The organism is Stenotrophomonas sp. RS-48, from assembly GCF_030053245.1.
GTDB classification, from domain to species: Bacteria; Pseudomonadota; Gammaproteobacteria; order Xanthomonadales; family Xanthomonadaceae; genus Stenotrophomonas; species Stenotrophomonas maltophilia_P.
The window spans coordinates 1-43,990 of record NZ_JASGBV010000028.1 but is presented as its reverse complement, the minus strand read 5'-3'; the positions used below and the strand labels follow the sequence as shown (position 1 = coordinate 43,990).

Genomic DNA, 43,990 nt, shown 5'->3' with positions numbered 1-43,990 from the left:
CAGGCATACGCCGGCGAGCTGGCCCGCGGCAAGGTGATCTGTGCCGGTCGCGAGGGCATCGACAGCTGCCAGGGCGATTCGGGCGGGCCCCTGCTGTTGCGCCTGCGGGAGGGCTGGACCCAGTTCGGCATCGTCAGCTGGGGCGAAGGCTGTGCCCTGGCCGGCTACCCGGGGGTTTATGCCCGAATCGCCGAAAAACATGCCGTGGATTTCATCGAATCGGTGTGGCAACGCGATTGATTCAATAAAATCAATAAGTTGAATAACATTACATCATGTGTTGCCTTAAGTTGTGCGGCGGCGTAGGATCGCGCCATCCGGTCTTCGGACCGGACCTGCGCCACAACACTGTCCTCCGGCCTCGAGCCGGCTTGAGGAGCCTGTGATCCCCGTGATCCGGGCTCTTTTTTTTATCCCGGTGGCGGCGCTGGGGTCAGATCCCTTTCTGCCGCAGCAGAGGGGATCTGACCCCCTTGGCTGGAAACCGTGACGTCCCGGCTTGCCGCTGTCACCTTGCAGGCCGCAAGATGCGGACCGGTCCGGGGAGTCCGAAGGCATGAGCACGGTAGTGCGAACGAAGTCTGCACGAGGGTGGGGGCTGGCGGCCATGGTGCTGCTGGCCGTGGCCGCGTGCCGCGAGCCAGGCAGTGATCCGGCCCGACCGGCAGCCGAACCGGTGGCCGCCGTGCAGGCGATGGCGCAGCGTCTGGCCGAGGACGATCTGCTCGGCTACGCGAAGCTGTCGGTGCCCCCCAGCCAGTACCAGCGGCTGCAGCAGGCCTGGGCGGACGGACACAGCCAATGGCCGCTGACCGAACTGCCGCTGGGTGACCAGCTGCTGCCGATGCTGGCCGCCCTGCGCAGGCCCGGCGCCAGCGCCGAACTGCAGCGCAGTTTCGACCGCCAGCTGGCCGGGCAGTCCGGCGCGGTGCGCCAGGCCGCGCAGTCGATGGGCAACTTCGGGGTGCAGTACCTGCGCCATCAGAAGGGATACACGCCCAGCCAGCAGGCCCACTACATCGCCCTGGTGGAGGCCCTGTCCGGCTGGGCGCAGGGCGCACCGATCAGCGATCGCGCACGGGCGCGCAGCAGCATCGCCGCGCTCGTCGGCGCCGCCACCCAGGTCGGCTTCGAGGATGATGCCGGCCTGCAGGCCGCGGGAATGGAAGGCAGCCTGCAGCAGCTGGCGCCGTTCATCCACACGCTCAAGGCCGTGCTGGCCAGCTACGGGCTGGGGGTGGACGAAGCCCTGCGCAGCATCCGCGGCGAAGTGCTGTCACTGGAGGGCGACAACGCGCTGGTCCGCCTGCAGTACGACCTGGCCGGGCGCGAGCTGACCCTGCAGCTGCCGCTGAGCCGGCGCGAAGGTCACTGGTACCTGACCCGCACTCTGGCCGATACCGACGCGATACTGCGCCAGGCCGACGCGGCCCGTGCGGCAGCCGCGCCCGCCCCGGCCGAACCCGCCGATGCAGGCGAAGAAGCGGCAATGCCGCCGCCTAAGCCATAATGGCGCCGATGTCGAAACAGAACCCGCTGCCGTTCCCCGGCGAAGAATCCCAGTCGACGCCCGCCGAAACGGCGCTGGCGTCCCCCTCGACCAGTACCGGCCCGAATCCGGTGCCGCCGCCCGTGCACGCCCGTCCTCCCGGCCGCCGCCCGCTGTGGGCACGGCTGCTCGGCCGCCTGGTCGAGCCGTGGCTGTCGCTGAAGATCGAACCTGAGGATCCGGGCCAGTACAACGATGGCCGTCCGGTGATGTACGTGCTGGAAGACTACGGGCTGTCCAACGCGCTGATCCTGGACAAGGCGTGCCGCCAGGCGGGCCTGCCGTCACCGCTGGTGCCGCTGGCCGGCGACCCGACCGGTCGCAAACGCGCCTACCTGGCACTGTCGCGGCGCAGTTCCAGCAACTCGCTGATTCCGGAACAGCGTGGCGCCAAGACCCATTCCGATTCGCTGGCCAAGGTCCTGCAGGCGCATCGCGTGCATGAGGATCTGGACGTGCACCTGGTGCCCGTGTCGATCTTCGTCGGCCGCGCGCCGGACAAGCAGAGCGGGTGGTTTGCCGTACTGTTCTCGGAGAACTGGGCGCTGGTCGGCCGTTTCCGCCGCCTGCTGGCGGTCCTGCTCAACGGCCGCAGCACCATCGTCCGCTTCGCTCCGCCGATTTCGCTGCGCTCCACCGTCAACGAGGGCCTGGAGCCCGAGCGTACGGTCCGCAAGCTGCAACGCGTGCTGCGCACCCATTTCCGCCGTATCCGCGAATCGGTGATCGGCCCGGACCTTTCCACCCGCCGCCTGCTGGTGGACCAGGTGCTGGCCGCCGAGCCGGTACGCGAAGCGATCGCCGCGCAGGCCAAGCGCGACAATTCCAAGCCGGCCGATGCCTGGAAGAAGGCGCATGCCTACGCCTGGGAAATCGCTGCGGACTATTCCAGCCCGGTGGTGCGCTCGGCCAGCTTCATGCTCAGCCATGTCTGGAACCGGATCTATGCCGGTGTGCTGGTTCACCATCTGGACAAGTTCAAGGCGGCCGCGCCGGGCCATGAAGTGGTGTACGTGCCCAGCCACCGCAGCCACATGGACTATCTGCTGCTGTCCTACCTGCTGTATGACCGCGGCATCGTGCCGCCGCACATCGTGGCCGGCATCAACCTCAACCTGCCGGTGGTCGGCACGCTGCTGCGCAAGGGCGGCGCGTTCTTCATCCGCCGCTCGATCCGCGGCAACGCGCTGTACTCGGCGGTGCTCAGCGAGTACGTCGCGCAGCTGGTGGCCGGTGGCTATTCCATCGAGTACTTCGTCGAGGGCGGCCGTTCGCGTACCGGCCGCCTGCTGCAGCCCAAGGGCGGCATGATCTCGATGACCCTGCGTGCCTTCCTGCGCCAGCCGCGCAAGCCGGTGCTGTTCCAGCCTGTCTACATCGGCTACGAGAAGCTGATGGAAGGCGGCAGCTACCTGGACGAACTCTCCGGCCGACCGAAGGAAAAGGAATCGATCTGGCAGCTGCTGTGGGGCATCCCCAAGGTGCTCAAGCAGAACTACGGGCAGGTGGTGGTCAACTTCGGCGAGCCGATCGCGCTGAACGACGTGCTGGCCGAGAAGGCGCCGGAGTGGAAGGGTGAGGCGGTGCCGGAAGACGAGAAGCCGGCATGGCTGTCGACCACTGTCGATACACTGGCCGAGCGCATCCAGGAACGCATCAATGGCGCGGCGGACGTCAACCCGATCAATCTGCTGGCATTGGCCCTGCTGTCCACGCCCAAGCATGCAATGGGCGAGGCGGACCTGATCGCGCAGATCGAACTGTGCAAGACCCTGCTGGTCGAGATGCCGTATTCGGACCGGGTGACGGTGACTCCGCATTCGCCGGAGCGGATCATCGCCCACGCCGAGGAGATCAACGTCCTCACCCGCATCAAGCACCCGCTGGGCGACGTGCTCAGTGTGAGCGGCGACACCGCGGTGCTGCTGAGCTACTTCCGCAACAACGTGCTGCACCTGTTCACCGCCTCCTCGTGGGTGGCGTGCTGTTTCCAGAACAACCGCCGCATGAGCCGCACCGGCCTGGTCCAGCTGGGCCGCACCGTCTACCCGTTCCTGCAGGCCGAGCTGTTCCTGCCGTGGACCGAGGACGAGTTCGCCCAGCGCATCGACCAGACCATCGACGTGTTCGTGCGTGAGGGACTGCTGCAGAACGTCAACGAGGACGATGGCGGCATTCTTGCCCGCAACACCGGGCAGACCGACGAAGTGTTCCGCCTGCGTGCGATCGGCCACTCCCTGCAGCAGGCCTTCGAGCGCTACTACATCGCCATTTCGGTGCTGGTGAAGAACGGGCCGGGCACGCTCGGCGCCGCCGAACTGGAAAGCCTGTGCCAGCAGGCCGCACAGCGCCTGAGCCTGCTCTACGCGCCGGCGGCACCGGAGTTCTTCGACAAGGCCCTGTTCCGCAGCTTCATCCAGAAGCTGCGCGAACTGCGCCTGGTATGGCCCGACGAGAACAGCAAGCTGCTGTTCGACCAGCGCCTGGATGCCTGGGCCAAGGACGCCAAGTTCATCCTCGGTCGCGAACTGCGCCACACCATCGAGCGGGTCAGCCCGGAAGCCGCACGCCCGGACGAGCCTGCGCCGCAGGATTGAACGGTGGGTGTGGACCTTGGTCCACACACCTTCCAGCTGTGCCAACCAAGGTTGGCACCCACCAGGGCAGAGACCAACCAGTGTTGGTGCCCACCCGAGCAGGAGGCCAACCAAGGTTGGCACCCACCTGAGCCCGTCTCACGCCGGCTCGTCGGGAATCTGCAGGCTTTCCAGCCGGGTGATGCAGTCCTTCAGCTGCAGCTTGCGCCGCTTCAGGCGTTTGGACTCGAGCTCGTCCTCGCCATTGGCCGCCATGCGGGTGATCTGTTCATCCAGCAGGCGGTGCTCGGCGCGCAGGGCGGCGAGGCGTTCGGCGATCTCGGCGGGGCTGTAGGTGTCCACAGCCTCCGAGCATACACAGCGATGATGACCACCGGGAGAGGGCCGGACCGTTCCCCGGCCGGGGCCGCTCCAAGCCGGTAGAATGGCAGGCATGAGTGCCGTGATCTCCCTTCCCGACCCCCTGCCGCGCACGCCCCGCGATCCGCGCGCGGCCGAGCGCGAGCAGCACAAGCTGGCCAAGCGCCTGCGCCGCCAGGTGGGCGAGGCGATCGCCGACTTCGGCATGATCGAGGCCGGCGACAGGATCATGGTCTGCCTGTCCGGCGGCAAGGACAGCTATACCCTGCTGGACATGCTGGTGCAGCTGCAGAAGAAGGCACCGGTGCCGTTCGAACTGGTGGCGGTGAACCTGGACCAGAAGCAGCCGGGCTTCCCCGAGCATGTGCTGCCGGAGTACCTGGCCGGGCTCGGCGTGCCGTACCACATCATCGAGCAGGACACCTATTCGGTGGTCAGCCGGGTGATTCCGGAAGGCAAGACGATGTGTTCGCTGTGCTCGCGCCTGCGCCGCGGCGCGCTGTACCACCATGCCGAGACCCATGGCTTCACCAAGATCGCGCTCGGCCACCACCGCGACGACATGGTGGCCACGTTCTTCATGAACCTGTTCCACCACGCCAAGCTGTCGGGCATGCCGCCGAAGCTGCGCAGCGATGACGGCCGGCACGTGGTGATCCGGCCGCTGGCCTACGTGCGCGAAAGCGACATCGTCGCGTACGCGCAGGCACGCCGGTTCCCGATCATCCCCTGCAACCTGTGCGGCAGCCAGGAAAACCTGCAGCGCCGCCAGGTCGGCCTGATGCTCAAGCAGTGGGACAGGGACCACCCCGGCCGCATCGAGCAGATCGCGCGCGCCATGGGCCAGGTCCGGCCCTCGCAGCTGGCCGACACGTCCCTGTTCGACTTCATGGCGCTGGGCCGTCGCGATGACGCACCGCTGCCCGATGCCCATGCCTGGCTGGCCGGTACCCCGGTCGACGCCGACGCAGATCCCGAGACGCCCACCGCATAAGGTCGGTCGCCCTTTCTCTTTGCCATCCGGAAATCCATGTTCTTTCGCAACCTGACGTTCTTCCGTTTCCCGACCGCCACTGATTTTTCTGAAATCGACACGCTGCTGCCGCACGCCGTGCTCAAGCCGGTCGGCGCGCTGGAGATGAATTCGCGCGGCTTCATTTCACCGTTCGGCCGCGAGGAGAAGGAACTGCTCTCGCACCGCATCGCCGAGCACCTGTGGCTGACGGTTGGCGGCGAGGACAAGATCCTGCCGGCAGCCGTGGTCAATGACCTGCTCGAGCGCAAACTGGAGGAGATCGAGGAGAAGGAAGGCCGGCGCCCCGGCGGCCGCGAGCGCAAGCGCATGAAGGACGACCTGCTGCATGAACTGCTGCCGCGCGCCTTCGTGAAGTCCTCGCGCAACGACGCCTTCATCGACCTGCAGCACGGCTACGTCGCGGTGGATACGTCCAGCCGCAAGACCGGCGAGTACTTCATGTCCGACATCCGTGGCCTGCTCGGCAGCTTCCCGGCAATGCCGCTGAACGCCGAAGTCGCGCCGCGTTCGATCCTGACCGGCTGGATCGCCGGCGAACCGCTGCCGACCGGGCTCAGCCTGGGCGAGGAGTGCGAGATGAAGGATCCGGTGGAGGGCGGTGCGGTGGTCAAGTGCCAGCACCAGGAACTGCGCTGCGACGAGATCGACAAGCACCTGGACGCCGGCAAGCAGGTGACCAAGCTGGCGCTGATCTTCGAAGACAACCTGTCCTTCGTCATCGGCGACGACCTGATCGTGCGCAAGCTGAAGTTCCTCGACGGCGCCCTGGACCAGCTCGAGCATGCCGACGAGGAGGGCCGTCGCGCCGAGTTCGACGCACGGTTCGCCCTGCAGAGCGCCGAGATCCGCCGCCTGTTCCTGCTGCTGGAAGAGGCGTTCAAGCTCAGCAAGGCTGACTGAACAGGCACCGCGTGGGCCGCCGGTCATCCGGCGGCCCGAAGCGGCGCTATGCTGGCTGCATGAGCCGCCTGCTGCGCCGCCTGATCTCGCCCACACCGCCCGCCACCGTGCAGCGCGATACCGTTCGCCTGCGCCTGGAGGATGCCGAGATCGACGTGCTGCGCGTACGCGATCCGCGCGCGCGCCGCATCAAGCTCAGCGTCGACGAACGCGGCGCGCGCCTGACCTTGCCGCCGCGCGCCAGCCTGGTGATGGGCGAGCGTTTCCTGGAGCAGCATCGCGACTGGTTGGCACTACAGCTGCGGCAGTACCAGGGCCAGGGCCTGCCCGCACCGCTGCAGCCCGGCGTGGACGGGGTGCTGCCCCTGCGCGGGGAGCTGCTGCCGCTGCGCTGGCAGGAAGGCCGCTACGCACGCCTGGACATCGACGAGCACGGCGCCTGCCTGCAGTGGCCGACCCGTGCCGGTGACGCGACCCTGCGCCGTCTGCTGCGCGAGTTCTTCGAGGCGCAGACCCGCGCCGACGTGGGCCGTTGGCTGCCGCGCTACCTGCCCGGCCTGCCACGGGCACCCAGCCGCCTGCGCTTGAAGGTGATGTCCTCGCAGTGGGGTTCGCTGGCTCCCGATGGCAGCATGGCCCTGGATCTTGCGCTGGTCCTGGGGCGTCCGCAGGCATTCGAGTATGTGCTGGTGCATGAGCTCTGCCACCTCATCCAGCCCAACCACTCGCCGGCGTTCTGGCAGGAGGTCGAGCAACGGTTCCCGGCCTGGCGTGAACAGCGCGACTACTTCCAGCAGGAAGGGCGACGCCTGAAGGCGATGCTGAGGCAGCTGCTGTAAGCCATCACCCTGCCGGTCCGGCCGTACAATGCGGCCATGCCCGGCATGCTCAAGACTGTGTTTCTTTCCATCGTTGCCCTGGTTGGCGCGCTGCTCGCGCTTGCCCTGGTCACCAGTGCCGGTGGCTGGCTGCCTGCGCTGCTCGGCCTGCATCCCGGCAGCGAAGCGCAGCTGGGCTGGGACCTGGCGTTCACCGTGCTCGGCGGCATCGCCGCGATCGCCTTCGCCACCTACTACGCGCCCTGCTGGCCGCGCGCGCACGGCACCTCGATCTGGTCGCTGCTGGTGCTGGGCGCAGGCTACGGCCTGTGGACGCTCGGCGCGGATTTCCCACGCTGGTTCGTCATCGGCCTGCTGGTATCACTGCCGGTGCAGCTGCTGCTGGGATGGGGGTTCGGACGCCGGCCCTCACGCATCGCAACACGGGCTTAACAATCTCCCCCTAGGCTCGGTGCCCGCCGAACGTCGGCAACGCGGCGCAGGGGCCTGTACCCACGGAACCCGGGAACAGGCGCGGCGTAAGACACCACAGGGAACCGGGGAATCATCCGATGCGTTACCAGACCCGGGAGGCCGCCGCCGCGGCCTCCCAAGCGAAGCTGTTGTCCCGCGCCGTGCATGCGGTGCTGATCGGCGGCCTGGCCGTGCTGCCCGTCGAAGCGATGGCCGAGGAGGCGATCGAAGGCGATACCCGCCAACAGCTGCAGCAGCTGGACACGGTCACCGTGACCGGCAGCTATGCACGGAGCCTGGAGCGCGCCGTCGACCTGAAGCGCGCCAACATCGGCTTCTCCGACTCGATCGTCGCCACCGACGTGGCCGATTTTCCCGAGCAGAATCTCGCCGAAGCGCTGCAGCGCATGCCGGGCGTCACCATCGAACGCAACAAGGGCCTGGGCAGCAGGGTCAGCGTGCGCGGCCTGCCCAGCGAGTTCACCCTGGTCTCGATCAACAACCTGGCGACGGCGTCCGGCAGTGGCGGACGCGACGTGCAGTTCGACATCTTCGCCTCGGACGTGGTGCAGACGGTGACCGTGCAGAAGTCGCCGACCGCCGCCGATGAGGAAGGCGGCATCGCCGGCTCGGTCTACATCGAAACGGCCAAGCCATTCGACTTCCCCGAGCCGAAGTTCAGTGCGTCGGCCGAAGCTTCGCACAACTCGATCAACGGCAAGATCGATCCTAAGATCTCCTTCCTCGCCAGTGACACCTGGGGCAACTGGGGCGGCCTGGTGTCGTTCTCCAAGGCCAAGCGCACCAACCGCACCGACTCCAACTCAGGCATCAACTTCCGTCCCATGGGCCGCTTCCTGGAGGCCTCCGGCACACGCGGATCGCAGGCCGCGGCGGTGCTGGCGCGCGATGCCGGCATCGTCGTCAGCAACCGGATGGACAAGGATGAAACCAGCCGGATTGTCTTCCAGGACAAGGTCGGCGACCGCGTCTACCTCAACGAGCAGGACCAGTGGGGCGCCACCGCCTCGCTGCAGTTCAAGCCCAGCGACACGTTCTCGCTCAGCTTCGACGCCATGCTCGGCGGCTACGACACGCACGAGGACGAGTACGATGCCGCAGCGTACTCGGCCTCCAGCCGCAGCACGCTGGACACCATCCACGACTACGACCGTGACACGCTGTCGGCCTACGGCATCACCGTGCTGAAGGACGTGTCCTACACCGCCACCCAGCACGAAATCCTGAGCAAGGAACGCAACGCCGATACCGACTACCGTCAGTTCAGCAGCACGCTGGACTGGAAGGTGGGCAACTGGGACATCGACGCGCTGGTCGGCTACTCCGGCGCGCGCAAGGACTCGGACTACGCCAACCTCAAGCACGTGGCCTACGCGCCGTCGCGCACGCGCTGGACCCGCAACGGCGGCGAGACCGTGCCGAGCACAATCGGCGGTTTCGACATGTACAACGCCGTGGACAAGTACCTGTTCGAAGCGTACGAGACCGAGCTGGAGAAGGTGAAGGATGACAAGTACGCCGCGCAGCTCGACCTGAGGCGGCAGATGAACCTGGCCTTCTTCCCGGCACTGAGCGGCGTGCAGTTCGGCGCGCGCTACACCGACAAGGCCAAGGAACGCGCGTTCGGCAGCGGCAAGATCCAGGGCCCGACCGCCGGCAGCGCCGCCTGGGTCAATACGCGCACGCTGGCCGACAGCAACCCGGTGTGGATCAGCCAGCTGGCACCGGGTGGTGCGTATCGCCCGAGCGACCTGGACTGGCAGCAGGTTTCCAACGCCTATGCGCGCGCTACGTTCCGCTACCCGGGCTATGAAACCCCGATCGATCCGGGCCAGTACTACGAGGTGAAGGAGAAGACCCTGGCCCTGTATGCCATGGCCGATCTCTACTTCGATATCGGACAGGTACCGGTGTACGCCAACCTCGGCGTGCGTTCGATCGACACCGACGTCGATTCGTCAGGCTTCCATCCGGTGCAGAACCCGGATGGCAGCAACGGCTTCACCGCCACACCGATCTCCAGCAGCGGCGACTACAGCAGGATCCTGCCCAGCTTCAACATGACCGCCGAGATCGCCGACGGCCTGGTGCTGCGCGGTGCTGCCTCGGAAACGCTGATGCGTCCGTCGCTGACCGACATTGCCTACCGCCGCACCGTCAGCTGGAGCAGCTTCCGCTTCATGGACGGCAACCCGGCACTGAAGCCGACCACCGCCAGGCAGTGGGAAGTGGGCCTGGAAAAGTACCTGCAGAACGGTGGCCTGCTGGCCGCGTCGTACTTCTCCAAGAAGATCGACGGCGTAGTGCGGCAGTCGTTGACCGGCATCGTGCCGAACGTGGAGAAACTCAACGCCAACGGTTCGCTGGACGGCTACTACGACTTCGAGGTCTACCAGCCGGTCAACGCCGATGGCTCGTACAAGGTGACCGGCGTGGAACTGGTCGCGCAGCTGCCGCTGTCGATGCTGCACCCGGCGCTGGAAGGCTGGGGCATCAATGCCAACTACACCCAGCTCGACAATTCGCTGACCGGTGCATCCGACCTGGATATCCCGACGCCGCCGGAAGGCCTGGCCGAGAAGGCGTACAACTTCACCCTGTACTACGAGAACGATCGCTTCAGCGCACGCGCCTCGTACAACTACAAGGACAAGTACGTCGAGTACATCCATCTGAACATGTATCCGGTTTACGGCGATGCCTATGGCCAGCTCGATGCCTCTATCGGGTTCCGCCTCACCGACACCTGGAAGCTGAACCTGGAGGCGATCAATCTGCTCGACGAGAAGACCACCGGCTACACCATCGACAAGGCCTTCCCGACCCAGTACGAGTTCTCCGGCCGTCGCATCACCTTCGGCATCCGCGCGGACTTCTGAGCCCGCCGCTGCAGGGCCGTGGCCAATGCCCCGGCCCTACAGATCGAGCGACGGCAGGGTCTGCTTCACCGCATCGATGCCCTGCCACGGATCGGCCTTCAGGCGCTTGGCCCGCGCCAGCGCCTTGTCGAGCGGGAAGGCGTCGGCCGCCTTGATCCGCGCAAGCTCTTCCCAGCGCAGCGGCACCGCCACGCCCGCACTTTCGCGGGCGCGCAGCGACCAGGAGCAGACGCTGGTCGCGCCACGCGTATTGCGCAACCAATCGATGAAGATCACACCGCCGCGCTTGGCCTTGCTCATCGTTGCCACATAGCGTTCGGGCGCCTGCTGTGCCATCGCCTGCGCGAAGGCCTCGCAGAATGCCTTGGCCTGTTCCCAGTCGGCGGCGGGCTGCAGGGGAACCACCACATGCACGCCCTTGCCGCCGGACAGCCGCACGAAACTGCGCAGGCCGATCTCCTGCAACCGGTCGCGCACGTCGCGCGCGCCGGCCTTGACCTCGTTCCAGCCGACGCCCTCACCGGGGTCCAGATCGAATACCAGCCGGTCTGGATGTTCGGGATCGGCAACCGTGGCGCCCCAGGGATGCAGCTCGAGCGTGTTCATCTGCACCAGCTGCAGCAGGCCGCGTACATCGTCGATGTAGACGTAGTCCTCGCGACCGCTCTTCTGCTGCAGGGGGACCGCATGCACGGCGTCGCCCAGGCCCGGGCCGTGGTGCTTCTGGAAGAAGCAGGCCTTGCCCGCACCATCAGGGCAGCGCAGCAGCGAAAGGGGCCTGCCCACGATTCCGGGCAGGATCCAGCGCGCCATCTGCCGGTAGTAGTCGGCCACGTCGCCCTTGCGGATCTTCTTCTTCGCGAAGACCACACGCTCAGGGTGACTGATGGCAACCGCGTCGTCGCTGCTCGTGGTCTTTGCAGGCATCGCCAGATCCTCGCCGCTCTTGTCGCTGCGCAGCCGCTTGAAGCTGGCCTGTCGCAGCAGCCCCTCCTTGCCCCAGCCACGGAAGGCCACTTCGGCCACCCTCACTGGCTTCACCCAGTGCACGCTGGCGGCGCGGAACGGGACGTGCGCGGGCAGCGCCACCGCAGCGTCCTCCACCGCCAACGGCTTCAGCGTCCGCGCCAGCGCGCGCAGGCTGTCATCGTCGAAGCCGGTGCCGACGCGACCCACGTAGCGCAGGCCGTCCTTGTCGGGAGTTGCCAGCAGCAACGATCCGAACCCCACGCGCGAGCCCTTCGGCGCGGTATGGCCGACGATCAGGAACTCATCGGTGTCCTCATGCTTGACCTTCACCCAGCTGCGCGCACGCACGTTGACGTAGGGCGCGTCCACCTGCTTGCTGACGATGCCCTCATACCCGGCCTTACCACTGGCGGCGAAGACCTGCGGCCCATGGCCGAGGACGTGATCGCTGAACGCCAGCGTTCCGGGCGTGTCGCCGATCAACGCCTTGAGCAGCGTCTTGCGCTCAAGCAGCGGTGCCGCGCTGATGTCCACTCCCGCCACGCCGGGCAGGTCGAAGAGAAGGTAGCGTAGCGGCACCTTCGAGCTGCCATCGATGACCCGCTGCAGGGCGGCGAAATCGCTGCGCCCCTTCTCGTCGAGCACTACCAGTTCACCGTCCAGGCGCGCGTCATCAACCGGCAGCGCCTGCACGGCCTGCACGACTTCAGGGAAGTCCCCGGTCCAGTCCAGCCCGTTGCGCGAGCGGAGCTTCACTTCACCGCCGTGCAGATCGGCCAGCAGGCGATAGCCATCCCACTTGATCTCGTGCAGCCAGCGATCGCCATCGGGCGCGGCAGCGCGGTGGTCGGTCAGTTGTGGTTTGAATGCACGCGGATACGGGCGGTCGCGGGCGCCCTGCAGTTTCAGCGCGCGCGCGTGCCAGCGCGACTCCGCCTTGCGTGTCTTCCTGTCCGTCATCTTCTTCGCGCTCCCGGGGTGTTCACGCAATGGCGCGTGCAGCAGGTCGTCGGCCTCTGCGTCGCGGGCCTCGCTGTCCTCGCGCTTGATCAACAGCCACTGCACCTGGCGTCCCTTCATCGCGGTCCGCACCAGTTTCCATCCCCCGGCCAGCCGCTGGCCATGCAGGACGAAATCGATCTTGCCCGCTGCCAGCGCCTGCAGTGGATCACCCGCGCATGCCCAGGTGCCGTGGTCGAAGACCTCCACGTGACCGGCACCGTAGTGGCCCTCGGGAATATCGCCCTGGAAGCCGGCATAGGACAGGGGATGATCTTCCACTTCCACCGCCAGCCGCTTCTCGCCAACGCGCAGCGATGGCCCTTTGGGTACCGCCCAGCTCTTGAGCACGCCGTCCATTTCGAGGCGGAAATCGAAATGGCGCGAACTGGCGTGATGCAGCTGGATGACGAAGATCGGCCGCCGCTTCGGATCACCCGGCGCCGGCTGGTCGTCCGGTTCCGGCGTCTGCCCGTTGCCGCCGCCGAGCCGACGCTTGCGCCGGTACTGATGCAGCGACATGGATCACCCCGCCTTGCGCCGTGGCGCTGCCTTCTTCGCTGCCTTCTTCGCGGTCTTCCTGCCTGTCTTGCCGGCCGCCTTCTTCGCCGGCGCCTTGCGCGCGGCCGTCTTGCCCGCGGGGGTTCGCTTGTTCGCATCCAGGCTCTTCTGCAACAGGGCCATGAAATCGACCACGTTGGTGGTGGCGTCCTCGCGCGGTGCAGGTTCTTCGTCCACCCGGGTGGTGCCTCCCTTGGCCTTGATCCGTTTGTTGAGCACCTGCTGCAGGCGCTCGCGGAACTCGTCGTGATACTGCGACGGATCCCAGTCGCCGGCCATCGACTCGATCAGCTGCTCGGCCATCGCCGTTTCCTTGCCGGTGATGCGGTACTCGGACAGGGTGCCGGTGGGCAGCTTGAGGTCCTCCGGATCGACAAGCTCCTGCGGATAGCGGAGGATCATCAGCACCAGGGCGTGCTCGTGCGGCATCACCGCGCACAGATACTCGCGGGTACGCACGACCACCCGTGCGATGCCGACCTTGCCGGTACTGCGCAGCGTCTCGCGCAGCAGTACATAGCCCTTCTCGGCCTTCTTGCCCGGCACCAGCAGATAGGGCTTTTCGTAGTAGCGCGGATCGATCTGCGCCGCGTCCACGAAGGTCTCCACCTCCACGGTCTCATGGCTTTCGGGCGCCGCCGATCGGATGTCGCCGTCCTCCAGCACGACATAGCTGCCCTTGTCGTACTCGTAGGCCTTGACGATGTCCTTCCACGGAACTTCCTCACCGGTATCGGCGTTGACCCGTTCGAAACGAATCGGTTTGCGGTCGCGCGAATCGAGCATGCGGAACTGCAGATCGACCTTGCGTTCACCGGACATCAGCGACACCGGCACGTTGAGCAGGCCGAAGGAGAGTGTTCCGGTCCAGATCGGGCGGGCCATGCGCGCACCTGTGCTTGAGCAGGACCGTCAGCTTCCGGTGCCGGGTGTAAACCACCCGTGTCGATGCCGTGCACGCCGGGTCGGCGCGCAGCGTCACGGCCAGGTCACTGCAGCAGGGGTCTTACCGCCGCTGCCGGAATATGATCCAGCGCGCGCCATGCGTCTTCCACCACCGGCCGCGCCTGCGACCAGCCCAGCCGCGACTGTCCTCGCATCTGTTCCCAATGCTCGGCCAGCTCCTCGCAGGTATCGGCCGCATCCCCACGCGGCCAGTCCGCCGCATGTGTGGTCAGTGCGAAGGCATACACCGGGCACAGGTCACGCCAGTTGCGATGACCGTGACCACGACGTTCCTCGTAATCGCTGAGCATGTACTGGAGGTAATCCTGGGCTACGGCCTGCGGATCTTCGTGTCGACGCGTCCGGCGCTGCGCGGTGCGCTGGCCGAGCGGATCGAGCAGGGCGTTGAACACGGACGGGGCGGGGCGTTCCAGGCGGGGCATGACCGGCTCCTGCAGCGGGTCGGGTGGGCAGGAATACCGGCGGCGGCGTTATCCAGCCGTGACAGAGATGTTCATGACGCAGGGTTCGCGGTGCCTTTACCTCAGTGGCGGTGTAGTGGTCCTCCCCATGCGCAGGTACCTGATCATGAGCCGAGAGACCTCCCGAGACCCGCTCCGCGAGAACCGTGCGCCAATTCCCGGCGAGCAGCGCGGCAAGCACGACAACGATGATGCCGACTTCCGTGGCACGGGCGCGCCCTTCTTCGACGCCGCACAGTCCGGCGAGCATCTGCCGGTGAAGCGCGAGGCTGAACAGGCCGCGCTGGACCGCAAGGACGGCGGCGACCGCCATCGGGGAGGGCAGGAGAGCCCGCTCAAGCGACGCGAACGCAAGCAGCACGCCAGCGACAACCAGGACGAGGCGCTGGAGGAAACGTTCCCGGCCAGCGACCCGACCTCACCGTTCGTGCCGGCCAAGGCGCCCGACTGACGTCCCGCAGGCGCCGCCGGTCAGGTCAGCGCCATGACCACTGCAGGCCGACACTGGCACGGCGGCCCGGGCCGGGCTCGTAGTAGCGGCCATTGCCATCGTTGACGATGACCGAGCCGATGTAGGCCTGGTCAAGCACGTTCTCCAGCCGGGCGAAGGCACGCAGCTCGCCTCCGGGCAGCCGCCACTGGCGGCCCCCTTCCAGATGCAGCAGGGCGTAACCCGGCGCGCGTTCGTCGGCGAGGTCATTCACCACGGTATCGCTGCTCGCGGTGGCCTCCACCGCCCACTGCCAGTCCGCAGGCGTCCACTGCAGGCGGGCGAAGGCCTGCTGGCGTGGAACACCCGGCAGGCGGCTACCGGCATCCACGCGGGTATCGGGCACACGGCAGCCGCTGCCGGCACAGGTCAGATAGGGCGACCGCACCTGTGCCTGCAGCCAGGTCCAGGCCAGCTGCAGTTCTAGCTGCTCGGCCAGCGGCTGCCGGTACTGCAGTTCGATGCCCTGGCGCCGCGTACGGCCGATGTTGCGGTAGGTGCTGCGGCCACCGATATTGCTGGCAACGGCCAGCTCGTCGTCGGTATCTGCACGGAACAGGCTTGCATCCAGCTGCATTCCATCCTGTGCATGCCATTTGCTGCCGATCTCCAGCGTGCGGCTGCGCGCCGCCGCCAGATCCAGCGCCAGCCCGGCCTGGCCGTCGGCGCGATAGCCCAGTTCATTGAAGGTCGGTGTCTCGAAGCCACGGCCCACGGCGGCATGCAGGCGCCACTGCGGGTGGGCTTCAAAGCTGATGCCGGCCACGGGTGTGGTGGCCCGGTAGCGGCGGTGGCCGCTGTCGTCCGGATTGCGGTCGGTGATGTAGCGGTCGTCCGATTCGAAGCGCACGGCACTGTGCCGCACGCCGGCCAGCAGCGACCAGCGCGGACTCCACTGCCACCAGGCCTGGGCGAACTGGTTTACGTTCTGCACGATGTCGATCTGGTCGCGGCGCAGGCGCCCGCGCACGCCCAGCGTGCTGCCGACGAAGTTCTCGTAGCCGGTGCGCTGCTGGCGCTGGCGGTCCGCACTGAGCCCGGCGACCAGGTCCAGCGGTCGGCCGGCCACCTCGCCCTGCCAGCTCCAGCGCGCGTCCAGGCCGCCATAACCACTGTCCAGGTCGATCACACCGCCGGCATGCAACGGGTTGGCCTGGGCCGTCGGCGGGATCGCCAGATACTGGGTGACCGAGCGCTGGCCGGCATAGCCCATCAGCTGCCACCGCTGCGCGCCGGCCTCGCGGCTCCAGCGCAGGCCGGCCTGCTGCTGGCGCACTGATTTGCGGGTGTTGTACTGATGAGCGACGGCGGTGGCCTGGCGCGGGTCGGCCGCGACCTGCGCGCGGGTCAGACCCAGCGGATCCTGCGCATCGGGCGCATCCAGCGCGTTGAGCAGCAGCTCCAGCCGCCCGCCTGCCAGTTCGCCGCCGACGCGAGCGTTGAGCGATTCGCGCCGGGCACGGCTGTGGTCGCGCCAGCCATCGGTACGGAAGTGGTTGGCCGCGATGTTGTAGTCCAGCACCTGACCCGCGCCGCGCAGCTGCGCACCCACGCTCAGGGTCGTGTCCGCGCCCGCGCTGAGCCGCAGCCGCCACGGGTCGCCCGCCCGGCCCTGCGCGCTCCACACCTGCAGCACGCCACCGGAGGAATTGCCGTACAGCGCCGAGAACGGTCCACGCAGCACCTCCACGCGTTCGGCACCCAGCAGGCTGGCGTGCGACAGCTGGCCCTGCCCATCGGGCATGGTTGCCGGCACACCGTCGATCAGCACGCGTACCCCGCGTACGCCGAACGTCGAGCGGGCGCCAAAGCCCCGGATCGACAGCTGGGTGTCCTGCGCGAAGTTCTGCCGGTCGCGGGCCAGCAGGCCCGGCACCCCGCCCAATGCTTCGGACAGCTGCGCCCCGGTGCCGGCGCGGTCAGCATCGATCCAGACCGTGTCCTGGCTGGCGGGCAGGGCGAACGGATCGATCCCCTGCACACGGGCTGCCTGCACCTGCACCGGGGGCAGGGCGGTCGTGGACGGCTCCGCCATCGCGACCAGCGGCGACAGCAGCAGGGCGGACAGGGGCAGGCGATTGCGGCGTGGGGCAGGATTCATGATTCAGGTTGATGGATCGGTCGGCAACGCACGCCATGGTACGGGTCCGCGGATGACGATGGTGGCGGCCAGCCCCGGCAGGCTTTGTTACGATGGGCCGGTTTCGGCCGAAATGCCGCAAGCCGCGTGGCGCAATTCCTCCCCCCTTTCCGTCTACCGAACGAGTACCGCCGTGTCCTTCTTTGCAAACGTGGAACTGGTCCCAGGCGACCCGATCCTGGGCCTGACCGAGGCATACAACGCCGACAGCCGCCCGACCAAGGTCAACCTGGGTGTGGGCATCTACTACGACGAGAGCGGCCGCATTCCGCTGCTGCGCGCTGTCAAGCAGATCGAGCAGCAGCTCGCCGCCGAAGCCAAACCGCGCGGCTACCTGCCGATCGACGGCCTTCCGGCGTACACGCAGGCGACGCGTGAGCTGGTGTTCGGCAAGGATTCGCCGCTGCTGGCCGCAGGCCGCGTCACCACCGCACAGACCGTCGGTGGCAGCGGTGCGCTGCGCGTCGGCGCCGACGTGCTCAAGAAGCTGCTGCCGCACGCCACCGTCGCGCTGAGCAACCCGAGCTGGGAAAACCACCGCGCGGTGTTCAGTGCCGCCGGCTTCGAGGTAGTGGATTACACCTATTTCGATCCCGCGACCCACGGTGTCGACTTCGACGGCATGCTGGCCGACCTGCAGAAGCTGCAGCCGGGCAGCGTGGTGCTGCTGCACGCCTGCTGCCACAACCCGACCGGTGCCGACCTCACGGTCACGCAGTGGACGCAGGTCGCGCAGCTGCTCAAGGACCGCCAGCTGTTCCCCTTCATCGACATGGCCTACCAGGGCTTCGACAAGGGCATCGAGCAGGATGGCGCCGCCGTGCGCATCATCGCCGAAGCCGGTATCGACAGCTTCATCGTCGCCAACTCGTACTCCAAGTCGTTCTCGCTGTACGGCGAGCGCGTGGGTGCACTGTCGATGGTGGCGCCGACCGCCGCCGACGCCAAGGCCGTGCAGTCGCAGGTCAAGCGCGTGATCCGCACCATCTACTCCAGCCCCTCCACCCACGGTGCAGCGCTGGTGGCCGGTGTACTGACCAACCCGGAACTGCGTGCGATGTGGGAGCAGGAGCTGACCGAGATGCGCGAACGCATCCACGCGCTGCGTCAGGGCCTGGTCGAGAAGCTGGCGGCCGCCGGCGCCCCGCAGTTCGGTTTCATCAACGAGCAGGCGGGCATGTTCTCCTACTCCGGCCTGAGCCGCGAGCAGGTCGAGCGCCTGCGCGACGAGTTCGGCATCTACGCCGTCGGCACTGGCCGCATCTGTGTGGCTGCGCTGAACCAGAACAACCTGGAGTATGTCGCCAAGGCCGTGGCCACCGTGGCCAAGGGCTGAACCCACGCTCCAGTGGCTTGAAGACAAAGGCGCCGGAAGGCGCCTTTGTTTTTGCAGCGTGTCCTGCATCGCCTCCCCTTCCCACGAGCCTCGACAAAAGGAAGGCGCTACGAGCGCATCTGGAAACGATTACGCCTTCCCGCGCTCACGCACGCAGCGGCCAGACGGGCGACAATAGGCGTTTTCCCGCTGCCGAGACCTGTCCGCCCATGTCCCGTACCTCGTTGACCCGCTTCCTGATCCAGGAACAGCACGCCGGCCGCATCAATGCCGACCTGCGTCAGCTGATCGCGGTCGTCGCCCGCGCCTGCACCAGCATCTCCATCGCCGTCAGCAAGGGCGCCCTCGGCGGCGTGCTCGGCGACGCCGGTACCGGCAACGTGCAGGGCGAGGCGCAGAAGAAGCTGGATGTCATCAGCAACGAGATCCTGCTCGAAGCCAACGCCTGGGGTGGCCACCTCGCCGCCTGCGCCTCGGAGGAAATGGACCACAGCCAGCCGGTGCCGGACATCTACCCGCGTGGCGATTTCCTGCTGCTGTTCGATCCCCTCGATGGCAGCTCCAACATCGACGTCAACGTCTCCGTCGGCACCATCTTCTCGGTGCTGCGCTGCCCGACCAACGTCGAACTGCCGGGCGATGACGCGTTCCTGCAGCCGGGCAGCAAGCAGATCGCGGCCGGCTACTGCATCTACGGGCCGAGCACCCAGCTGGTGCTTACCGTGGGCCACGGAACGCATGCCTTCACCCTGGATCGCGAGAAGGGCGAGTTCGTGCTGACCACCGAGAACATGCAGATTCCGGCGGCCACCCAGGAATTCGCCATCAACATGTCCAACCAGCGCCACTGGGAAGCACCGATGCAGGCCTATGTCGGCGATCTGCTGGCCGGCAAGGAAGGTGCGCGTGGCAAGAACTTCAACATGCGCTGGATCGCCAGCATGGTGGCCGATGTGCATCGCATCCTGACGCGCGGTGGCATCTTCATCTATCCGTGGGACCGGAAGGATCCGTCCAAGGCCGGCAAGCTGCGCCTGATGTACGAAGCCAACCCGATGGGCCTGCTGGTCGAGCAGGCCGGCGGTGCCGCCTGGACCGGCCGCGAGCGCATTCTCGACATCCAGCCCGACCAGCTGCACCAGCGCGTGCCGGTGTTTCTCGGCTCGCGCGAGGAAGTGGCCGAGGCGGTGCGCTACCACCACCAGCACGACGCTGCACAGGCCTGAGCGGCGCACCGCGGCCACGCTCATGGCAGTTCGATGACATGACCGTGGGGTGACACCGACGGCGGCAAACGGCACCATCAAGCCCTTGCCGCCGAAGGAATGCACGCATGCACGAGCAGGGCCCGGTCGATTTCATCGAAGTCATCCACAACGCGGTCCCCACGGAGGTCTGCGCTGCCATCGTCGAGCGCCTGCGTGCCACCCGCGGCCTGATGCCAGGTGCCGTCGGCAGCGGCGTGTTCCCGGAACTCAAGCACAGCAAGGACCTGCGCATCAGTGGCCTGGAGGGCTGGCAGGACGTCGACGTACAACTGCAGCAGGCCGTGTTCAAGGGCCTGCTGACTTATCTACGCCGTTATCCACAGGCGCTGATCGCACCGTTGATGTTGCAGATCCAGGACAGCGACGGTCAGCCGCGACGCTTGTCGGCCGAGGACTTCCCCGACATGTCGGAGCAGCAGCTGGCCGACCTGGCGCGCACCTGCCTGCGCCCGGGCGCGATCAACCTGCAGTGGTATGCCGCAGGCGAGGGTGGTTACCCGTACTGGCACTGCGAGCTGTACCCGAAGGATGCGCAGGCCGAGACGCTGCACCGGCATGTGCTGTGGACGCTGTACCTCAACGATGGATTCGACGAAGGCGAAACCGAGTTCCTGTTCCAGGGCCGCAAGATCGCACCGCGTACCGGCAGCCTGCTGATCGCCCCGACCGCCTTCACCCACACCCATCGCGGCAATCGGCCGCAGGGCGGCGACAAGTTCATTGCGACGAGCTGGATCCTGTTCCAGAGTGCGCAGAAGTTGTTTGGGGGTGGGTGAGGCGTCGTCGTTACAGCGCGAGAGCAGGTTACTTATCGTAGAGAAATTGCCCTGTGTTCTTCTTCACTTGCTAGCCGGGAATTTTCCGTAATTAGTAACCACAAGAATCGCGAAGAAGGCCACTGTCATTCCGATGAGCTCAAACTGAATTGAATCCGGATAACGCTTGCATACTTCAAACGCGGCATTGTCTTCAACGTGATCGAGGCACTCCCTTACAAGACGGTAGAGCGACGACGCCCTACTGTAGAAATAAACCAGAGCGCCGACGCTTATCGCCCTCGCCAATAAAAAAAATATACTCCCAAGCTTGGCTCTATTCACATTTTTCTACCGAGTCCTGAATGATTGTCTTTCCCGAGCGATCTGTCATTTTGTAGTCAATCGCGTATCCACCTTTGCTGCCATAGCTAATAGTTGTAACTTCCACGAAACCGCCGTAAAGAGTAGGCGTCTCGGTTACAGCACCAACCACGTAGCCGGCCGCGGCACCTGTGGCCGTTCCAGCAATTCGCCCGGCAGGCCCATAGATGGATGCAATTATGCCGGTGACAAATCCGAACTTGTCCTTTGCCGCAGTATTGATCTCGTTCCTCTTGATCGCCTCATCACTGCTTATTTTTCTACTCTCAACCTCAGTTCTCTCACTTTTCTCACCGCAAACACAATCACGCAGACCCAATGGGTCAATCCGGCTTATTGGATTATTTCTAACATAGGAATACGTGTTTGTTCCCCCCGCCAACCCAATCGGATCACTCTGCACATAACGCCCAGCGCTCGCGTCATAGTCACGGAATCCGTTGTACCAGAGCCCACTCTCACTGTCGTAGTACTGCCCCGGGAAACCAATGTTGAGCCCACCGATATCGTCCTTCAGGACGCTGCGCCCGTAGGCATAGTTGTACGCTTTCCACACCACCTGCTGCGCCTTGTTGGTCGCATATTCCGGCCGCCCCAGATGGTCGTTGTGAACGAAGTTCACCGACCCCTTCCTGTCGATGCCAACCAGCTCACCACCGAACCACAGGTAGTTCGTCCAGGTGTTCCCGGTCTGTTCGGCCAGAAGCTGGTTCTGACCTGCATAGAAGTAGCGACTGGTCGAGCTCGCGCTGCTCTTGCCCACGCGCTGCCCTTGGGCATTGAGCAGATAGTCCGTTCGTTGCCCGCCTACGTTGCTTTGAATCATCCGGTTGAACGGGCCGTAGGTGAACGTCGAGATGCGGCTGCCCGATGTTTCGCTGATCCTGTTGCCGAGCGCATCGTACTGATACGTACGGGTGCCATCCTGGTTGATGAACTGCAGCATCCGGTTGCTGCTTGCGTCGATGACGTAGCGGGTCGCCTCTGTTTTTGCGTTGAGCGCGGTGTAGTTCCCACCCGCGTCATGGGAAAGCGTATAGGCGATGCCAGCTCGTGTCAGCGTGCTCAGGCGTCCCAGTGCGTCATAGCCCAGGACCTGGCTGAGGTTGCTCGTCACATCGTCGTTGATCTTGATGATCTCGTTGTCGCCGTTGTAGCGGTATGACGTGCGGCTGAGAGCGGTGGTCTGCTGATTCCGCACCGCCTGGGCCTCCAGGCGGCCGCCCTGATCGAACGCGTAGCTGCGCGCCAGGCCGTTGCCAAAGGGCATGCGTTGCCGCGCTCCCAGAGCGGAGTAGACGCTGGGTCCAACAATCTGTTGCGTCACCGAGCCCTTGGTGAGGGTCATGGACTGCGGAAAGCCCCTACTGTTATAGACGTACTTCGCGAGCGTGCCATCGGGATAGGTGACGGTGCTGTTCCTCCCGATACTGTCATAGGTGTAGCTGACAGTTCCCTCACTCAGGGTGTTCGCCTGCGAAAGCTGGTCAGTCCGGCTTACCAGCTGTCCTGCGGCGTTGTACGTGAAGCGCGCGCTTGCACCTGGCGCCGAATGGGCACACAGACGCCCCTTGCCGTTCACGCAGTTGTCGTACGTATAGGTCTGCTGCTGCCCCTCAGCATTCTGGCTGGTCAAGCGGCCCAGCCCGTCGTACCCGTAACCGACAGTGCTGCCGTCGTTCAACACCGTCGCAATGCGCTGGCCCGCCGCGTTGTACTCGTGGTCTGTCCGACCCGTGTCCGGACTGTTCTGCGTCCATAGCTGTCCAAATCCATCGGTCTGGTAGGTCGTTACCAGGCCGCGGGGATCGGTCACAGATGCCAGCCGGTCACCCTTGTCGTAGGCAAAGCGTGTCGTTCCGCCATTCGCATCCGTCTGTACGAGCAATCGGCCCAGTGGATCATAGGAGTATCGGCTCACCCGGTTCTGGGAATCGGTGGTCTGCACCAGCCGATCCTCCAGATCATAGGCATAGCGCACATTGCGCCCTTGATCATTACGCTCGGCGACAAGCCTTCCCAGCTCGTCGTAATCGTAGTTCACGGCCGAGACGATGGTGTTGAGCCCCATCATGGCCAAAGCAATTGTGGACATGGTCTTGGCTTTCCTTAGCGGGGTTGTTCACAGAAGATCAGGTTGCAGCTTCCTGTATGGTTCTCGGCTCTGATCGTTACCTGTCCCTTCGGTCCCCAGACGGTTGCACCGGATGCGAGCTGCCCGAAGTACTGGAACTGGGCAACTCCGCTGCCACTGTTGACCGGCGAGACGTTGATGGTGAAGGTCGCGACGGCACCGGGAGCCACCGCACTGTTGAGCCCCACGGATTGACTTGTCCGCAACGTCGTCAGCGCCAAGTAGGTGTCACCGGGGTTCCAGACAACGTTGCCGGTGTTCCGGAACTGGAACGTCACCGTGGACGATTGACCATTGAAGATGTGCTCTGGGCCGGCCGACGCCTGCACCAGCTCAGCAGTACGCGAGATGGTTGGAACGGTGAACGTACCGGACCGATTGATGGCCAGATTGGGGCCGCCCCAGGGAGAGATGCCATGAACATAGAGCGGCTTGCCGCCATGAACGCTTCGTGTATTTGCATCCAATGCAAGTCCGAACCAGTAAGAGCCCTGTGATTGGCAAGCCTCTTTCACATCGTCATTCGGGATCAACATACCGGTCACACTGCCGAGGTAGGTGCCGCTCCCTGCAGGCCCACCCGCGTAGACATGAACCGTGGTTGCGGCGTTGACTCCTACCGAGCAGGCCCATCCCTGCACGGAATAGTTCCAGTTCCCATCATTCATGATCCCTGCAACATCACCGATGATGTGCGCGGTGGGAATGGAGAAGGTGCTGGAGTTGTCCAGAGCTCGGTTGTACTGCGCGCCCAGCGGAGAATGGCCGTAGAGCGTGATCTTTTTCCCACCCAGCTGCTGGCGCTGTTCCAGCGTGAGGGGGAGCTGGAATCGATATGCGTTTCCTGTTGCCTGGCACGCGGATGCTACCTGGCTCTCGCTGGCGAGGTTCGCCTGTGCGCTGCCGAGATAGGTTCCGCCCTCCGCATAGCCATCAACCTGGATGGACGAAGCCGATCCCGAGGAGCAGGCCCAGCCTCGCACGAACCAGTTCCATTGCGCGTCGTGGGTGACCTCGTCGATTACGCCCCTGACAACGCTCTCGCTGGAATAGTCCGTCTGCGCGATTTCAGTGCGTGTGCGATTGGATGCGGTGTCATACGTGTGACGCGTCCACAGCCAGTTGCCGTCCCCAATCGGCTGAACTTCGCTCATCAGGCGCCGGCCAGCGTCGTAGCTGTATAGCGTCTTGATTCCCACAGGTGTGGTGATGCTGGCAATGTCGCCCGTCGCGTTGTACGTCGTTGTGGTCGTTGCCCAACCGGACCCTGTGTTGATCCGGTCTACCAGAACACGGCCGCGAGCGTCATAGGTGATTTCACGGACATCGCCATTGGGTCCGGTGATACGGCCCGGCTGCCCCAGTTCGTTGTAGGCGGCGTACGTCACCCTGTGCCCCAACGCGTTGGTGACACTGGACAGATCTCCCTTCGCATTGAAGGTGGACGTGATGTCGTCCTGCGCCAAGGGGCCATCTTCCTTGACGGAAGCCGTCAGTCCATTGGCGTGGTAGGTATACGTGTACTGAGTGGTTCTGGCCTGACCATTGACGCCGGCAGCACTGAGATTTCGTGTCGTGACCGAGCTGACGTTACCGCGGCTGTCATAGCTGAAGCTGGTCTCGCGATCACCAACCCGCGTTTCCTTCAGCAGATGCCGTCCCGCCGCATCCCACTGATAGAGCGTGACACGTTCCGCAGCGCTGCCAACGGCCTCGGCCTTCCTCAGCAGATTGCCATCGGGGCTGTAATCAAAATCGGTTACGTTGTCGACAAAGTCGTGAACGAGGTCAGGATTGCCATTGGCATCGTAGGTGCGTTCCTTGTAACTGGCGGGACAGGTCGTTGATCGGTTGCCGGTCACCGACACCTGGCGTCCGTCCTCATAGGCATACGTTGTGGTGCGACCGAGTGGATTGGTCTCGCTGACCTTCAGTTTGACCGGACGGGTCCGCTCCCCGGCGGCGGCCAACAGCACGCCTTGGGCGCTCGGGTCGGCGGCGATTTGAACTGGGCCGCCGGGCAAGGACCGGGGCTGGATGCAGATATTGCCCTGGCCCGGTCTGTACTCACACCAGCCCGTCTCTTCGTTGCCCCGGATGCCGCCTGGATGCACTGGCGCTGGAGGGACCGCCACCGGCGCGCTGCTCTCGATGGCGTAACTGAAGGTGTGCCGCTCGATACCACCGGCATGTTCCGAGAGCGTTGCTCGCCTGTTGGCATCGTAGGCGAAAGTAGAGTAGCGCACGCCGTTGTAGGACTTGCCGGTGAAGCCACCTGGATATCGCGCGTCCTCGTAGTGGTAGCTGATCGTGGTCTGCGGCGAACCCGGTAGGGTTGCGCTGGCAAGACGCGCACGCCCCGTGCCGAACGCATTCGGGGTATAGGTGTACTGGTAGACGTTGCCCGCAGGATCCTTGACCTGTGTCAGCGATCCGTTGGACCAGACGAACTGAATGCTGCGGCCGGAGGAATGCGTAACCTTCTGCAGATACTTGTCGCTGTACGTGAATGTCCAGAAGACGCCCTGCTCATTGCGAAGCTCGGTAATGTATCCAGCGGCGTCGTACCGCTCGCTGCCCAGCTCCTCGTTGTACAGGGTGAAGCTGCCATCGCTGTTCTTTGTCAGGTAGGCGATCGGCTTGGCACGATCCTCGTTCCAGCGCCCGTTCGCTTCGCTCCAGACGAACTTGAGCCTGCGACCGTCCGGCCGCTGTGCCCAGGCCGTCTTCTGCGCGTTCGAGAATGCGATGCTGTAGTCGAAGTTGCTGATCCAGTGGTTGCCAAACAGGCCCGCAGCACTCCAGTGATGGTTGTAGGTGCGCTCCAGGTACAGGCCCATCTCCCCACCAACGGTGAAGTCCCGTTCGATTTCGACCTTGTTGCCGGTGTAGAGCACGACGGGGTTGCCCTTGCGCTCGCCGCAGTCATCACGACGATCGTCGGTTTCCTGTTCCACCGCTGTCCTGGCAGGCATCGACGCGTCCGAGTGGTAGGACACCCCTATGCCAATCGAGATGACACCTGAAGTGCCAACTGATGGACCACGCAGATGGGTAACGGTGATCTTGTCCAGATCCTTGATTCCGGAGTCCCCGTTGTTGTTCTGATAGAAGACCCTAGTTGCCTTTTTCGCGGACGCAGGAGGTGCCAGGAGGAAGCCCGACATCAGCACGGGCAGCAGAAGTGTGGCGGTGGTAGACACGCCTTTCGAACGGAGCTTCATGCTCGCTTTTATTCCTTGTGTTGCCGGATCTGAAGTCGCTTTCGCCTGAACCGTGAGTTCAGGAGGAAGTGGATAGTAATCTGGAGTTCACACAGTTGAACAGAGCGATGTGTGCAGTCGCGATGTCGTATCCGTCGCCGAGGCGCAGATCGCGATCACGGTTTTCCATATGCGTTCCGCAGTAGCGCACTACTTCAGAACAACGACCCCTGCGGCGAATCCACCTTCGGCGGCAGCGGCTTCTGGAAGCGGCTGCAATCCAGTTTCGGCCAGTGGCTGTTCTGGGCGTCGAAGCCCAGGCGCTTGCGCGCCAGCTTGAAGCGGTTGTTCAACAGATCCGCATAGACCCCCTGGCCACGCATGCGCGTGCCGAAGCGGCTGTCATAGTCCTTGCCACCGCGCAGCTGCTGGATGGTGCTCATCACGTGCGCCGCGCGATCCGGATGGTGGGCATCCAGCCAGTCGCGGAACAGCGGTGCAACCTCCAGAGGCAGGCGCAGAAGCACATAGCCGGCAGTACGCGCACCCGCCTCGTGCGCCGCTTCGAGCACGCTTTCCAGTTCACTGTCGTTGATCCACGGAATCACCGGCGCGACCATCACGCCAACCGGAATGCCCGCCTCGTGCAGACGCTTCATCGCGCGCAGGCGCGCGTGCGGTGCAGAGGCGCGCGGCTCGAGCTTCGCCGACAGGCGTGGATCCAGCGAGGTCACCGAGAAATGCACGCTGACCAGGTTCTCTGCCGCCAGTGGCGCAAGCAGGTCGATATCGCGCTCGACCAGCGCGTTCTTGGTGATCAGCGAGAACGGATGCTTCGTCTCCAGCATCACCTCGATCAACTGACGGGTCAGCTTGAACTTGCGCTCGATCGGCTGGTACGCATCGGTGTTGATGCCGAGCGCGATCGGTTGCGGCGCGTAGCCTGGCCGGGACAGCTCCTTGCGCAGCAGCTGCGGTGCATTGGTCTTGGCAAACAGCTTGGTCTCGAAATCCAGGCCCGGCGACAGGTTCAGATAGGCATGCGACGGGCGCGCGAAGCAGTAGGAACAACCGTGCTCGCAGCCACGATACGGATTGACCGACTGGCTGAAGCCTACGTCCGGGGAGGTATTGCGGCTGATGATGCTGCGCGCGGTTTCAGCGCGTACCTCGGTGCGCAGACGGGGGGCCGCGAACTCTTCGCTTTCATCCACTTCCCAGCCGTCGTCCACTGCCTCGCTGACGGTGCTCTCGAAGCGCCCGGCAAGGTGGGAGGTGGACCCTCGGCCTTTGATCGCGATACCCATGTGGGTAGCCTACGCCGCTGCCGTCTCAGCGGCTGCGACAACAGTATTGGCCCCGCCGGGCAGGGTCCGGCGCTACCTCAGAGCAGCGCCAGATAGCCCCGAATGGTCGCATCCAGCCCGTCATACAGGGCCTCGCCGATCAGCGCATGCCCGATCGAGACCTCCAGCACCTCCGGCACGTTCGCCAGGAAGTCACGCAGGTTGTCCTGCGACAGGTCATGGCCGGCATTCACGCCAAGCCCCACGGCCTGCGCGCGGCGCGCGGCCGTGGCGAACAACGCCAGCATCGCTGCGGCGTCGCCTGCGGCGTGCGCTTCGGCATAGGGTCCGGTGTACAGCTCGATGCGATCGGCGCCGACCTCGGCCGCCTGTTCCAGCAGCGGGTTGCCGGCATCGACGAACAGGCTGACCCGGCAGCCCATCGCCTTCAGCTCGGCCACCAGCGGACGCAGGCGCTCGCCGTCGCGCTCGAAGTCGAAACCGTGGTCGGAGGTGATCTGGCCATCGCCGTCCGGCACCAGGGTGGCCTGCGCCGGACGCGTCTGCGCGCACAGCGGCAGCAGCCCCGGGTAGCCGTCGCGTGGCGGTGCGAAGGGATTGCCTTCGATGTTGAATTCGACGCCACGGACGCGGGTCAGCGTGGACAGCGCCATTACGTCCTCGGCGGTGATATGACGTCGATCGGGTCGCGGATGCACGGTGATGCCATGGGCGCCGGCATCCAGGCAGGCCTGAGCGGCACGCACCACATCGGGTTCGGCACCACCGCGCGAATTGCGCAGGACGGCGATCTTGTTGACGTTGACACTGAGCTGGGTCATCGAACGGTACTACTTGGAAAGAGGGGACGGATCGTGTTCGTCGCGTTGATCCGCGCCACGGGCCTCGGCCTGCTCACGCAGGCGGCGCAGCTCGTCGGCATCGATCAGGGTTGAGGGATCACTCTGCAGATCACCGAACCGGGCCACGTAGCGGCCACGCACCCAGGCCAGCAGGAAGGCGAGGGCCGCCAGCAGCGCCAGCGCCATCAGCCCCGGGCTTGGGGTTTTCAGCGCGAAGGCGAAACAGCCCAGCGCCGGCAGCAGGTACAACCAGTACATAGTCAGGCTCCCCGGATGATCGCCGCAGTGTAGCGCCGCCTTACAGCAGCGGCGAGGCCAGGCGCGCGAAGGCCTCAGGCAGGCGTTGCAGCCACAGCGAGCGGGCCGCGGCCTGGTCGTGCACGCGGGTAGCCTGCTCGAACTCGGCCTCCAGCAGGCCCGCCAGGGCGGCGACCCGCTCGCGGTCGCTGATCATCATCGACAGTTCGAAGTTCAGGCGGAAGCTGCGATGGTCGAAGTTGGCACTGCCGACGATGCAGACGTCGTCGTCGGCGATGAAGGCCTTGGTATGCAGCATGCGGGGGCCGTACTCGTAGATCTTCACCCCGGCGTGCAGCAGCTCGTCGAAGTAGGACCGTGCGGCCTGGGTCACGAACCAGGAATCGCTCATCTTCGGCACCAGCAGGCGCACGTCCAGTCCCCCCAGCGCGGCCGAGGTCAGCGCCATCCGCGCGGCTTCGCCCGGCACGAAGTAGGGCGTGACCAGCCACACGCGCTCCTGCGCTTCCTGGATGGCCGCCACGTGGAGCCGGTGGATGGTCTCCCAGCCCGAGTCCGGGCCGGACACCAGCACCTGTGCGTTGATCGAGCCTTCGCCGCGGAGCGGCATGTCCGCCGGCCACATCCGCGCGATGTCGAAATGCGAGTGGTCCTGACCGCTGGCGTAGAGCCAGTCCTCGGCAAACACCAGTTGCAGGCTGCGGACCACGTGACCGCGGATGCGCATGTGCAGGTCGCGATAGGCGTTGGCGTTGCGGCTCTCATCCTCGTCATCGGTGATGTTGATGCCGCCGGTGAAGGCGAGGCGGCCATCGACGATCACCAGCTTGCGGTGGGTGCGCAGGTTCAGCCACGGTCGCTTGAAGGGCTTCAGCAGCTGGCGGGGATGGAACCAGACCGCTTCACCGCCGGCGTCGAGCAGCGGCTGCAGGAAGCGTCGCGGCACTGCGGACGAGCCCACTGCATCGAGCAGCAGCCGCACCTGCACGCCGGCGCGGGCACGTTCGACCAGGGCATCACGCAGTGCGGTTCCGGCATGGTCGGGATTGAAGATGTAGTACTCCAGATGCACGTGGTCACGCGCCTGCGCCACCGCTTCCAGCAGCGCGGCATAGGTCGCCGCGCCATCGACCAGCCAGGTCACTTCGGTGGCACTGCTCGGCGCCAGTCCGGTGGTGGCCTGGGCGATCTTGGCCAGCTCGGTGCAATCGGCATCGGGCGGGCAGACGTCGCTGTAATGCTCCATCCCCGATCGCGCGCGGCCACGACGCAGGCGCTGCCGCTTCACCTTCTGCGGACCGAGCAGGTAATAGATGAAAAGGCCGAGGTAGGGCAGCAGGGCCAGCGACAGGATCCAGCTCAGCGTGGCTACCGGCTCGCGCTTCTGCAGCATGATCCAGCCCGCCAGCGCGAGCAGGTACAGCAGGTAGGCCACGGCCAGGATCGAACCCAGGTGGGCAATGCCATCAAGCCAGTGGCGGAGGGAGTCGAAGAGGGCGAGCATGCGCCGATCATAGCGGGCGCCAGCGGGTTTCCGGGCGTCGGCACCGGCACAAAAAAAGACGCCCCTGTCTCCAGGGGCGTCTGCAGTCGCGTCATGACTGTTGTGTTGCGGTATTGCGTTTACTGCTGTACGAAGCCGATCTTCTTCATCTGAGCATTCTTCGCGGCAGCCAGAACCTTGGCCATCACGTCGTACTCGGAATCCGGGCTTGCATCGATCCGCAGTTCCGGCTGGTTGGTCGGGTCACGCTGGACCTCCTGTTCCATCCGCTGCTGCAGCTCGCTGGTGCTGATCGGGCTGTTGTTCCACGAGACCTGGTTGCTGGCGTCGATCTTCAGTTCGATCGGCGGCGGCGGTTCGACCAGCTGCGGCGGTGGGTTGAGCACGCGCTGCGGCAGGTCCACGGCGATCGGGTAGGTCATGATCGGCGCGGTCACGATGAAGATGATCAGCAGCACCAGCATCACGTCCACGAGGGGCGTGACGTTGATGTCGGCCATGGGGCCCTTGCCACCACCACTACTGAATGCCATGGCTTATTGCCCCTTTTCTTTGGTCGCGACGAAGCCGACGTCCAGCATGCCCTGCTCCTGCGCGACCTTGGTCAGGTCGTTGATGACGCGCATCTTGGTGGTGCGGTCACCACGCAGGTTCAGCGGCGGCTGCGGGGTCTGCTGGGCGGCGGTCGCCAAGCGCGACTCGAGCGTCTGCTTGGTGATTTCTTCGTCGTTCCAGTAGATCGAGCCGTCTTCCTTGACTGCCAGGGTGATCGGACCGGAGCGCTTTTCGGCGTCATCCGGATTCTGGATCAGGTTGGCTTCCGGCAGATCCACCTTGACCTTGTGGGACATCAGGGGCGCCGTGATGATGAAGATGATCAGCAGCACCAGCATCACGTCCACGAGGGGCGTAACGTTGATGTCGGCCATGGGGCCGCCGCTGTTACCACTACTGAAAGCCATAACGGGCTCCGTCTAGATCTTGATGACTACTTGCTTCGTCGCGGGTGGAAGCGCGCCGCAATCAGCGGACGCGCGAACCGGTGGCGAAGAAGTCGTGCAGGTCGTGCGCGAAGGTATCGAACTTGCTGATGGTCGCGCTGTTGATCTTGCTGAAGAAGTTGAAGGCGAACACGGCCGGGATCGCGACGAACAGACCGATCGCGGTCATGATCAGCGCTTCACCCACCGGGCCGGCAACGGCGTCGATCGAAGCGGAGCCGGTGGCACCGATCTTGATCAGCGCGCCGTAGATGCCCCACACGGTACCCAGCAGACCGACGAACGGAGCGGTCGCGCCGACGGTGGCCAGCAGGGTCATGCCCGACTGCAGCTTGTTGCTTTCGCGGGTGACGGCCTGACGCAGGGCGCGGTCGACGAATTCCGAACGGCTCAGGTTCTCACCCAGGCCACCGGTACCGCCGCCTTCAGCGCGCTGGTGGTGGGCAGCTGCCTGGGCAGCGTCCAGGGCGATCTTCGAGAACGGCTCCGAAGCCGGCTGCTCTTCCATCGCACGGATGGCGTCCTGTGCGTTCGGGGTGTCCCAGAACAGGCTGACGACGCGATCGGCAGCGCTCTTCAGGCGGGTGGCGCGGAAGATGTTGATGACGGTCCAGTACCAGGACATGGCCGACATGATCACCAGGGTCAGCAGCACGACCCAGGAAACAGCGAAATCACCCGGCTTGGTGGTCATTTCGTGGATCAGGTGCTCGAAGCCCATCTGCGACAGGGCGTTGGACGGATTGCCCCCGGCAGCAGCGGCGATGAAAATTTCCTGCAGCATGACGCTTACCTTTGTTGTGTGTGGTGATAAAGGGTGTAGCTAAGCTAAACAATCGAACCGGAGCGGGGGTGGCCCGAAGCCACCCGAACGCATCAGTTCAGCGCAAAGTTGACCGGGACGCGAACGCGACCTGCCGTCTTCTTACCGCCAGATTCAGCGGCGTTGAAGCGCCACTTGCGTGCTGCTTCCATCGCAGCACGGTCCAGGTCGCGGTTACGGCTGGACTTTTCCACCGTGACATTGGTGACGTTGCCGCTGGCATCGACATCAATGATCAGGATCACTTCACCCTGGATACCAGCGCGGAATGCTGCCGGCGGATAACGCGGGGGATTCATCGCCTTGGACGAGATGTCCACGCTGGCCTCGATCGACGCCGGCGGGCTTGGCGGCGACGGCGGGGTCGGAGGAGTGACGATATCGTTCGGACGCGGTTCCGGCACGTCCACGACCGGCGCCTGCGGCGGCGGCGGGACCGGCGACGGCTTCGGCGGCGACAGATTCTTCACCGGCGGCGGCGGAGTATCTGTCGGCGGCGGCGGCGGCGGCGGCGGGGGCGGCGGCGGCGGTGCGTCGACGATGGTCACCATCACATTGCGTTCCTTCTCCGCAGCGGCCTTGGGAGCCACGGCAGGGATCAGAAGCATCATGAAGGCGGCCAGATGCAGGGCGATTACAAACGCGATGCCGACGATGCGAGGCCAGCTCAGCCCCTTGTCATCGGGTTGTTCGTACCGGTGAACGACTAGTTGTTCCGTCATGCGCCAAGAGCTCAATAGTGGGGCCGGGATGCCGGGGGCGGAATCCCTGATCAGCGGTGCATGACACCGCAGGAACCTCCAAGCTTATACCAATCCTGAGCGCCTGCGCATCAACTGAGCAGGCGTTCAGGCGTTATTCCTACTTACTTCAGGTTGATGATTTTCTTGGCATCAGCCTGGTTCTTCACGCCCTTCGCCAGCGCCTGCTGGGCGGCCTGCTTGGCCTCGGGGACGCGACCTTCGGCATGCAGGACGCGTGCCAGGTTCAGGTAGGTCTCACCGTCCTTGGACAGCGGGGCGGCCTTCTGCCACGCATCGATCGCCTGCGGCACCTGGTCGGAGTAGTAGTAGGACTGGGCCAGCGCCAGGTAGACCTGGTAATCCGGCTTCAGGATGCCCTTCTGCAACCCTTCGTTGATGACCGCGATGACGTCCTTTTCCTTGTTCTCGGTGTTGGCATAGATCGAGTACAGCTGCTTGTACTCGCGCTCTTCGGTGAGCTGGCCGCTGCTGCGCAGCTTGTCCATCACCGCGGCGGCCTTGGGCATCTGGTCGGCCTGCATGTACATGTTGGCCAGATTCAGCTGCGCCTTCTTGTCGTTCGGGTTCTTCGCCGCCAGGGCCTCGGCGGCCTGCACGGCTTCACCGGTCTGGCCGGCCTCGGACAGGGCCGCCATCAGCAGCTGGTTCCAGCTGTCCTTCGGCTCGGTGGAGCCGGCGATGGCCTGCTTCAGCACCGGGATCGCTTCCTGGTAGCGCTCCAGCTGGTACAGCGCCTGGCCCTTGGCGATCAGCTCGTCCGGCTTGGTCGACTTGCTCTCGGCGAAGTACTTGTCCAGGGTAGCCAGGCCTTCGGCGGTCTGGTCTTCCTGCAGCTGCAGCTGGCCCAGCATCAGCATCGACTGGAAGTGGCCGTTGTTGTCCAGGCCGTTGAACTGCAGCACCTGCTTCAGGTAGGCGATGGCGGCGGCGACATCGTCGGTCTGGTAGGCGGCCTGCGAAGCCAGCTGCGCGGCCAGCGACTTGTCGTACTCGTTCGCGGCGCTGTCAGCCAGGATCGCGTCGGCCTGGGTGCGGGTCTCCGGGAACTTTTCCTTGTTGTAGCTGTCTACCAGTTTCTGCAGCTTGCCACCCATCTTGGCCGAGGACTTGGCCGCCGGCTCCTGGCGGGTCGCATTGGGGTACAGCGGTTCGGCCTTGGCCTGCTTGCTGCTGCCGCCGCGGTTGCCACGGTCGGAGGAACGCGAGGACTGCGCGAGCGCATCGGTGACCACGGCGCCGGTCAGGGCGGTCGCGACGAGGACGGAAAGCACAGCTTTGTGTTTACGGAAAATCATCGTTCACCTCGATCGAACCGCCGGATAGCGGCAAAGTCGGACTGTCAGAAAAATCTGAGCCGCCAAACGTATCAGAAACAGATGGCGTGAGAAATCGTTTTATGTGCTGCAATACAGCATGAAACTGCGCACTCATCCGCACTTTGGTCGCAGTCCGGCCGCCTGCGCCTGCTGGTAGACCGGCATCAGGGCAGGGGAATCACGTCGCAGCTCCTGGATCCGGTTGGCCGGATCGGGGTGGGTGGACAGCCATTGCGGGCTGCGTCCGCCGCTGGCGGCCATCATGTTCTGCCACAGGTCCACCGCCTGCGCCGGGTTGAAGCCGGCCTGCGCCATCAGCCGCTGGCCGATCACGTCCGCCTCGCTTTCCTGGGTCCGCGAGCCCGGCAGCAGGAACGCCGTCTGTGCCCCCATGCCGCCGAGCTGGTTGACCGTGCTGGCCGCGCCTTCGCCATAGGCAGCGCCGGCCAGTGCGCCGAGTACCGCCAGGCCGGTCTGCGCGCCCATCTGCCGGGTGATGCGCTCCTCGTGGTGGCGGGCGATGACATGGCCGATCTCGTGGCCGATCACGGCCGCCAGCTGGTCCTGGTTCCTGGCTACGGTGAAGATGCCGGTGTTCACGCCCACCTTGCCGCCAGGCAGGGCGAAAGCGTTGGGTTCCTTGTCGACGAACACGGCGGTTTCCCACCGTACGCCACGGTATTGTGGAGGCAGCTGGGCGACCAGCGCGTTGACCACGCACTGCACGTAGCCGTTCTGCCGGCCGTCCGTGCTGATCTTTTCCTTCTGCTTCGTCTCGGCGAACGCCTGCGCGCCGAGCTGGTCAAGCTGTGCCTGCGAGACGCCACCGATCATCTGCCGCCGTCCGGTCGGCGATGTGGTGGTCGCGCAGGCGCTGACCAGGGTGGTGATGACAAGGGCCAGCAGCAGTTGTTTCATGGGTCCACCCCCGTGTTCATGAGCGCAGTGTGTATCGTCGCTGCTTAATCTTTCGTCAAGCGGACAGCCGTTACGTCGCGCCGAAGAACACCAGCGCCGCCAGTGCCACGGCATTGTTCAGGGCATGTGCGGCGATGGCCGCCCAGAGCGTTCCGGTACGGCGGTACAGCCAGCAGAATGCAGCGCCCATGCCGCCGTAGACCAGCCAGAGCTGGGCGATCTCGGCCGGGCCGTTGGCGCTGGTGCCGGGAATTTCATGGATCAGGGCGAAGGCAAGGCTGCTCAGTATCATGCCCAGCCAGGGGCGACCGGCCTGCCACAAGCGCCCGAACAGGACGCGCCGGAACAGCAGTTCCTCGTAGGCCGGCGCCAGCACCACCGCGAACAGCATCAGGAACAGCGGAAAGCGCGCGACCGCGTTCTGCATCAGTTCCACGTTGGTCGGCACCGGTTCGATGCCGAACTGCCGGGACAGGAAGGCGATGCCGTTGCTGCCCACTACGATCAACGTGGCCACCAGCAGCGTCCAGCCCCAGGTGGAGGGCCGGCGCAGCGCGTCACGCGACGCCTGGCGTTCGGCCGCATTGGCCGGTCGTCGCCAGAAATACAGCAGCAGGGCCGCGCCGCCGGTAGCGAACAGCGCCATCAGGATCTGCGCCAGGGCACCCGGCTGGCCCAGTGCTTCGGTCAGGGTGCCGGGATCGGGTGCGGCGCCGTTGGCCTTCGCGTTTGCGTAGCCGACCATCATTCCGCGGTACAGGCCCCAGAACAGGCCACTGATCAGGCTCAGGCCGAACAGGGTGACGGCGGCGATGCCCAGATCGATGAAGAATCCCGCCAGCGGCGAAGCGGCGCGGGGGGCGGCGGTCGCCGGCGGAACCGGCGGCGGTGCGGAAACCGGAGCGGAAGCGGACATCAGATACCTGCGATCAAGGGGCAAGGGCCGGCGCGCCTCCCCGCGCACCGGCCACGTCCCGATTGTGTCAGATATCCAGGTTGGCGACCTTCAGTGCGTTGTCTTCGATGAAGTCGCGACGCGGCTCGACGACATCGCCCATCAGGGTGCTGAAGATCTGATCGGCGGCCACGGCGTCTTCGATGCGTACCTGCAGCAGGCGGCGGGTATCCGGATTCACGGTGGTATCCCACAGCTGTTCCGGATTCATTTCACCCAGGCCCTTGAAGCGCTGGATCTGGCGACCGCGCTTGGCTTCATCCAGCAACCAGTTCTGCGCCTTCACGAACGAATCGACCTCGATCGACTTGGCACCGCGGGTGATGGTCGCCCCCTCGCGTACCAGGCCATGCAGCAGCTTGGCTGCCTGGTGGATCGCGCGCAGTTCGCCGGTTTCCAGGGCCGAAAGCGGCAGCACCTGGATGTGCTCTTCGCCCATGTGACGTCGGGTCACCAGCACGGCCGCGGGGCGCTGTTCATTGGCCTCCTGCAGTTCCAGGCTGAAACGCGGGCTGCCCAGGCTGCCCTGGTTCAGGCGCCTGGCCAGCGCGTCCAGGCCTTCGCCTTGGCCGGCATTGCGCAGGGTGTCCAGTTCCAGCGGCATGAAGTCGACCAGCGCTTCGAGCAGGTTGCGATCATAGCGATGCGCATTGCGTTCGATCGCGTCCTGCGCGGACGCGTAGGCCAGCAACAGCTTCTCCAGGGCAACGCCTTCGATGCCGGGCTCGCCGGCGGCCGGCACCAGCGACGCGTTCTCCACCGCGCTGCTGGCCAGATAGCTGTCCAGCGCCGGATCATCCTTCAGGTACAGCTCCTGCTTGCCCTGCTTGATCTTGTACAGCGGCGGCAGGCCGATGTAGACGTAGCCGCGCTCGATCAGCTCCGGCATCTGACGGTAGAAGAACGTCAGCAGCAGCGTGCGGATATGGGCGCCGTCGACGTCGGCGTCGGTCATGATGATGATCTTGTGGTAGCGCAGCTTGTCCGGGTTGTACTCATCACGGCCGATGCCGGTACCGAGCGCGGTGATCAGCGTGCCGACCTGGTCGGACGACAGCATGCGGTCGAAGCGCGCACGTTCCACGTTGAGGATCTTGCCGCGCAGCGGCAGCACCGCCTGGTTCTTGCGGTTGCGACCCTGCTTGGCCGAACCACCTGCCGAGTCACCCTCGACGATGAACAGCTCGGACAGCGCCGGATCCTTCTCCTGGCAGTCGGCCAGCTTGCCCGGCAGGCCGGCGATATCCAACGCGCCCTTGCGGCGCGTCAGGTCACGAGCCTTGCGGGCCGCTTCGCGCGCGCGCGCGGCATCGACGATCTTGCCGGCAATCGCCTTCGCTTCGTTCGGATTCTCCTGCAGGAATTCTTCCAGACGCTGGCCGAAGGCACTTTCCACGGCCGGACGCACGTCCGAGCTGACCAGCTTTTCCTTGGTCTGGCTGGAGAAGCTGGGATCGGGCACCTTCACCGACAGCACCGCGATCATGCCCTCTCGCATGTCATCGCCGGTCAGGTTGATCTTTGCCTGCTTGGCGATGCCGTTCTGCTCGATGTAGTTGTTGAGCACACGGGTCAACGCACCGCGGAAACCGGCCAGATGGGTGCCGCCGTCCTTCTGCGGAATATTGTTGGTGAAGCAGTACATCGTTTCCTGGTAGGAATCGGTCCACTGCAGCGCCACTTCCACGGTGATGCCGTTGGATTCGCCGCTGACCGCGATGACGTTCGGATGCAGCGGCGTCTTCAGCTGGGCCAGATGCTCGACGAAACTGCGGATGCCGCCTTCATAGTGGAAGTCGTCGCGCCGGCCATCGCCGCGTTCGTCCGCCAGCACGATCTTGACGCCGGAGTTCAGGAACGACAGTTCACGCAGGCGACGGGCCAGGATGTCGTAGTGGAATTCGACGTTGTCGTGGAACGCGACGGTCGACGGCCAGAAGCGCACGGTCGTGCCGCGCTTGGTGGTGCTTTCCAGCTTGGCCAGCGGGCTGACGGCAGCGCCGTTGCTGAATTCCTGCTGGTAATGGAAGCCGCCCTGGAATACGTCCACCAGCAGCTTCTGCGACAGCGCATTGACCACGCTGACACCCACACCATGCAGGCCGCCGGAAACCTTGTAGCTGTTGTCGTCGAACTTGCCACCGGCGTGCAGGACCGTCATCACCACTTCGGCTGCCGAGACTTCGCGGCCCAGCTTGGCGCTCATCTGCTCATGCTTGCCGACCGGAATACCACGACCGTTGTCGGAGACCGACACCGAACCGTCGGCGTGGATCGTCACCGCGACATGGTCAGCATGACCGGCCAGCGCCTCATCGATGGAGTTGTCGACCACCTCGAACACCATGTGGTGCAGGCCGGTACCGTCATGGACGTCGCCGATGTACATACCGGGACGCTTGCGGACAGCCTCCAGGCCTTCCAGGGCGGTGATGCTGTTGGCGTCGTAGTTGCCATTGTTTACCGGGGTGTTCTGTTCGTCGCTCATTGCGCTTGCCGTAGGCTCCGCAGGTCGGGCACCACAGGAAGCGGTGCGCCGAGAATGAAAGGATTGCAACCCGAATTATACCAGCCAGGGTCGAGCGGCCCTGTTGTACGCACTATGGCACAGCCACGATCTGTCCATGTTCCACGTGGAACCGGGTGATGTCGGTCAGCGCCTGCAGCGCGGCCGGCGTTTCGGTTGCCGTGACGAAGATCTGCGCCGGGCCGGCAAGCAGGCGCTCCAGCACCCGCGCCTGGTGGGTGCGATCCAGTTCGGAGGCCAGATCGTCCAGAGCAATGACCGGCCATTCCCCGCGCTGTTCCGCATAGTCTTCGGCCTGGGCCAGCAGACACGCCAAGGCCGTGAGTTTGGCCTGGCCGCGCGACAGCGCATCCCGCCCTGGAATATGGCTGAAGTCCACGCTCCAGTCCGCCCGATGGGGCCCAACGGATGTATAGCCCGCCTGCCGGTCCCGCTCGCGTGCCAGCAGCAGTGCATCGGCCAGCGGCAGTTCGTGGCGGCGCCATCCCGGACTCAGGTCCAGCGCCTGGATACCCAACTGGGGGGCAAGACTGGCCGCCAGCGCGATGGTGCGCTCCTGCAGCCGCTCCAGATAACGCTGACGTCGGCTGGTCAACGGTTCGCCGGCCTCTGCCAGTTCGTGATCCCACGTATCGAGCATCCTTGCTGGCCCTCCCTGTTTGAGCAGGGCATTGCGCTGCTTGAGCGCCCGTGAGTAGCGGCGCCACAGGGACAGAAAATCCGGTTCCACGTGGAACAATCCCCAATCGAGGAAACGGCGACGGGGCTCACCACCACCGCTGACCAGAGCATGGCTACCCGGCTCGAACGTCACCACCGCCAGTGCAGCACATAGATTGCCGAGCTGGCTGACATCTTCACCATCCAGACGTCCCTTCCAGTCCTGTCCAGTATGGCGGAGACCGGCCTTGCGGCGGTGCGGCGATGACTGGGCGCGCTGTTCCTCCCATTCCACAAAGATGTCCAGCGCATCCTGGCCCTGGCGGACCAGGCCGTCGCGCACCCGACCACGGAAGCTGCGCCCGTAAGCCATCAGATGCAACGCCTCCAGCACACTGGTCTTGCCGGCCCCGTTATCGCCCGTCAGCAGATTCAATCCCGGTTGTGGCGACAGCTCCACCACGCCGAAGCGGCGCAGATGGTGCAGGACGAGGCGACGGATCTGCATGGGGTGCGAAGGACCATCCGCACGAAGCGGTAGAGGGGCAGGGAATCCATCAGCTTACTGCATCGGTCAAGTCCGCCGTTGGCGTCAGGCTATCGCCCTGCAGACCATGGCGCGGTTGCGAACGTGTCCTGACCGGCTTACGGACGACGGCCCGCAAAAAACCTGCCGCATTTCCTTGAAATCTGCGCACCAACACCCGTGGCGGTTCCACAGATTTCAAGAATTTCAAGCCAGCGGTTTCACGCTATGCACAGCGGCCCGGTATTACTTATACACAAGGTATGGGCAATCTGTGGATAAAAAAGCCGCTTTGGCCCTGCCTGAAATCTATCCACAGGTTCCCCCCCAGCCCCAGGCGCCGATATGCAGGGGGTTTCAGCACATTAAAAACCAATAAAATCAACGAGATGACCCTGTTTTCCACGAAATCTGGCTCTACCATCACCACCAGGCTTTAGATTTATACCCAGATTTAGAAGCTAGGAAGGGCAGACAGCGCCTGCAACGACGTCTGTGGATAGTCGCGTCAGCAACAGAAGCAACTACGCGGATCCGGGCAGGCAGAACAGCTATAGGGATCTGTCACACCGGGGACTGGCCCCTTGCAGCACGATGGAGAAACGGGATGCTCCACGTGGAACCCCCCAAAAAAAAACGCCCGGAACGTTCCGGGCGTCTTCTGGTTCCACGTGGAACAGCGCAACCGTCAGAGACGCAGCGGCATCACCACATGGCGGGACTTCTCGCTGCTGGACTCGCGCACCAGCGCCGACGAATTGGAGTCGCGCAGCTGGATGATGACCTCTTCGTCGCGCAATGCGGACAGGGCGTCCAGCAGGTAATTCACATTGAAGCCGATGGCCAGATCGCTGACGGTGGTATCGGCTTCGATCTCTTCCTGAGCTTCTTCCTGTTCCGGGTTATGCGCGCTGATCTTCAGGTTGCCCGGCGAAACTTCCACGCGGATGCCGCGGTACTTCTCGTTGGACAGGATGGCCGCACGCTGCAGCGAGGCGCGCAGTGCCTCACGGTCGACCTTTACCTCGCGGTCGGCACCAATCGGAATCACGGCTTCATAGTCCGGGAAACGACCGTCAATCAGCTTCGAGGTGAACGTGACATCGTCCCGCTTCACGCGCACGTGGCTGCGGCCTACCTCCAGCTCGATCTCCCGGTCGCCGCTCTCCAGAAGGCGCTGCAGCTCGGTCACGCCCTTGCGCGGCACGATGATCTGTCGCTTGGAGCCGCTGGGCTTGGCCAGATCCGTTTCACACAGGGCGAGACGGTGTCCGTCGGTGGCCACCGTACGCAGCGCATCGCCACGCAGGTCGAACAGCAGGCCGTTGAGGTAGTAGCGCACGTCCTGCTGGGCCATCGCGAACGCAGTGCGTTCAATCAGCTCCTTCAGGGTCGCTTCGCCGATCGCCACGCGCTCGGTGGCTTCCACCTCGTCTACCGACGGGAAGTCGTTGGACGGCAGCGTTGCCAGGGTGAAGCGGCTGCGACCCGCCTGCACGGTGATCTTGTCACCGGTCTGCGAGACGGTGATCCGGCTGCCATCGGGCAGGGCGCGGATGATCTCGAACAGCTTGCGCGCCGGAATGGTGGTTTCGCCGTCCTGGGCATCTTCAACCGCGATCCGCGACACCATCTCCACTTCCAGGTCGGTACCGGTCAGCGAAAGCTGGCCGTTCTGCACCTGGACCAGGAAATTGGCCAGAACCGGAAGGGTCTGGCGGCGTTCGACCACGTTGACGACCTGTGCCAACGGCTTGAGAAAGGCTTCGCGCTGCAGTGTGAAACGCATGTGGTTCCGTGCCCCTATGCTTTAAAAAATGTGGAATAAATCAAAAGCTTGGTGGTGCTGGTAGAGACAGAATCGCTGGAAAACAACGTTAAGTCTTTGTAATAAAAAGGATTTCTGGCCTCGAAACCCTCTGTATTACCGCCCCCCAGAGGGTGGGGAAAGCTGTGGATAAATTCCGCGCGTTGTCAGGCGCCTTTTTTATCCACAACTCATCCCGCGCTTGCTACCGGATTCTGCACCGTTTTGTGCGATGACGCCTCATCGGCGTCCGTGCATCATTCGCTCAGCTTCCGGATCAGCTTGTCCCAGTCTTCGCGGAGCTTGCCGTCGGTTTCCATCAACGTCCGGATCTGGCGGCAGGCATGCAGCACCGTGGTGTGATCGCGACCGGCGAATGCGTCGCCGATCTCGGGCAGGCTGTGCTCGGTTAACTCCTTGGTCAGGGCCATGGCGACCTGGCGCGGACGGGCCAGCGATCGGGTGCGGCGCTTGGACAGCAGATCCTTGATCTGCAGCCCGTAGTAGTCGGCAACGGTTTTCTGGATGTTGGGAATGCTGATCGCCTGCTGCTGGGCGCGCAGCAGGTCACGCAGGGTTTCCTGCGCGAACTCGGTGGTGATCGCACGGCCGGTGAAGTTGGCGCGGGCGGTCAGGGTATTCAGCGCGCCCTCGAGGTCGCGCACATTGGAGCGCATCTTCTTGGCGATCAGGAACGCAACATCATCGGGAATCTCCGCACCGCGTTCGCGCGCCTTGGCCAGCACGATCGCCGCACGGGTCTCGAAGTCAGGCGGTTCGATTGCGACCGACAGTCCCCAGGCAAGCCGCGACTTGAGGCGCGCTTCCAGCCCTTCGACCTCACGCGGGTACCGGTCACAGGTCAGGATGATCTGCTGCTTGCCGTCGAACAGGGCGTTGAAGGTGTGGAAGAACTCTTCCTGGGTGCGATCCTTGCCGGCGAAGAACTGGATGTCGTCGATCAGCAGCGCGTCGACCTGCTGGAACTGGCGCTTGAACTGATCCATGGTCTTTTCCTGCAAGGCCCGGATCATCGCGCTGAAGAACTGTTCCGAGCGCAGGTACAGCACCTTCGCACCCGGATTGGCCTGGCGCATGGCGTTGCCGGCGGCGAACATCAGGTGGGTCTTGCCCAGTCCGGTGCCTCCGTACAGCAGCAGCGGATTGTGTGCGCGATCGCCCGGTTTCTGCGCTGCCTGGAACGCAGCGGCGAGGCCGAGCTGGTTGCTGCGGCCTTCGACGAAGTTGGCGAAGGTGTAATGGCTGTCCAGATTGCCGGCGAACGGCACCTGGGGTTCGCTGGCTGCGTGCGCCGAATGCGTGGAAACCGGCGCGGTCTGCGCCTCTACCGGGCGCGGACGGGAGCCGATTTCAAGAAAAACGTCGCTGAAACCAGCGAAATGCGCCAGCAGCTCGCGGATGCGCGGCAGGTACAGCTCGCGCACCTGGTCGACGATGAAGGCATTCGGTGCATACAGCACCAGGCTGTCCACGCGCAGATCGGCCTGCAGCGGCTTCAACCAGGTGTGAACGTCTTCAGGCGGGAACTCCGCTTCGAGGCGTTCGAGACTACGGGACCAGGCATCCATCAGCAATAATCGTCCGATGGCCGGGGTGGGGGCGCGACAAGGCGCCCAAACACAGGCCGGAAAGGGGGGAAATGGATGGCTCAGACTACCACCGAGCGCCCGCCTTCGGAATGCTTGTCCCCTACTTATTCACAAAAACATCCACAGCTATTGCACAGGCCGGTGAATTCGCGTAGTCCCCAGGGCTTGACGCGGGGTGGGGTACCTCTCTAGAATTTCCGGTTCTTTCCGTCCCATTCATACGAGAGGCCCCAATGGCCACCAAGCGCACCTACCAGCCCAGCAACCTCAAGCGTAAGCGCGACCACGGCTTCCGTGCCCGTATGAAGACCGCTGACGGCCGCAAGATCCTGTCGCGTCGCCGCGCCAAGGGCCGCAAAGTCCTGAGCGCCTGATTGCCATGCCGCACATCGCGGCAGACGCAATCCCTTCGACAGTGAATACTGCAGACCCGCGCAAGCGATTCCCTCGCTCTGCGCGGGTTCGCACGCGTGCCGAATACTCAACGGTCTTCAACGGCGCCCGCCGTGTGTCCGATCCGCTGATGACCCTGCACTGGCTGCCGGCTGACCGGCCGGCCAGGCTGGGTCTGGCGGTTTCCCGCAAGGTCGATCCGAACGCCGTCGGGCGCAACCGGATCAAGCGCGTCCTGCGCGACATCCTGCGTCAGACACGAACCGATATCCAGCCAGGCGACTTTGTCGTCGTGGCCCGTAGTGCTGCGCGTCACGCCAGCAATGACGACATCCGCCAGGCCTTCCTGCGCCTGCTGCGCCGCCTGCGTGCATTGCCCGCGCCGGGCGTGGACGGCACAATGCCGCCGCCTGATGGCATCGAGGTGCATGTGCTGCGCAAGCCGTTGCAGATGCAGCAGGTGTTCCGCGCTGTGGCAG

The 43,990-nt window shown here is 64.8% G+C and carries 36 protein-coding genes; 14 read left to right on the top strand and 22 right to left on the bottom strand.

Going from position 1 to position 43,990, the window contains the following annotated elements; all coding sequences use genetic code 11:
* The 3 genes from QMZ25_RS06445 to plsB all read left to right on the top strand — a co-directional run.
* Nucleotides 1-240, top strand: a 240-nt coding sequence (locus QMZ25_RS06445; RefSeq protein ID WP_283219286.1) for a trypsin-like serine protease, incomplete at its 5' end; no start/stop codon positions are given.
* A gap of 316 nt (nt 241-556) precedes the next feature.
* Nucleotides 557-1,510, top strand: a complete 954-nt coding sequence (locus QMZ25_RS06440; protein WP_053516063.1) for a hypothetical protein — start codon at nt 557-559, stop codon at nt 1,508-1,510.
* On the top strand, nt 1,510-4,146 hold the full coding sequence (gene plsB / locus QMZ25_RS06435; protein ID WP_065174083.1) for a glycerol-3-phosphate 1-O-acyltransferase PlsB: 2,637 nt from the start codon (nt 1,510-1,512) through the stop codon (nt 4,144-4,146). Before QMZ25_RS06440 ends, plsB begins: the two co-directional genes overlap by 1 nt.
* Nucleotides 4,147-4,284: 138 nt before the next feature.
* Here plsB and QMZ25_RS06430 read toward each other — a convergent pair whose 3' ends face one another.
* Nucleotides 4,285-4,488: a DUF465 domain-containing protein gene (locus QMZ25_RS06430; protein WP_053516066.1), complete on the bottom strand. Its 204-nt coding sequence runs from the start codon at nt 4,486-4,488 to the stop codon at nt 4,285-4,287.
* 91 nt (nt 4,489-4,579) lie between these two features.
* On the opposite strand from QMZ25_RS06430, the gene ttcA reads away from it, so the two are divergent.
* The 5 genes from ttcA (at nt 4,580) to QMZ25_RS06405 (ending at nt 10,634) form a co-directional block, all read left to right on the top strand.
* Nucleotides 4,580-5,500 (top strand): tRNA 2-thiocytidine(32) synthetase TtcA, encoded by a 921-nt coding sequence (gene ttcA, locus QMZ25_RS06425; protein WP_193395685.1) that lies wholly within the window; start codon nt 4,580-4,582, stop codon nt 5,498-5,500.
* Nucleotides 5,501-5,536: 36 nt separating this feature from the next.
* Nucleotides 5,537-6,442 carry a recombination-associated protein RdgC gene (locus QMZ25_RS06420; protein WP_065174082.1) on the top strand — a complete coding sequence of 302 codons (906 nt, stop codon included), beginning with the start codon at nt 5,537-5,539 and terminating at the stop codon, nt 6,440-6,442.
* A gap of 59 nt (nt 6,443-6,501) precedes the next feature.
* Nucleotides 6,502-7,281: a SprT family zinc-dependent metalloprotease gene (locus tag QMZ25_RS06415; protein ID WP_053516073.1), complete on the top strand. Its 780-nt coding sequence runs from the start codon at nt 6,502-6,504 to the stop codon at nt 7,279-7,281.
* Between the two features lie 36 nt (nt 7,282-7,317).
* The gene (locus tag QMZ25_RS06410) at nt 7,318-7,713 is read left to right on the top strand and encodes a hypothetical protein (protein WP_111187083.1); all 396 of its coding nucleotides are present in this window, start codon (nt 7,318-7,320) and stop codon (nt 7,711-7,713) included.
* Nucleotides 7,714-7,832: 119 nt separating this feature from the next.
* Nucleotides 7,833-10,634: a TonB-dependent receptor gene (locus QMZ25_RS06405; protein WP_283219285.1), complete on the top strand. Its 2,802-nt coding sequence runs from the start codon at nt 7,833-7,835 to the stop codon at nt 10,632-10,634.
* Between the two features lie 36 nt (nt 10,635-10,670).
* Here the strand turns inward: QMZ25_RS06405 and ligD are convergent, their stop codons facing one another.
* From ligD to QMZ25_RS06390, 3 genes are all read right to left on the bottom strand, one after another.
* Nucleotides 10,671-13,124: a DNA ligase D gene (gene ligD / locus QMZ25_RS06400; protein ID WP_197571434.1), complete on the bottom strand. Its 2,454-nt coding sequence runs from the start codon at nt 13,122-13,124 to the stop codon at nt 10,671-10,673.
* Between the two features lie 3 nt (nt 13,125-13,127).
* On the bottom strand, nt 13,128-14,048 hold the full coding sequence (locus QMZ25_RS06395) for a Ku protein (RefSeq protein ID WP_111187086.1): 921 nt from the start codon (nt 14,046-14,048) through the stop codon (nt 13,128-13,130).
* 104 nt (nt 14,049-14,152) lie between these two features.
* Nucleotides 14,153-14,551, bottom strand: a complete 399-nt coding sequence (locus tag QMZ25_RS06390) for a hypothetical protein (protein WP_053516083.1) — start codon at nt 14,549-14,551, stop codon at nt 14,153-14,155.
* Between the two features lie 145 nt (nt 14,552-14,696).
* Between QMZ25_RS06390 and QMZ25_RS06385 the strand changes: the two genes are divergently transcribed.
* Nucleotides 14,697-15,041 (top strand): hypothetical protein, encoded by a 345-nt coding sequence (locus tag QMZ25_RS06385; protein WP_065182172.1) that lies wholly within the window; start codon nt 14,697-14,699, stop codon nt 15,039-15,041.
* 25 nt (nt 15,042-15,066) lie between these two features.
* On the opposite strand, the gene QMZ25_RS06380 is transcribed toward QMZ25_RS06385, so the two are convergent.
* Nucleotides 15,067-17,181 carry a TonB-dependent receptor gene (locus QMZ25_RS06380; RefSeq protein WP_283219284.1) on the bottom strand — a complete coding sequence of 705 codons (2,115 nt, stop codon included), beginning with the start codon at nt 17,179-17,181 and terminating at the stop codon, nt 15,067-15,069.
* 172 nt (nt 17,182-17,353) lie between these two features.
* Here QMZ25_RS06380 and QMZ25_RS06375 point away from each other — a divergent pair, with 172 nt between their 5' ends.
* From QMZ25_RS06375 to QMZ25_RS06365, 3 genes are all read left to right on the top strand, one after another.
* A complete protein-coding gene (locus QMZ25_RS06375; RefSeq protein ID WP_053516086.1) occupies nt 17,354-18,556 on the top strand; it encodes an amino acid aminotransferase in 1,203 nt (400 codons plus the stop codon).
* Nucleotides 18,557-18,765: 209 nt separating this feature from the next.
* Nucleotides 18,766-19,782: a class 1 fructose-bisphosphatase gene (locus QMZ25_RS06370; RefSeq protein WP_053516088.1), complete on the top strand. Its 1,017-nt coding sequence runs from the start codon at nt 18,766-18,768 to the stop codon at nt 19,780-19,782.
* A 107-nt stretch (nt 19,783-19,889) separates the two neighbouring features.
* The gene (locus QMZ25_RS06365; RefSeq protein ID WP_053516090.1) at nt 19,890-20,600 is read left to right on the top strand and encodes a 2OG-Fe(II) oxygenase; all 711 of its coding nucleotides are present in this window, start codon (nt 19,890-19,892) and stop codon (nt 20,598-20,600) included.
* 316 nt (nt 20,601-20,916) lie between these two features.
* Here the strand turns inward: QMZ25_RS06365 and QMZ25_RS06360 are convergent, their stop codons facing one another.
* The 17 genes from QMZ25_RS06360 to dnaA all read right to left on the bottom strand — a co-directional run bounded on the left by QMZ25_RS06360 (nt 20,917) and on the right by dnaA (nt 43,097).
* Nucleotides 20,917-23,058 carry an RHS repeat protein gene (locus QMZ25_RS06360; protein ID WP_197571437.1) on the bottom strand — a complete coding sequence of 714 codons (2,142 nt, stop codon included), beginning with the start codon at nt 23,056-23,058 and terminating at the stop codon, nt 20,917-20,919.
* 14 nt (nt 23,059-23,072) lie between these two features.
* On the bottom strand, nt 23,073-26,321 hold the full coding sequence (locus QMZ25_RS06355; protein WP_283219283.1) for a DUF6531 domain-containing protein: 3,249 nt from the start codon (nt 26,319-26,321) through the stop codon (nt 23,073-23,075).
* 194 nt (nt 26,322-26,515) lie between these two features.
* Nucleotides 26,516-27,607 carry a PA0069 family radical SAM protein gene (locus tag QMZ25_RS06350; RefSeq protein ID WP_283219282.1) on the bottom strand — a complete coding sequence of 364 codons (1,092 nt, stop codon included), beginning with the start codon at nt 27,605-27,607 and terminating at the stop codon, nt 26,516-26,518.
* Between the two features lie 77 nt (nt 27,608-27,684).
* Complete coding sequence (locus tag QMZ25_RS06345) at nt 27,685-28,428, bottom strand: pyridoxine 5'-phosphate synthase (RefSeq protein WP_283219281.1); 744 nt, start codon at nt 28,426-28,428, stop codon at nt 27,685-27,687.
* 9 nt (nt 28,429-28,437) lie between these two features.
* Nucleotides 28,438-28,707 carry a hypothetical protein gene (locus QMZ25_RS06340; RefSeq protein ID WP_053517208.1) on the bottom strand — a complete coding sequence of 90 codons (270 nt, stop codon included), beginning with the start codon at nt 28,705-28,707 and terminating at the stop codon, nt 28,438-28,440.
* A gap of 40 nt (nt 28,708-28,747) precedes the next feature.
* A complete protein-coding gene (gene cls / locus QMZ25_RS06335; protein ID WP_283219280.1) occupies nt 28,748-30,211 on the bottom strand; it encodes a cardiolipin synthase in 1,464 nt (487 codons plus the stop codon).
* Between the two features lie 119 nt (nt 30,212-30,330).
* Nucleotides 30,331-30,744, bottom strand: a complete 414-nt coding sequence (locus QMZ25_RS06330; RefSeq protein WP_053517211.1) for a biopolymer transporter ExbD — start codon at nt 30,742-30,744, stop codon at nt 30,331-30,333.
* A 3-nt stretch (nt 30,745-30,747) separates the two neighbouring features.
* The gene (locus QMZ25_RS06325; protein WP_053517212.1) at nt 30,748-31,173 is read right to left on the bottom strand and encodes a biopolymer transporter ExbD; all 426 of its coding nucleotides are present in this window, start codon (nt 31,171-31,173) and stop codon (nt 30,748-30,750) included.
* 61 nt (nt 31,174-31,234) lie between these two features.
* Nucleotides 31,235-31,996 carry a TonB-system energizer ExbB gene (gene exbB, locus QMZ25_RS06320; RefSeq protein ID WP_053517213.1) on the bottom strand — a complete coding sequence of 254 codons (762 nt, stop codon included), beginning with the start codon at nt 31,994-31,996 and terminating at the stop codon, nt 31,235-31,237.
* 92 nt (nt 31,997-32,088) lie between these two features.
* A complete protein-coding gene (locus QMZ25_RS06315) occupies nt 32,089-32,646 on the bottom strand; it encodes an energy transducer TonB (RefSeq protein ID WP_180876273.1) in 558 nt (185 codons plus the stop codon).
* Nucleotides 32,647-32,900: 254 nt separating this feature from the next.
* Nucleotides 32,901-34,094 carry a tetratricopeptide repeat protein gene (locus tag QMZ25_RS06310; RefSeq protein WP_053517216.1) on the bottom strand — a complete coding sequence of 398 codons (1,194 nt, stop codon included), beginning with the start codon at nt 34,092-34,094 and terminating at the stop codon, nt 32,901-32,903.
* Between the two features lie 132 nt (nt 34,095-34,226).
* The gene (locus QMZ25_RS06305) at nt 34,227-35,033 is read right to left on the bottom strand and encodes a M48 family metallopeptidase (RefSeq protein ID WP_053517217.1); all 807 of its coding nucleotides are present in this window, start codon (nt 35,031-35,033) and stop codon (nt 34,227-34,229) included.
* Between the two features lie 70 nt (nt 35,034-35,103).
* Nucleotides 35,104-35,949, bottom strand: a complete 846-nt coding sequence (locus QMZ25_RS06300) for a CPBP family intramembrane glutamic endopeptidase (protein ID WP_279942069.1) — start codon at nt 35,947-35,949, stop codon at nt 35,104-35,106.
* Nucleotides 35,950-36,016: 67 nt separating this feature from the next.
* On the bottom strand, nt 36,017-38,476 hold the full coding sequence (gene gyrB, locus QMZ25_RS06295) for a DNA topoisomerase (ATP-hydrolyzing) subunit B (RefSeq protein ID WP_065174070.1): 2,460 nt from the start codon (nt 38,474-38,476) through the stop codon (nt 36,017-36,019).
* Nucleotides 38,477-38,588: 112 nt separating this feature from the next.
* Nucleotides 38,589-39,683: a DNA replication/repair protein RecF gene (gene recF / locus QMZ25_RS06290; RefSeq protein ID WP_283219279.1), complete on the bottom strand. Its 1,095-nt coding sequence runs from the start codon at nt 39,681-39,683 to the stop codon at nt 38,589-38,591.
* A 706-nt stretch (nt 39,684-40,389) separates the two neighbouring features.
* Complete coding sequence (dnaN, locus tag QMZ25_RS06285; RefSeq protein ID WP_005411731.1) at nt 40,390-41,490, bottom strand: DNA polymerase III subunit beta; 1,101 nt, start codon at nt 41,488-41,490, stop codon at nt 40,390-40,392.
* A 275-nt stretch (nt 41,491-41,765) separates the two neighbouring features.
* Complete coding sequence (dnaA, locus tag QMZ25_RS06280; protein ID WP_065174068.1) at nt 41,766-43,097, bottom strand: chromosomal replication initiator protein DnaA; 1,332 nt, start codon at nt 43,095-43,097, stop codon at nt 41,766-41,768.
* A gap of 254 nt (nt 43,098-43,351) precedes the next feature.
* Between dnaA and rpmH the strand changes: the two genes are divergently transcribed.
* Together rpmH and rnpA are read left to right on the top strand one after the other, a co-directional pair.
* A complete protein-coding gene (rpmH, locus tag QMZ25_RS06275) occupies nt 43,352-43,492 on the top strand; it encodes a 50S ribosomal protein L34 (protein ID WP_005411729.1) in 141 nt (46 codons plus the stop codon).
* Nucleotides 43,493-43,497: 5 nt separating this feature from the next.
* A partial coding sequence (rnpA, locus tag QMZ25_RS06270) for a ribonuclease P protein component (RefSeq protein WP_283219278.1) occupies nt 43,498-43,990 on the top strand: 493 nt, incomplete at its 3' end.

Bases quoted from the DNA above. Each gene is read 5' to 3' on its own strand.
- recF (WP_283219279.1), bottom strand. From the start codon at position 39,683: ATGCAGATCCGTCGCCTCGTCCTGCACCATCTGCGCCGCTTCGGCGTG.
- plsB (WP_065174083.1), top strand. From the start codon at position 1,510: ATGGCGCCGATGTCGAAACAGAACCCGCTGCCGTTCCCCGGCGAAGAA.
- QMZ25_RS06315 (WP_180876273.1), bottom strand. From the start codon at position 32,646: ATGATGCTTCTGATCCCTGCCGTGGCTCCCAAGGCCGCTGCGGAGAAG.
- QMZ25_RS06420 (WP_065174082.1), top strand. From the start codon at position 5,537: ATGTTCTTTCGCAACCTGACGTTCTTCCGTTTCCCGACCGCCACTGAT.
- QMZ25_RS06340 (WP_053517208.1), bottom strand. From the start codon at position 28,707: ATGTACTGGTTGTACCTGCTGCCGGCGCTGGGCTGTTTCGCCTTCGCG.
- dnaN (WP_005411731.1), bottom strand. From the start codon at position 41,490: ATGCGTTTCACACTGCAGCGCGAAGCCTTTCTCAAGCCGTTGGCACAG.
- QMZ25_RS06325 (WP_053517212.1), bottom strand. From the start codon at position 31,173: ATGGCTTTCAGTAGTGGTAACAGCGGCGGCCCCATGGCCGACATCAAC.
- gyrB (WP_065174070.1), bottom strand. From the start codon at position 38,476: ATGAGCGACGAACAGAACACCCCGGTAAACAATGGCAACTACGACGCC.
- QMZ25_RS06440 (WP_053516063.1), top strand. From the start codon at position 557: ATGAGCACGGTAGTGCGAACGAAGTCTGCACGAGGGTGGGGGCTGGCG.
- QMZ25_RS06350 (WP_283219282.1), bottom strand. From the start codon at position 27,607: ATGGGTATCGCGATCAAAGGCCGAGGGTCCACCTCCCACCTTGCCGGG.
- QMZ25_RS06405 (WP_283219285.1), top strand. From the start codon at position 7,833: ATGCGTTACCAGACCCGGGAGGCCGCCGCCGCGGCCTCCCAAGCGAAG.
- cls (WP_283219280.1), bottom strand. From the start codon at position 30,211: ATGCTCGCCCTCTTCGACTCCCTCCGCCACTGGCTTGATGGCATTGCC.
- rpmH (WP_005411729.1), top strand. From the start codon at position 43,352: ATGGCCACCAAGCGCACCTACCAGCCCAGCAACCTCAAGCGTAAGCGC.
- QMZ25_RS06380 (WP_283219284.1), bottom strand. From the start codon at position 17,181: ATGAATCCTGCCCCACGCCGCAATCGCCTGCCCCTGTCCGCCCTGCTG.
- ligD (WP_197571434.1), bottom strand. From the start codon at position 13,124: ATGTCGCTGCATCAGTACCGGCGCAAGCGTCGGCTCGGCGGCGGCAAC.
- QMZ25_RS06310 (WP_053517216.1), bottom strand. From the start codon at position 34,094: ATGATTTTCCGTAAACACAAAGCTGTGCTTTCCGTCCTCGTCGCGACC.
- QMZ25_RS06390 (WP_053516083.1), bottom strand. From the start codon at position 14,551: ATGCCCCGCCTGGAACGCCCCGCCCCGTCCGTGTTCAACGCCCTGCTC.
- QMZ25_RS06395 (WP_111187086.1), bottom strand. From the start codon at position 14,048: ATGGCCCGCCCGATCTGGACCGGAACACTCTCCTTCGGCCTGCTCAAC.
- dnaA (WP_065174068.1), bottom strand. From the start codon at position 43,097: ATGGATGCCTGGTCCCGTAGTCTCGAACGCCTCGAAGCGGAGTTCCCG.
- QMZ25_RS06360 (WP_197571437.1), bottom strand. From the start codon at position 23,058: ATGTCCACAATTGCTTTGGCCATGATGGGGCTCAACACCATCGTCTCG.
- QMZ25_RS06330 (WP_053517211.1), bottom strand. From the start codon at position 30,744: ATGGCATTCAGTAGTGGTGGTGGCAAGGGCCCCATGGCCGACATCAAC.
- exbB (WP_053517213.1), bottom strand. From the start codon at position 31,996: ATGCTGCAGGAAATTTTCATCGCCGCTGCTGCCGGGGGCAATCCGTCC.
- QMZ25_RS06385 (WP_065182172.1), top strand. From the start codon at position 14,697: ATGAGCCGAGAGACCTCCCGAGACCCGCTCCGCGAGAACCGTGCGCCA.
- QMZ25_RS06410 (WP_111187083.1), top strand. From the start codon at position 7,318: ATGCCCGGCATGCTCAAGACTGTGTTTCTTTCCATCGTTGCCCTGGTT.
- QMZ25_RS06300 (WP_279942069.1), bottom strand. From the start codon at position 35,949: ATGTCCGCTTCCGCTCCGGTTTCCGCACCGCCGCCGGTTCCGCCGGCG.
- QMZ25_RS06305 (WP_053517217.1), bottom strand. From the start codon at position 35,033: ATGAAACAACTGCTGCTGGCCCTTGTCATCACCACCCTGGTCAGCGCC.
- QMZ25_RS06370 (WP_053516088.1), top strand. From the start codon at position 18,766: ATGTCCCGTACCTCGTTGACCCGCTTCCTGATCCAGGAACAGCACGCC.
- ttcA (WP_193395685.1), top strand. From the start codon at position 4,580: ATGAGTGCCGTGATCTCCCTTCCCGACCCCCTGCCGCGCACGCCCCGC.
- QMZ25_RS06365 (WP_053516090.1), top strand. From the start codon at position 19,890: ATGCACGAGCAGGGCCCGGTCGATTTCATCGAAGTCATCCACAACGCG.
- QMZ25_RS06345 (WP_283219281.1), bottom strand. From the start codon at position 28,428: ATGACCCAGCTCAGTGTCAACGTCAACAAGATCGCCGTCCTGCGCAAT.
- QMZ25_RS06415 (WP_053516073.1), top strand. From the start codon at position 6,502: ATGAGCCGCCTGCTGCGCCGCCTGATCTCGCCCACACCGCCCGCCACC.
- QMZ25_RS06355 (WP_283219283.1), bottom strand. From the start codon at position 26,321: ATGAAGCTCCGTTCGAAAGGCGTGTCTACCACCGCCACACTTCTGCTG.